This is a genomic window from Pannonibacter sp. XCT-53 (assembly GCF_009915765.1).
In the GTDB taxonomy this organism is placed as follows: domain Bacteria; phylum Pseudomonadota; class Alphaproteobacteria; order Rhizobiales; family Stappiaceae; genus Pannonibacter; species Pannonibacter tanglangensis.
In genome coordinates this window covers 285,234-342,686 of the sequence record NZ_JAABLQ010000002.1, presented here as the reverse complement: position 1 = coordinate 342,686, position 57,453 = coordinate 285,234, and the positions used below count along the sequence as shown (strand labels likewise).

Here is a 57,453-nt window from a genome sequence, read left to right as displayed (position 1 = left end):
CGACACCCACCTGATGATCGCCCCCTGCGACGCCTATCTCGAGGCCTTCGCCAAGGCCGGGTCCGACATCATCACGGTCCACGCCGAGGCAGGCCCGCATCTCGACCGCTCGCTGCAGGCAATCCGGGCGCTTGGCAAGAAGGCCGGCGTCTCGCTCAACCCGAGCACCCCGGAAAGTGTCATCGAGTATGTGCTGGACCGGCTCGACCTGATCCTCGTGATGACGGTCAACCCGGGCTTCGGGGGCCAGAAGTTCATCCCGGCGATGGTGGAAAAGGTCGCGCGTCTGCGGAAGATGGTCGGCGAGCGCCCGATCGACATCGAGATTGACGGCGGCGTCACCCCGGAGACAGCCCCGCTCGTCGCTGCTGCCGGCGCCAATGTGCTGGTCGCCGGGTCCGCCGTGTTCAAGGGCGGCACGCCGGAAACAGCGCACGTCTATGCCGCACAGATTGCCGCGATCCGTCAGGCGGCCGATGCCGCAACGCGGTCGTGAGCGGCGCAATGCGGGCGGTTGTCTTTGATCTGGACGGGACGCTGGTGGACAGCGTCGCCGCCATCGCCGATGTCGGCAACAGCCTGATGCTGGAGCTGGGCCTTGCGGCCCTCAGCGTCGACGAAGCGCGCGGCTATATCGGCAACGGCGCGGCGAAGTTCGTGGAGCGGGCGCTTGCCGCGCGCGCCGTCGACGCCGATGCAGCCACGCTTGCCCATCACGTCGAGCGCTTCGAGGAAATTTACGGTGCAGCGCCCGGCTCGGCCAACCCGCCGTTTGCCGGTGCCGAGCTGGCGCTCACGACCTTGAAGGCCGAAGGTGTCCGCATCGGGCTGTGCACCAACAAGCCCGGCATCCCGACCGCCAACCTCCTGGCAGCACTTGGCTGGAGCGAGCTGTTCGAGGTCGTCATCGCCGGTGACAGTCTGGCCACCCGCAAGCCGGATCCGGCGCCGCTGGTCGAGGCCGCCCGCCGTCTCGGCATCGAGGTCAGCGCGCCCGGCTTTGCCTATGTCGGCGACAGCGAAGTGGATGCGGAGACGGCCGAGCGCGCCGGCAGCCGCTTTGCGCTCTTCACCCGCGGCTACCGCAAGCAGCCGGTTGCCGCCCTGCCGCACACGATCGCCTTCGACGATCTGTCGGCCCTGCCTGCCCTTCTGGCCGATCTCGCCGCCCGCTGATCGCGCGGCGAGATCCTCCGTGCCCTGCCGTCAGTGGGCGACGCCCGAGCCGCCGACGCTGACGATGGTGTAGGGCATGCCCTCCACCTTGATCGTGCCGGCTTCCTTCAGCGTGTCGGCGTCGATCTTGCGGATGACGCCCGCGCGCGGGTCGGTGAGCAGCACCGTCTCGCCCGCCATCGCCAGACGCGGCCGCGGGTCAGACCAGTGACCGTCCATCGAATAGGCCTGCGTCACGGCTGCACTCGCCTCGATCTTCGCCTCCAGCATGTTGAAGCGGTGCAGGCTGCCGTCTTCCGTCAGGATGAAGGCATGCTCCGCGTGGGCCGGATCGAGGATGAAGTCGACGCGCCGGGCCGGCAGCCTGGCGTAGGTGAAATGCGGCGCATCCGCCGGATCGACCACGACAACGCCATCGGCGCCGTAATTGCCGAGGAAGGCCTGCATTCCCTTCACACCGAGCAGCGTTCCGGTCTTGCCCTGCGGCAGGTCCGGACCGTAGGGCAGCAGCTTGAACTCGGGCCTGGCCCCATCGGCCTTCACCGCCAGCACGCCGTCGCTGCAGCCTGCCGCCAGATAGGCACCCGAGAAGGCCTCCCCGTGGATGCCCGGGCAGGCGGCGAGATCCGATACCGGTTGTCCGGCCGGATCGAAAGCCTGCAGTCCGAGCCGCGGCAGGCTCTCCGAGCCGAGCGGCTTTTCCAGGGCCGACACGGTCGAGAGCACGTAGTCCCCCATCACCGCGACGAAGCCATGGTGCGGCACCGACTGGGGAAAGTCCTTCAGCACCGGATCACCGGCGAGCAGTCCCTTCACATCCGCAAGGGCCGCACGACCGTCCTTGTCGAAGTTCACGGCCAGCAGGCCGGAATGTTCCACCACATGGACCGGATAGCCGCCGGTCAGCGTGGTCGGCAGCTTGGCCGGATCACTGACCTCGATGTCGGAATGATCGCCATGGCTCTCGATGACGACACCAGTCTTGAGGAAATCGACCCGGTTCTTGTCGCCCTGCACGGCGGCGATGCCCTGGCCCTCGCCGAACGCATAGATGCGGGCCGGACCTTCCACGTCGAAGCTCCAGCGCGTGTCGGGCTGGTCCAGGTCCAGCGCGGTGATCTTGCCGCTCGCATGGTCGCCGATGAACACGCGCCAGTGGGTCTTGCTCGTCTCGCCGGCCGAAGCGGACAGCGTGTAGCCGGCCGCGAAAACCAGCGCGAGGGCTGTCGATCGCAGGAACATGGGAACTCCTATAAATGTTATTACATTACATTTATAGCCGTAACGCACTCCTTCCGGCGCTGCAAGCGTTCTCCGGGATCCCTCCGGGGCCTGTGGATGCCGCAGGCCAAAGCAAAAGGCCCGCCCCGGATCGACGGGACGGGCCTTGTCCGCTGCACCGGCGCCCGCTCTCAGTCGGCCGGGCCCAGCATCCGGCGTGGATCGACAAGGCGGTCAAAGTCCTCGGCCGCGACATAGCCCAGCGCCAGGCAGGCCTCGCGCAGCGACAGGTCGTGCTCGAAGGCGTGATGCGCCGCATGGCTTGCGCGGTCGTAGCCGATCACCGGCGACAGGGCCGTCACCAGCATCAGCGACCGTTCCACATAGGCCGCGATGCGGGGCTCGTTGGCGACCAGTCCCTCGACAAGGTGCGTCTGGAAGTTGCGTGACCCGTCCGCGAGCAGCCGCACGGACTGCAGCACCGCGTTGATCATCAGGGGCTTGTAGACATTCATCTCCAGCTGGCCGCCCGCCCCGCCGATGCCGACGGCCACATCATTGGCCATCACCTGCGCCGCCAGCATGGCCAGAGCCTCGCACTGGGTCGGATTGACCTTGCCTGGCATGATCGATGACCCCGGCTCGTTCGCCGGCAGGATCAGCTCGAACAGGCCGCAGCGGGGCCCGCAGGCCAGCAGCCGGATGTCGTTGGCAATCTTGAACAGCGAACCGGCGAGCGTTTTCAGCGCTCCGTGCAGCATCACCAGCCCGTCATGCGCCCCCTGCGCCGCGAACTTGTTGGGGTGGCTGACGAAAGGCAGACCGGTGAGCGCCGCGATGCGCGCGGCTGCCAGCTCGGCAAAGCCCTTCGGCGCATTGAGACCGGTGCCGACGGCTGTCCCGCCGAGCGCCAGCTTGAGGACATCCGGCAACGCCGCCTCGATCCGGGCGATGTTCTCGTCCAGCATCGTGACATAGCCGGAGACCTCCTGCCCGAGGGTCAGCGGCACGGCATCCTGGAGATGCGTCCGCCCGATCTTGATGATCCCCGCCCAGGCTGCGGCCTTGGCGTCGAGCCCGTCGCGCAGGCGCCGCACGGCGGGCAGCAGCCGTCCGGTTACGACCAGCGCTGCCGCCATGTGCATGGCGGCCGGAAAGCTGTCGTTCGACGACTGCGACATGTTCACATGGTCGTTGGGATGAACCGGCGTCTTCGAGCCCAGAACCCCGCCGGCCATCTCGATGGCACGGTTCGAGATGACCTCGTTGACATTCATGTTGGTCTGCGTCCCGCTGCCGGTCATCCACACATGCAGCGGGAAATGGTCGTCCAGACGGCCGGTCTTGACCTCCCGCGCGGCGGCGATCACCAGCGCGGCCAGCGCCGGGTCGAGCAGACCGAGATCCCGGTTCACCTCGGCGCAGGCCTCCTTCAGCACGCCATAGGCATGGATCAGCTCCAGCGGCATCCTTTCGATGCCGATGTCGAAATAGGTCAGGGACCGCTGGGTCTGGGCGCCCCAGTAGCGGTCTGCGGGAACTTCGATCTCGCCCATGCTGTCGGTTTCACGGCGCATGTCGGCTCCTTGCGCAATGGCGGGCCATGGCCCGCGGGATGCTCGCGTCCAGCGTCAGTCCTGCACGGGCGGATGGGGGCTGGCAAGCCGCCCGACCGGTGACCGCGCATGCGCCCTTCACGCGCCCGGCAATTTGCCCGATAACGGGGAGACAACAGGAAGGGACCCAGAGCCTTGATGACCCGACGTCGTTTCAATCAGTCAGCCCTGGCGCTCGGAGCCTCCCTGATGACGTCCGGCACCGGCTGGTCCGGCGCAAGCCGGCGGCTTCATGTCCCTGCTGAAGAGGCCCCGCACGAGGCCACCCTGATGCAATGGCCGGCGAGTCGCCTGGTGCACGATGATCCGGCCTTCCTGCAGATGCTGCAACAGACGATTGCCGACATCGCCAATGCCATCTCGGCCCACGAACCTGTGTGGATGCTCGCCGATGCCAGCCTGCATGGCTCGGCGCGAAAGCTGCTGTCCGCCCGTGTGACGCTCTGGGACATTCCGACCGAGGACCTGTGGTGCCGCGATTCAGGTCCTCTCTTTGCCCGTACCGACACGGGCCAGCGCGTCATCAGCCACATCGCGTTCAATGGCTGGGGCAACCGCCAACGTCATGAGCACGACGGCCGGATCGCCCGGCGCGTCGGCGAGCGGCTGGGCGTCCCGCTGATCGACAGCGGGCTCGTCGGCGAAGCGGGTGGCGTCGAGCACGACGGGCATGGGCTGCTGATTGCCCATGAAAGCTCCTGGGTCCATGACAACCGCAACCCCGGACTGTCACGCGACGAGATCGAAAGGCGCCTGCTTGTGGCCTATGGCGCAGAGCGCATGATCTGGTCTTCGGGCCTCCGGGACCACGACATCACCGACTATCACATCGACAGCCTCGCCCGCCTCACCGCCCCTGGGCGCGTCCTCATGACCCTGCCGGATCGACCGGACCGGCGCGATCCGTTCCATGCCGCCGCACTTGTGACCCGGCAGCAGCTCGAAGCGGCAGGGCTGGAGGTCGATGTGATTCCGGAACCGGTGCGGCGCCGCGTCAGGCGCGATGACTTCGTTGCCTCCTATGTCAACTTCCTGGTCTGCAACGGTGCGGTGATCGCGCCGCAGTTCGGTGACACCGACACGGACGCCATCGCCCGGGAGGCACTCTCACGGCATTATCCCGGCCGCGAGATCGTCATGCTCGACACCGACCCCCTTGGCGAGATCGGCGGCGGCATTCACTGCGCAACGCAACAGGTACCGGCAGCATGAGGTGGTTGACCCGACACGCCGCAGCAATCAACGCTGCGGCTGCCCTTGTCACGGCGGTCACGGCGCTTGGTGCCCTGCTGGCGGTGAAGGTCCAGCTGGACGAGGCCGACCGGCTGCAGCGGCTCCAGTCTGCCCGTGACGCCTATCGGGCCCACCTGACACTGGCGATCAGCAGCCCCGAGTACGCCCGTCCGGATGACGCCTGCGCCTTGCTGAGCGGACCAAAGGCGGCCGCCTACGAGGCCTTCGTCGACCACTTGCTCTACTCCGCCGAACAGATGCTCGAGAGCGAGCCGCACTGGGAGGCAACCTTCAACGGGTTGCTGTCCGAGCACCCGGAACTCGTTTGCACGATGCAGGAGGCCGGCGACGATGGCAGCGCGATGCAGCAGCTGATCACCCGCTTCCGTCAGTCCCAGTGCAGCGCGGTCGTCGCCTGCCGGTCGCCGGTCGACTGACGATCCCGGTGCGGACATCATCTGCACACCCCCTCTTGCAACTCATTCGCAATTGCACCATCTTTCTTGCAAGTCGTTCTTAAAAGCGTTTGCGTTTGGCCCGCATCCGCGCGACAGTGATCGGAAAGGATGGACAGAATGGCGCTCGACCGGCGTAACTTCCTCAAGGCTACAGTTGCAGCTACGGCCCTGGCCACGGTGCCGGCGGTCTCCCTTGTGTCATCCGGGCCGGCGCTTGCAGCCGCCCCGGCCGCAGCGCCTGCCGCCGGCGCGCTCACGGTCGTCACCACGACCGGGATGATTGCCGATGCCGCCCGCCGGGTCGGTGGCGAGGCGGTGTCTGTCACCTCCCTCATGGGTCCCGGCGTCGATCCGCATGCCTATCGCCAGACCCGCACGGACATCGTTGCCATGACGCGGGCCGATCTCGTGCTCTGGCACGGGCTCTATCTCGAAGCCCAGATGGAAGACTTCTTCGCCGACCTTGGCCGCAAGCGGCAGGTGGTGGCGGTGGCCGACGGTCTTGACCGCGCCCGCCTGCTCTCCCACGCCGACTATGCCGGCCGTTTCGATCCGCATGTCTGGATGGACCCGATGCTGTGGTCGGGCGTCGTGATCGCCGTGCGTGACGCGCTGACCGCGGCCCGCCCCGGGCAGGCCCCGCTCTTTGCCGCCAATGCCGAGGCCCATCTGGCGGAGCTGGCCGGCCTTGACGCCTATTCCCGCCAGGTGCTCGGGACGGTTCCCGAAGCGTCCCGCGTGCTGCTCACCGCCCATGACGCCTTCGGCTATTTCGGTCGCGCCTACGGCTACGAGGTGATCGGGATCCAGGGCATCTCGACCCAGAGCGAGGCCGGACTGAACCGTGTCGCCGAACTGGTCGATCTGCTGGTGAGCCGCAAGATCGGGGCCGTCTTCGTCGAGAGCTCCGTCTCGGACCGCAACATCCGTGCCCTGATCGAAGGCGCTGCATCGCGCGGACATGCCGTCACCATCGGCGGCGAGCTGTTCTCCGACGCCATGGGACAATCCGGAACCTACGAGGGCACGTATCTCGGGATGATCGACCACAACGTCACCCTTGTGGCGCGCGCGCTCGGGGGCACCGCTCCGGCGCGCGGCATGAACGGGACCCTGTCGGCCGGCCTCTGAGCCCCGCCCCTCCGACCCAGGCAGACGCTGCCCGGCAGGGGCAGGCGACGCGAGACTGAAGGACAAGATCATGACCCCTCCCCTTGAACTTGTCACCCCAGCACCGGCCGGCGCCGGGGCACCGCTTGCCCAATCAGCAGCCCAGTCCGCAACCCAGTCCCCAGCCCTGTCCATTTCCGGCCTCACCGTGTCCTATGGCGGCAAGCCGGCGGTGTTCTCCGTCGATGCCACCATCCCGGAAGGCGCGATGGCTGCGATCATCGGACCGAACGGGGCCGGCAAGTCGACATTGCTCAAGGCGACGCTCGGCATTGTCTCCCGCCTGTCCGGGCGCGTCGCCGTCTTCGGCAAGCCGCTCGAACAGTCCCGGCACCGCATCGCCTACGTGCCGCAGCGCGCCTCGGTGGACTGGGATTTTCCGACCACCGTGGCCGATGTGGTGCTGATGGGCCTCAACCGGGAACTGGGCCTCCTCGGGCTCGTGCGCCGGTCGCACCGCGCCTTTGCCCGGGCCTGTCTCGACCGGGTCGGCATGGCAGACTTCGCCGGTCGCCAGATCGGGCAACTGTCGGGCGGACAGCAGCAGCGCGTGTTCCTGGCCCGCGCCCTGGCCCAGAAGGCGGATCTCTACCTGCTGGACGAGCCTTTTGCCGGGGTCGACGCCGCCACCGAACGGGCGATCGTCGATGTGCTGAAGACGCTGAAGGCGGAAGGGCGCACGGTCGTCTGCGTGCACCACGACCTTGCCACCGTCGCCGCCTACTTCGACCACTGCCTGATGATCAACCTGCGCAAGATCGCGGAGGGACCGGTCGCCGCGACCTTCACCCAGGCCAACCTGCAGGCCACCTACGGCGGCCGCCTCGCCGGGTCGCATCTCGACCAGCTCCGCCTGCCGGCCTGACCCTCATGGACACCGCAGCCCCAGCCCTTCTGCCCCCCATTGTCCTCGCCTTCATCGAGGCCCTGACCTTCCGGGCCGGCTACAATGCGGCCCTTGTCGCCCTGGGCGCCGCGCTGCTCGGGGCGGCAGCCGGGGCCGCCGGCACCTTCCTGTTCCTGCGCAAGCGCACGCTGGTCAGCGACGCCATCGCCCACGCCACCCTGCCCGGCGTCGGACTGGCGTTCATCCTCATGGTGGCCCTGGGCGGCTCCGGACGCGCCTTGCCCGGCCTGCTCATCGGATCCGCCCTCTCCGCCGGGCTCGGCCTGCTCGCCGTCACGGCAATCACCCGCCACACGCGCCTCGCCGAGGACACGGCCATCGGCGCCGTCCTTTCTGTCTTCTTCGGCTTCGGCATCGTCCTCCTGACCGTCATCCAGGTGATGGAAAGCGGTCGCCAGGCGGGGCTCGAGGGGTTCCTGCTCGGCTCGACCGCCGGCATGCTGTTCCAGGACGCGGTGCTGATCGCGGCCGGCAGTGCGGTCTGCGCCTTGCTGCTGCTCCTGTTCCGTCGTCCGCTCACGCTGGTCTGCTTCGATCCGGGCTATGCCGAGGCCTCGGGGGTATCCACCAGCCGGATGGATGCGCTGATGCTCGGGCTTGTGCTGGCCATCACCGTGATCGGCCTGAAACTGGTCGGCCTCATCCTGATTGTCGCGCTGCTGGTCATCCCGCCGGTGACCGCCCGCTTCTGGAGCGAGCGCACCGGCACCGTCACAGGCCTCGCGGCGCTGTTCGGCGCGCTCGCGGGATATCTCGGCGCGGCCCTCTCCGCGTCGGCGCCCAACCTGCCAACCGGTCCGATCATCGTCCTGGTCGGGGTCGCGCTCTTCGTCGTCTCCCTGCTGGTCGCACCGCAGCGCGGCGTGCTGGCCAGCGCCCTCGCCCACCGCCGCTTCCAGCATCGGGTTCACCTGCGCCAGGGGCTCCTGTCCCTGGCCCATGGCGAACCGATCCATGACCGGCTGACCCTGAAGGTCCTGACGTCCGCCGGCTACCTGCGCCGCGACCGGCAACCGACCGAAGCCGGCCGGGCAGAGGCGGCCCGCGCGCTTCTGGACGAGAACCGCTGGCGCATTGCCCGGCAGCTGCACCCCGAGGAAGCAGTCGGCGGCCGCTATGACGGGCTGACGGCGATTGCCGATGTGCTCACCCCGGACGAGATCGCGGTTCTCGACACCCATCTCGGGCCGCGTCCGGTGGAGGCATGACCATGGGATCCGACTTCGTCCAGCTCAGCCTGACGCCGCTGCTCACCGGCTGCCTTGCGGCCATCGCCTGCGCCCTGCCCGGCAACTTCCTGATCCTGCGCCGGCAGGCGCTGGCTGGTGACGCCATCTCGCATGTCGTGCTGCCCGGCATCATCCTCGCCTTCCTGGTCACGGGCTCGCTCGAGACGGGACCGATGCTGGCCGGTGCCGCGGCCGCCGCGCTCGTGGCCGTCGTCCTCATCGAGCTGATCCGGCGGATCGGCCGGATCGAGCCGGGCGCCGCCATGGGCGTCGTCTTCACCGGCCTTTTTGCCGCCGGCGTCCTTCTGCTCGAGCAGAGCAACACCGCCGGCGTCCACCTCGACGTGGAACATGCGCTTTATGGCAATCTGGAAAGCCTGATCTGGCTGTCAGCGGAGGACTGGTCGTCGCTGCTCGATCCGGCTGCCCTCGCGGACCTGCCGCCGGAGCTCCTGCGCATGGCGGCAACCGCCGCCGTCATCGTGCTTCTGACCATCCTTTTCTGGCGGCCGCTGAAGCTGTCCACCTTCGACGAGGGCTACGCCGCCGCCATCGGCCTGCCGGTCACGGCCATCAGCCTCGGCCTCGTGATGACGGCTGCCCTTGCCGCCGTCGCGGCCTTCGACGCGGTCGGGTCGATCATTGTCATCGCCATGTTCATCTGTCCGCCTGCGACTGCCCGGCTGATGACCGACAGTCTGGCGCGTCAGGTCGGCTGGAGTGTCGTCTTCGCGACCTCCGCGGCCACCATCGGCTATCTTCTCGCAGGCTACGGGCCCGGGCTGCTCGGCTCCGACCACGCCGTCAGCGCGGCCGGCATGATCGCGACGGTAGCCGGCCTTCAGCTGGCCGCCGCCTGCTGCCTCGCGCCACGCCGGCGCCGGATCGGAGCCGCCCGGGAAGGTTGAATTCGACCGTATTTCCTAAGACGTCGTTTACCCCGATTGCAACTCGCGCGCGCTGTTAGGGAAGCTTTACCCCTCGATCCTGTACAAGGTGCAAGGATTGGAGAGGTGAATGCTGACAGTTCTGTCCTGCATTGCTGTTGCGCATGACCTGCGCTACGTGGCGCTCGCCGCGCTCATCTGCGTCATGGGGTCAGTCCTCTCGATGCGGCTGATCGCGCGTGTCCGCCGCAGCCGCGATTCCCGCCGCTGGCTCTGGCTTTTCCTCGCCTCTCTCGTGGCCGGCAGCACCATCTGGACAACTCATTTTGCCTCGATGCTGGGCTATGTGGTGCCCTTCGAGCGCTCCTTCGAGCCGGTGATCACGCTGGTCAGCCTGCTGATGGTGATCGCGTCGAGCGCTGCCGGCTTCATGCTCGCTGCCCGCACATCCTCCAGCGCCTTCATCGAGATCGGCGGCCTGATCTTCGGCCTCGGCATTGCCGCGATGCACTACACCGGCATGAGCGCCTTCCTCGTCCCCGGCTACATCGAGTGGAACTGGAATTTCGTTGTCGCCTCGATCCTGCTGGGCGGACTGTTCGGCGCCGTGGCGATGAACCGCATCTCGCGCCCGGTCACGCGGTTCTGCCGCTATGGCGCGTCGGTGGCGATGATCATCGCCATCGTCACGATGCACTTCACCGGCATGAGCGCGATCACCATCGTCCCGCTCGGCGGCACCGAGATCCCGCCGCAGGCGATGCCGGATGGCTACATGCTGGCGGCCGTCATCAGCATCAACCTGCTGATCCTGGCGACCGTGGGCTCGGCCTATGCCATCGATGTCCATTCCTCCAAGGAGGCGGACGCCAACTACGAGCGGCTCGCGCTGTTCGATGCCCTGACCGGCCTTCCGAACCGGACCAATGCCGAGCGCACCCTCGCCGGCATGATCCAGGCCAACACCCAGACGACGGCCAGGGTGGTGGTGGTCGCAATCGATCTCGAGCAGTTCCGCAACATCAACGGCGCCCACGGCCAGCAGACCGGGGACGCGGTGCTGCGCCAGCTCAGCGCACGGCTGCATGACGCCCTGCAGCCGGACGAATTCGTGGCGCGCATCGGCGGAGACGAGTTCATCGCCCTCAAGCGCAATGTCTTCGGGCGGGGCGACGCCATGCGGTTCGCCAAGCGCCTGCATCTGGCCATCGTCGGTCCGCATCTGATCGACGACACCCGGATCTCGCTCGGCAGCGGGATCGGCATCGCCTTGTCGCCGGACCATGGCATGGAGCCCAGGCAGCTCATCACCCGCGCCGAACTCGCGGCCGCACAGGCCAAGACGCTCGGCAGCAACCAGATCTGCCGCTACACCGAAGGCATGGACGAGGACAATCGCAACCGCGCGGTACTCGCCATCGACCTGCGCGCGGCCATCGCCGGCAACCAGCTCGAGATCTACTACCAGCCACAGAACGACACCCGCACCCGCGAGATCGTCGGCTTCGAGGCTCTGGTGCGCTGGAACCATCCGAGCCTTGGGACGATTTCGCCGGGCCTGTTCATCCCGATCGCCGAGCGCAACGGCCTGATCCTTGACATCGGCGACTATGTCCTGCGCCAGGCCTGCCGCGACGCGGCCTCCTGGCCCGAGCGCTACACGGTCGCCGTCAACGTCGCGCCCTATCAGCTGACGCAGGCAGACCTTCCGGCGCGCGTGTCCGAGGTCCTTGGCGAAACGGGGCTCGATCCGAGGCGGCTGGAAATCGAACTGACGGAAAGCGGTCTGATCGAGGACCGGAACCGGGCCCTGTCCACCATCACGCGCCTGCGCGAGCTGGGCGTGACGGTTGCGATGGACGACTTCGGCACCGGCTACTCGTCTCTGGCGCTGCTGCAGAATTTCCCCTTCGACAAGATCAAGATCGATCGCAGCTTCGTGCAGAGCGTCGGTGAGAAGCCACAGTCGGCAGCGATCGTGCGCGCCACGCTGCTCATCGCCGAAAGCCTCGGCATTCCCGTCCTGGCCGAGGGCGTGGAGACGGAAGAGGAACTGAGCTTCCTGCGCGAACAGGGCTGCCCCACGGTGCAGGGCTTCCTGTTCGGCCGGCCAATGCCGCTGGCCTCCGCCCAGGTGCTGATGCTGCGCGACGGGCTGCATCTGGCCAGTCTCGCCGACCGGCTGCAGGGCGACCGCGATGCGGCGGAAAAGTCGGTGCCCCGGGCAGCCGGGGCCTGACGCGGCCCGCAGGGCCATGCTAGACAGGTACGGAACACGGTCTCTCTGAAGCCCTTCCGCGCCCTCCCCTGCCCTGCGAGCCATGCGCCCGATCATCCCCTTCGTCACCCGGATCTCAGCCGAAGAACAGGCAACCTGGCACGCGACGTTTCGCGCCCGGATGCCCGACTTCGACGTCAGGCCGCTCGCCGACCTGAGCGACGCGGACTGCCGGGACGCGAAAGTGGCAATCGTAGCCAATCCGGAACCTGCGGAGCTGCGCCGGCTGCCCTCGCTCGTGTTCGTGCAGAGCCTGTGGGCGGGCGTCGAACGCCTGGTGAGCGAGCTGGAGGACCAGCCCTTTGCCATCGTGCGCATGACCGATCCGCAGCTGGCCGAGACGATGGCCGAAGCGGTCCTGACTTTCGTGCTGTACCTGCACCGGGACGGGCCGGCCTATCGCGCACAGCAGATCCGGCACGTCTGGTCGGAGCGCCCCTATCGCCCTGCGCGCGAACGGCGGATCGGCGTGCTCGGGCTCGGGAACCTCGGCGCCCTCGCAGCCACGCGCCTTGTCGCCAACGGGTTTCCCGTCGAGGGCTGGAGCCGGACACCGAAGGCTGTTGCGGGTGTTTCCTGCCACAGCGGCGAGGACGGGCTCGACCGGGTCTTGTCCCGGTCGGACATTGTCGTGGTGCTGCTCCCGCTCACAAGCGGGACACGCGCGCTCCTCGACGCACGCCGTCTGGCACGGCTGCCCAGCGGGGCAGCCCTCATCAATTTCGCCCGCGGGCCGATTGTCGACACCGAGGCGCTGGTTGCAGCCCTTGACGACGGCCACCTCGGTCATGCGGTGCTGGACGTCTTTGCGCGCGAGCCGCTTCCGGCGGACGACCCGCTCTGGGACCATCCGGGCGTGACGATCCTGCCGCATGTCAGCGCACCCACCACACCGGAAACCGCAACCCGGCTGGTGGCGGAAAACCTGCACCGCTTCTTCGCCACCGGCATGATCCCGGAGGCCGTGGACCGCGACCGGGGCTACTGACGCCGAAGGCCTGCCGCAGCGCAGGCGAAGCCACGCGGCGCGCCCTGCCATCCGCAGGCCCCGTCCCTGGCCGGGAAATGCGCGCGCATGTCGCCTTCCTGTCAAATATCGGCATTATGAGAGGGCTCGCGAGTCATCCGCATGACTTGACGCCCTCCCGCCTGTCCCGGATCCGCCTGCTGGCCGATCACCCGCCGCGAAGGACATTTTCATGAGCTCTCTCCCGATTGCCGGTGCAGCCCTGACGCTCGACGCCTATGAGCGCCACCGCACGCTGATGACCGAAAAGCCGCGCGACCTCGAGCTGCAGGATTTCGTCAACGCCGAGGTCCTCAACGGCGACTGGTCACCACTCGTCGCCCGGGCCCGCAAGGTGCTGGATGGCCACACCGGTCGCATCGGCATCCACGGACCGTTCTGGGGCATGAACATCGCCAACCCGGATCCGGACATTGCCGCCGTCGTGACCCGCCGCCTGCTGCAGGGCCTCGAGGTCTGCGAGGCGTTGGGGGCGACCCACATGGTGGTGCACAGCCCCTACTCGACCTGGGACGACAACAACCTCGACAACTATCCCCGGGCGCGCGAGCGCCTGATCGAGCGCTGCCATGCGATCATGGCGGAGCCGGTGAAGCGGGCCGAGGCGATCGGCTGCGAGCTGGTGATCGAGAACATCGAGGACAAGAACCCGCGTGACCGCGTGATCCTCGCCGACAGCTTCAACTCCAGCGCCGTGGCGGTCTCGATCGACACCGGCCACGCCCATTACGCCCACGGCTCGACCGGCGCGCCCCCGGTGGACTACTACGTCCGGGCTGCCGGCAACCGTCTGCGCCACATCCACCTGCAGGACGCCGACGGCTATGCCGACCGTCACTGGAGCCTCGGCCAGGGGACGATCCGCTGGCACGCGGTCTTCGCCGCACTGGCCGAGCTGACCAGCGAACCGCGCCTGATCATCGAACTGCGCAACCTGGACGAGGTCCCGGCCTCGATTGCCTGGCTTCAGGCCCAGGGTCTGGCGCAGTAACCTGCAAACCCACAGCGACCGGACAGGACCCCCATGATGACACGCCTGGAACACCCCGTTGCCCTGCGCCCGCTGGAAACGGTGTTTGACAACGCCAGACTGGTGCTGGCCGACCGGGTCGTCGACGGCCATCTGGTCCTGCGCGACGGGCAGATCGCGGAGATCGGCGAGGGGCGCGCCCCCGCCGGTCTTGCGTCCGTCGATCTGGAGGGCGACTACCTGCTGCCAGGCCTTGTCGACATCCACACCGACCATCTCGAGAAACACGTGTTCCCGCGCGCGCACGTGAAATGGAACCCGTTGCGGGCGGCCCTCGCCCATGACAGCCAGATCATCGGCGCCGGCATCACCACCGTGTTCGACAGCCTCTGCGTCGGTGCGACCGTGAAGAACCCGGAACGCCTGGAAATCCTGGCTCCGATGATCGACGCGCTCGAGCAGGCCCAGGCCGCGGGGATGATGCGTGCCGAGCATCTGGTGCACCTGCGCTGCGAGATCGTCGACACGCATACGCCTGCCCTGACCGAAGCCAACATTTCCCGCGACATTGTCCGGATCGTCTCGGTCATGGAGCATCTGCCCGGACGGCGGCAGAGCCGCGATGTCGAGGCCTACATCAACCGCCGCATGGCCGAGACCGGACACGCCCGCCGCGTGGTCGAGCAGGAAATGGCCGACATGCTGGCCGTCGCCGACGGTATCAGCGCCAGCGTGCGCCCGGCCGTGATCGCGCTGGCAAAAGCGCATGGCAAGCCGCTGCTGTCGCATGACGACACCGAGCTTGCCCATATCGACGAGGCCGTCGCGGATGGCATCCTCATTTCCGAATTCCCCTGCACCATCGAGGCTGCCCGCTACGCCCGCGACAAGGGCATGCTGAACGTCGGCGGCGCGCCGAACATCCTGCGCGGCGGATCGCAGTCCGGCAACGTGGCCATGGGCGACCTGCTGGCCGAGGGGATCCTTGACCTGCTTGCCTCCGACTATGTGCCCCGGTCGATGCTCGATGCCGCCTTCCTGATCGGCCTGGACACGGGCAACGACGCCCGGCTCGCCGAGGCCATCCGGCTCGTCAGCAAGGCGCCGGCCGCGGCCGCAGGTCTGGCCGATCGGGGCGAGATCGCGGCGGGATTGCGGGGCGACCTGCTGCAGGTCCGCGCGCTCGCCGGTCACCCGGTGCTGCGGCGTGTGTGGCGCGAGGGCAGCATCGTTCACTGAGGCCGGCCCAACAGCCGACATGACAGCCAGAAAGACCTGCAAGGGGACGGACGCAACGCCGGCCCCTTTTTGCATTTCGGTCCTGTGACAGGCAGCATCCGGGCCTGTCACAGACCTGGTGCCACGGCCTCCCGAAACCGGCTTCCCGAGACCTCAACTGCCTGCAGACGCGACGGCATCAAGATAATTAGCCGGCTAAATCCCATCAAAAACCTGCAATAATCGCTCAACAAAACTGTCATGAAACGCTGTTAGAGCCGCCCTCGAGCAGCGCCGCAGGGGCGGCGCGCCACTGACAGGGATCGATCATGAAGAAGCTGCTTATCGCTGCGACTGCCCTTCTCTTCGCCGGCCAGGTGCAGGCCGCCGATGTCACCGGCAAGCTGGTGCTCTACACCTCGCAGCCGAACGAGGACGCCCAGCAGACCGTGGATGCCTTCAAGGCCAAGCACCCGGGCGTCGAGGTCGAATGGGTCCGTGACGGCACCCCGCAGGTGATGGCGAAGCTGCGCGCCGAGATCGAGGCCGGTGCGCCGAAGGCCGACGTGCTGCTGATCGCCGACACGGTGACCATGGAAAGCCTGAAGAAGGAAGGCCGTCTGCTCGCCCATCCGGCGGCCGACATCGCCGGCTATGATCCGGCGATCATGGACAAGGACAAGACCTACTTCTCCACCAAGCTGATCACCACCGGCATCATGTACAACACCGCCGCCCCGGTGAAGCCGACGTCCTACAAGGACCTGCTGAAGCCGGAGGTGAAGGACAAGCTGGCCATGCCGTCGCCGCTGACCTCGGGCGCCGCCACGATCCACATGGTCGCGCTGACCGGCAACCCGGATCTCGGCTGGGCCTACTACGAGAAGCTCGCCGAGCAGGGCGCCAACCCGCAGGGCGGCAACGGCGCCGTCTACAAGGCCATTGCCGGCGGCGAGAAGCTCTACGGCTTCATGGTCGACTACATGCCGATCCGCGGCAAGGCACAGGGTGCGCCGGTCGAGTTCGTGTTCCCCGAGGAAGGCGTTTCGGCCGTGACCGAACCGGTGGCGATCCTGTCGACCGCCCAGAACCCGACCGCCGCCAAGGCCTTCGTGGACTTCCTGATCTCGCGGGAAGGCCAGGAGCTGGCCGCCAAGCAGGGCTATCTGCCGGCCCATCCGGCCGTGACGCCGCCGGCCGGTTTCCCCGCCCGCGAAACCATCAAGCTGCTCCCGTTCGACCCGGCCAAGGCGCTGGAAGGCGATGCGGCCAACAAGGCGAAGTTCACCGAGATCTTCGGCGGCTGACGGTTCATGACCACAGCACTGGATGACACGGCATCCGTGGGCGGGGCCAGGCGCCTTGCCCCCGGGAAGCCGGCAGAGTTCGGCGAGGGGATCACCCTCGCCGTTCTGGTTCTGTTTGTGACGCTGATCTGCGGCCTGCCGATGGCCCTGCTGTTCAAGGTCGGCCTGACCGGCCCTGCCGGGATCGACCTGGCGCCGCTGGCCGAGGCCATGGCCAACCGGTCGGTGCAGACAGCCCTCTGGAATTCGCTCGAGAGCAGCGTCCTGTCGGCCCTGCTGGCCGTAATCCTCGGCGCGCTCCTGGCGCTGGCGGTCGGACTGACCGACGTGCGGGCAAAGGGACCGCTCGTGTTCTGCCTGCTGCTGCCGATGATGATCCCGCCGCATGTGATCGCCATCGCCTGGATCCAGGCCATGGGTCCGGGCAGCCCGCTGCTGAAGCCGCTGGGGCTGGCGCCCGAGATGGGCGAGACGCCCGGCATCTATTCGGTGACCGGCCTGGTCAGCCTGCTGGCGCTGCAGCACGCGCCGCTGGTGTTCCTGATCCTGCGCGCCGCGCTTCGGGCCTTGCCGCGCGAACTCGCCGACGCGGCCCGGGTCTGCGGCGCGGGCGGCCCCCGGGTGCTTCTGCGGATCACGCTGCCGCTGATTGCCCCCTCGCTGCTGGCGAGTTTCATGCTGGCCTTCGTGGCAGCCCTCGGCAACTTCGGCATCAATGCCCTCCTGGGCATCCCGGCCCGCTACACGACGCTGCCCGTACTGATGTGGCGGCGGCTGGCCAGCTTTGGTCCCGACGTCCTGCCGAATGTGGCCGTGATCTCGGTGGTGCTGGCGGTGGTGACCCTGCTGGCAGTCGGGCTGCAGTCGCTGCTGCAGAGACGGTTGCGGGCAAGCCTCATCGGTCTGCCGCAGGCACCGCTGGCCTATGCGCTTGGACGCGCCCGGCTGCCGCTGGAAATGGCGCTCTGGGGCTTCATTGCCGTGACGCTTGCCCTGCCCTTCGCGGCGCTGGTCGCAACCGCGCTGGTGCCGACCTACGGACTGGCACTGACGCCGGCCACGCTCACCCTCGACAATTTCGCCGAGGTGCTGTGGCGACAGGGCGTGACGCTGCGCGCCTTCGCCAATTCGACCCTGACGGCAGCGGCTGCCGCCGCGCTGATCGCCGCCGTGGCGATCGGACTGGGGCATCTGATGGTTCACCGGACCGGACGCACGCGGCAGCTGGCAGGGCTTGCCTCCGCCCAGGCCGACATCGCCTTCGCCGTCCCCGGGCTCGTCGTGTCCATCGCCTTCATCCTGGCCTTCCTGAAGCCCCTGCCGGGCCTTGGCCTGTCGCTTTACGGCACGCTGTGGATCATCCTGCTCGCCTATGTGGCCGTGTTCCTGTCGGTCGGGCTGAAGCCGGTGACGGCGGCCTACCTGCAGATGGACCGCAGTCTGGAGGACGCGGCGCGGGTGGCGGGGGCGGGCTATCTGAAGCGGGTGCGGCGGATCTTCGCCCCGCTGGTCGCCCCGGCAGCGGCCTCCGGCGCGATCCTCGTCTTCCTGACGGCCTACAACGAGGTCACCGTCTCGGCGCTGCTGTGGTCATCGGGGACGGAGACCATCGGCACCACGATCTTCAACTACGAGGACAGCGGCGCGACCACGCTCGCCGCCGCCATGTCGACGGTGGTGGTGCTGGCAACGGTCGCGGTCATGGTGGCGATGAACGGGCTGGCCCGCCATGTGCCGGCCGGCAGCATCCCCTGGCGCGACTGACGCGCCAGGGACAGGACAGAGACAGCCGGACGCGTTCAGGCTGGCAGCAGCCAGCCTGAACGGAGCCTCAGGCCAATGCGCTCTCCCGCCGCCGGACGACCGGCGAGGCGGACCATCAGCGGCGCGTCGAGCCCCTCGACCGCAACATCGGCCTCGTGAAACCCGCCGCGATAGACGGAGCGCTCGACGCGGCCGCAGAGCTGCGCCCCCTCGTCCCCGCATGCCTCGATGTCTTCGGGGCGGAGCAGCAGGGCCGCCGTGCCCGGCTGCGTGTCCGCCACGCAGGCCACGTCCTGCCCGGCCTTCCCGAGCCGGACATGCGCGGTTCCCGCCTCGGCGGCCGTCACCCGCACGGTGACGATGGAGCCCTGGCCGATGAAACCCGCCACATGGCGGTTGCGCGGCCGACGGTAGATCACCTCCGGCGCATCGGCCTGCAGCAGGCGACCGTCCCAGAGGATGGCGATCCGGTCGGCGAGAGCCATGGCCTCGCGCTGGTCATGGGTGATGAACAGCGTTGTGGCGGCCGATGCCTTGTGGAAGGCGGACAGCTCTTCCTCCATCGCCCCGCGCAGATGCGGATCGAGGTTTGCAAGCGGTTCGTCCATGAGGATGGTCGAGGCCCCTTGCGCGAGGCAACGGGCAAGGGCCACGCGCTGGCGCTGCCCGCCGGAGAGATCGGCCGGCTTGCGGTCGGCGAAGCGGGTCAGCTCGACGGTGGCAAGGCACTCCTCGGTGCGCCGGGTCACCTCCGACCGGCTGCGGCCGGCGGTTTCGAGCGGAAACGCCACGTTGCCGGCGACCGTCATGTGCGGCCACAGCGCATAGGACTGGAACACCACCCCGACGCCCCGCTGCTCGGGGGCAAGATGCAGGCCGGACGCGGCCACCTCGCGGCCGTTGATCAGGATGCGTCCGCCATCGAGCGGCTCGAGCCCGGAAATGAGGCGCAGCAAGGTGGACTTGCCGCACCCCGACGGACCGAGGACGACGAAGAACTCGCCCTCGGCAATGGTGAGAGAAACGTCATCGAGCACGCGCTGCGTGCCGAAAACCTTCACAACCTGGTCAAGTTTGATCGACATGCGCTGCGACATAAGCCAGCTTCATGACACGTTGTTGAAGCCGGCTTCCGTCGAACTGTCACAATCGGGTCACTTGCGGCCCCGGTTCATGGCTGCCGCAAGGGCTGCTGCCATCGCACTGTTGCCGCCACCGGACGCGGGCGCGCCGCCCGGCTTGCCGCCGCCGCGCGGGGCACCGCCGCCCCCCGGACGCGGCCCGCGCGGACCATCCCGGTCGGGACCGCGCCCCTCCTGCCGGTCGCGGCCGGCCTGATAGTCGGCCACCTTCCTCATGGTCAGCGAGATGCGCTTGCGCTTCACGTCGACCTCGAGAACGGTCACCGAGACGATGTCGCCGGCCTTCACGACCTTGTGCGGATCATCGACAAACTTGTCGGCCAGCTGCGAGACATGCACCAGGCCGTCCTGGTGAACGCCGATGTCGACGAAGGCCCCGAAGTTGGTGACGTTGGTGACCGTGCCCTCCAGCTTCATGCCGGGCCGCAGGTCCGAGACCTCCTCGACGCCATCGAGCAGGGTTGCAGTCTTGAACTCCGGACGCGGGTCGCGACCGGGCTTCTCGAATTCCGACAGGATGTCGCGCACGGTCGGCAGACCGAAGCGCTCATCCGTGAACTGGGCCGCATTCAGCGTCTTGAGGAAGGTGCTGTCGCCCATGAGCTGGCGCACGTCCCGGCCGCAGGCCTTCACGATACGCTCGGCGAGTGGATAGGCTTCCGGATGCACGGACGACGCGTCAAGCGGGTTGTCGCCATCGCGGATGCGCAGGAACCCGGCGCAAAGCTCGAAGGCCTTGGCCCCGAGACGCGGCACGTCCATCAGCTGCTTGCGGTTGGTGAAGCGGCCGATCGTCTCGCGGTGCTCGACGATGGCCCGGGCCAGCCCCTCGCCCAGACCGGAAATGCGCGCCAGCAGCGCCGGCGAGGCCGTGTTGAGATCGACGCCGACGGCGTTCACCGCGTCCTCGACCACCGCATCCAGTGCGCGGGCGAGCTTGGTCTGGTTGACGTCATGCTGGTACTGACCGACGCCAATGGACTTGGGCTCGATCTTCACCAGCTCCGCCAGCGGATCCTGCAGGCGGCGGGCAATCGATGCGGCACCGCGCAGCGACACGTCGATGCCCGGCATCTCCTTCGCCGCCAGTTCCGAAGCGGAATAGACCGACGCTCCGGCCTCGTTGACGATCACCTTGATGGGACGTGCCGCGACGGGGATGTCGGCGATGACATCGGCGGCCAGACGGTCGGTTTCGCGGCTCGCCGTGCCGTTGCCGATGGCGATCAGGCCGACCTTGTGCCTTGCGATGAGGGCAAGCAGGGTGTTGCGGGCACCCGCCACGTCGTTTTTCGGCTGGAACGGATACACGGTTGCCGTCTCGACGAGCTTGCCGGTGGCATCGACGACGGCGACCTTGACGCCCGTGCGGATGCCCGGATCAAGACCGAGCGTGGCGCGGGCACCGGCGGGCGCGGCCAGCAGCAGGTCCTTGAGGTTGCGGGCAAAGACCTGGATCGCCTCTTCCTCGGCCCGGTCGCGCAGGTCGCCCATGAGGTCAAGCTCGAGATGCAGCGCCAGCTTGACCTTCCAGGCCCAGCGCGCCACGTCCATCAGCCACTTGTCCGCCGGCCGGCCCTGGTCGGAGATCCCGGCGGCATGAGCCACCATGCGCTCGACCGGCTTCAGTCCCTCGGTCACATCCGCATCGACCGTCAGCTCGACGGCGAGAACGCCTTCGTTGCGGCCACGGAACAGCGCCAGCGCGCGATGGCTCGGGATCTTGGCCCAGCTCTCGGAGTAATCGAAGTAATCGGCGAACTTGGCACCGGCCTCCTGCTGGCCGTCGATCACCCTGGAGGTCACCACCCCCTTGGCCACGAGATGCTCGCGCAGGCGCCCGACGAGATCGGCATTTTCCGAGAACCGCTCCATCAGGATCTGGCGGGCGCCATCGAGGGCGGCCTTCACGTCGGCCACGCCCTTGTCCTCGCTGACATAGGCGGCCGCCTCGGCCTCCGGCGACAGGAGCGGGTTGCCAAGCAGCGCGTCGGCCAGCGGCTCCAGCCCGGCCTCGCGGGCGATCTGGGCCTTGGTCCGGCGCTTCTTCTTGAACGGCAGATAGAGATCCTCGAGCACCGCCTTGGTGTCGGCCTGGGCGATCTTCAGCGCCAGTTCGTCCGTCAGCTTGCCCTGCTCGTCGATGGACTTCAGGATCGCGCCACGCCGGTCCTCCATCTCGCGCAGGTAGATCAGCCGTTCCTCAAGCTTGCGCAGCTGGGTGTCGTCGAGCCCGCCCGTGGCTTCCTTGCGGTAGCGGGCGATGAAGGGAACGGTCGATCCCTCGTCCAGGAGCTGGACGGCCGCATTCACCTGCGCCGGCTGGCAGGCAATCTCCTCGGCGATGCGCCGGGCGATCCGCAGGGCGACCTCAGGTGCGACCTGCGTCTTCTTGCCGGACGGCTGGGCGGCGGCAAACCCTTCGGGGGCATCGCTGATATCGGACATGGCTCTCGCTCCGGCTTTCTCTCGGGTGTGTGTCGGGCGGGGACCATAGAGCGGAGGCGTGCGGCAATAAAGCGGCATTCGGCCGGGGATTCACAGCTGCGGGTGCCCCGCACGGCCGCATGCGCGGCAGCACCCGAGGGCGGACCAGGATGCGGGCCAGAGTGCGGGCAGGAGCGCGGGCCGGTGTCCTGGCCGGTGTCGGGGACAGGGCCATGCGCCCGTTTCTCAAAAAAAGCGAAAGGGCCTGAAACTTTCGCGAAAGGCGCGCCGTAACTCCGCATGAACGCCCCGGGAGAGGGCGCTTCGTCACGCAAGAGGAGAGTTACCGATGTCGATCCTGTTCAAATCCGCCCTCCGTGCCGGCCTTGCCGCAGGCGCCCTGACCCTCGTCTCCGCCGCCGCCATCGCCGGTGGCATGTCCAAGGAAGTGGGCGGTGCGAAGATGTACCCGACGAAGAACATCGTCGAGAACGCGGTGAACTCGAAGGACCACACCACGCTGGTTGCCGCCGTCAAGGCCGCAGGCCTTGTCGACACGCTGGCCGGCACCGGCCCCTTCACCGTCTTCGCCCCGACCAATGACGCCTTCGCCAAGCTGCCTGCCGGCACCGTCGACACGCTGCTGAAGCCGGAAAACAAGGATCAGCTGACCAAGATCCTGACCTGCCATGTGGTGGGGTCGGAAGTGATGGCCGACGCGCTGTCCAAGGCCATCGCCAGCGGCGAAGGATCCGCCAAGATCGAGACCGTCGGCGGCTGCACCTTCACCGCCAAGGCCATGGACGGCAAGATCATGATCGAGGACGGCAAGGGCAATGTCTCGACCGTCACCATCGCCGACGTCGACCAGTCCAACGGCGTGATCCACGTCATCGACACCGTTCTGCTTCCGGCGAGCTGACCCCGACCGGCAGGCCGCCATCCGGTCCGCCTGACCGCCGGCGCTCCCCCGACGCCGGCCCTGCGGCCCCCGGGACCTCCTGCCGCATGCTCGCCGCGTCCCTCGCCTCAGGGACGACAGCCCCGGAGCGTATGCTCCGGGGTTTTTTTGTCCGGATCGGGGCTTGTCGGACCCGGTCTGCGCTGCTGGCCGGCCAGCTGCATGCGGCGGGCCGGCCACAGGATCGGGTCCGGAGATCAGGTGTGTGGACGAGATCCGGGGATCAGGCGGGAGGGTGGGGACGCTAGGGTCTCAGCGCGGCTCGGGGATCAGCCTGCCCGAATAGACGACCGGCCCGGTCGGATCGCCGTTGGGCGACCCGCCCTTCGGCTCCAGCGTGATCGCGATGGCGGCATTCTGGCGGCCATAATCGGCATCCCGGACCGGCAGGTGGGTCACTTCGGCGCTGTCGGCGAGGACGCCGAGCGACAGCGGCGGCCGCGAATTGTCACCGGCGAGATACCAGACCTCGAGGCTGCGGTCCGCCGGCTGTTCCGCACCAAGATCACGCAGCGAGACGATCCCGGTCTGCGTGTCGACGCTGACGACGATGGCAGGCTGCGCCCCGTCGCGGTTGACGACGGCGAGATAACGCGCGCCCGTGGCGACCGGACCCGGCGCGGCGACAGGCGGACGTTCGGTCGGCGCGGCGGGCATCCACAGCAGGACGGCGACACTGGCCGCCAGCGCCGAACTGGTTGCCAGCGCCGACAGGGCCGCAGCCCGCCAGATCCGCAGCCGGCGCATCAGGTCGAGATCGGTCAGGCCAGGCGACGGGGCCAGGCGGCCGCCTGTTGCCGCTTGTCCGGACCGAGCCGGCGCCGCGACCCGAGAGGCGATCCGGACGTCGGCAGAGGCTTCGACACGGGCGTCGATCTCGCTTTCGATCCGCGCCAGGAGATCCGGAGGAGGCGCGACGGGCAGGACGGCCTCGTCGAGCGGCGCAAGCCGGTGACGCCAGTCCGCGACCAGGCGTGCGAAGTGGGGATCGGACTGCAGCCGCTCTTCGGCCTCACGGCGCTCGTCCTCGCCGAGGCTGCCCAGCACGAATTCACCGGCCAGAGCATCGAGCTCCGGTCGGCCGGCGGGTCCTGCGGGGTCGGCTCCGGGAGGAGCGGCGCGTCCAGTCATTCTCGGTCCATGCAATCCTTCAGCCGCATCAGGCCACGGCGCAGCCATGTCTTGATCGTTGCCTCGGGCCTGTCGTATCGCACGGCCAGTTCCTCGCGGGAATAGCCCTCGCAATAGGCAAGCACGACGCAGTCGCGCTGGACATCCTCCAGCTCGCCGAGACAGGCGCGCAACGTGCTCCGGTCCGCATGGCCGAGCAGGCCCGGTGCCGGATCGGCGACCGCCTCCAGCACCCCCTCCTCGGCCGCCAGTTCGGCTGCCAGCACACGGCCCCGCCGGATCTGGTCGATGGCCGTGTTGCGCAGGATGGCTGCAAGCCAGGTAATCGGCCGGCCGCCTTGCGGATCATAGCGACCGGCGTTCTGCCAGACCTTCACATAGGCGTCCTGCAGCACGTCCTGCGCCTTGTCCCTGTCCCGGCAGATACGCAGGGCAATGCCGAAAAGTTTCGCCGAGGTCGCGTCATAAAGGGCGCGGAAGGCGACGCGATCGCCACGGGCGACGGCGCGGAGCAGCGGCTCAAGGTCCGCGGACGGCCCGGCGGACACGCGATCGGCGGCGAAATCGTCGTCGGCGTCCGTCACGGGATCTCCCCATTCCTAATGGGAGCGTTGCCGGGGGGCAAGGCCAGGTCGGTTCATGTGGGGCAATACGCCCGCACCCGCCGGCTGGATCAGACACGTCTCATCGCACGATCGTGATCCGCTCCGCCGCACGGGTGACGGCGGTGTAGAGCCAGCGGTCGCGGTGTTCGCGGAAGGCGAAGCTTTCGTCAAAGAGGACGACGCTGTCCCATTGCGAGCCCTGCGCCTTGTGCACGGTGAGGGCGTAGCCGTAGTCGAACTCGTCGGCCTTGCGCTTGAGGGCATAGGGGATCTGCTCGGCGCCTTCCTCGAACATCGCCGGCAGCACCTTGACCTCGACGGACTGCTTGGACGGTTCATCCTCCGGCATGATGTCGAAGCGCAGCGTGTTGCCGCGCGGCGGCTTCAGGCGCTTGACCTGCCACAGGCCGCCATTCAGCAGGCCCCGGGCCTTGTCGTTCCTCAGGCAGACGAGCTTGTCGCCGACAGCCGGCATCGGCGTCAGGAAGCCCTTCAGCTCGCGGATGCGGTTGTTGTAGAGGCGGCGGGTGCGGTTGGTGCCGACAAGCACCTGGTCGGCGGCAAGGATCTGGTCCTTGTCGATGTCGCGGCGGGAGATGATGCGGCTGGCACCAAAGACGCCATAGTCCAGCGCGCCGCCCTCGCGGATGGTCATGGACATGCGCACGATCGGATTGTCCTGCGCCTGGCGGTGCACCTCCGTCAGCATCACGTCCGGCTCGGCCTCGGTGAAATAGCCACCGCCCTTGACCGGCGGCAGCTGCGCCGGGTCCCCCAGCACCAGCACCGGCGTGCCGAAGGAGAGAAGGTCGCGGCCGAGATCCTCGTCGACCATCGAACACTCGTCGATCACGATGAGCGAGGCGCGCGCGGCGGCGCTGTCGCGCTTCAGGGCGAACTGCGGCCCGGCCTCCTCGCCCTCCTCGACAATCTCCTCTTCCTTCGAGGCGCGCGGACGGTAGATGAGCGAATGGATGGTGCCCGCGTCGGTGCAGCCCTTCTGGCGCAGCACATGCGCTGCCTTGCCGGTGAAGGCACCGAAGCAGACATCGCCATCGATGCCCTCGGCCAGATGCCGGGCGAGCGTGGTCTTGCCAGTTCCGGCGAAGCCGAACAGGCGGAACACCTGCTTGTCGCCGCGCTTCAGCCAGCGTGCAGCATCCGTCAAGGCCTTTTCCTGCTGGGGCGACCAGAGCATCCGTGCGAGTCCCGTTTCGTTCGCCGAAGGCAATAGCGGGTTTTGCCGCCCGGCGCACGTCTCAATCAATCCCGGTTTCGCGGACGCGCGCGTCCGGCTATGACTGGACCCAGATGGAGGGACACCGGTCCGATGGATGCGCTTGAACGAACCCTGATGACGATCAGCTGTGGCGACTGCGACAGCCTGCCCAAGGTGGCCGGTGCCGGGCGCATTGTCGATGGCCCGGGCTTTCCGGTGCAGCTCATGCACAACGGCGTGAAGGTGCGCGCCGGCGGCTACCACGGCGACTGGATGGCGCAAGTGATCCGGGCGCTGCGCGGACACCATGAACCGCAGGAGGAACTGGCCTTCCACGCCCTGCTGCGCCTGTGCCGGCACAACACGCTGATGGTGGAACTGGGCTGTTTCTGGGCCTGGTACAGCCTCTGGTATCTCGCCGAGATCCCCGGATCGCGGGCAATCTGCGTCGAGCCGGACGCCCACAACCGCAGCATCGGCGAGACCAACGCGGCGCTGAACGGATGCGCGAGCCGCATGGCCTTCCACAGCGCCTGGGTGGGCGGGGAAGACCTTGCCGCAATGACGCTGCATGCCGAAAGCCTGCGCCAGGACGTGACCCTGCCCTGCTACAATTTCGACAGCGTGATGCGCCTCGCCGGCGGGGAGCCGATCGAGATGCTGCACCTCGACGTGCAGGGCGCGGAGACCTCGTTCCTGCGCTCCATCGGCGCGGCGGGTCAGGCGGGCAAGGTGCGGTTTGTCGTTGCCTCCACCCATCACAGCTCGATCTCCGGTTCGACGACGACGCATCAGGATTGCGTCGCCGCGCTGTCGGGCCTCGGCGCCCGCATCCTGGTGGAGCATTCGGTGCAGGAATCCTTCAGCGGCGACGGTCTGGTGGTGGCAAGCTTCGCCAGCCAAGACCGGCATGTGAGCCTGCCGCCGATCTCCCGCAACACTCCGGAGCGCTCGCTGTTCCCGGACCTGTGAGACGAGCGAAGTCCTGCAAGACAACGGCACTTCGACCGGCCGCAGCACTGCTACCCCCCTCTGCCCCCCTCTGCCCCCCTGACGGGGGCATCTCCCCCTCAAGGGGGGCGAGGGGCGCAGCAACCGGTGCCAAGTCAACAGCAAGCCTAAGCCCTCTGCAGCAAAAAGGCCCGCGCCGGGGAACCGGGCGGGCCTTTGGATTGGGGGCAAGGGGTTGCCGGGTCAGGCCGCGGAGGCGGCCTTCTTGGCCGCCACGCGCGCACGGATCGCCTCGACGCCGGCATCCGGGGTCGCGGCGAAGAGCGTCCTGGTGTAGGCGTGCTGCGGGTTGTCGAAGACGGCCTCGCGCGTGCCGTATTCCACCACCTCGCCGTAGTACATCACCATCACCTTGTCGGCGAGGTAGCGCACGACCGAGAGATCGTGGCTGATGAAGACATAGGTGAGGCCCATCTCGTCCTGCAGGTCCTTGAGCAGGTTGAGGATCTGCGCCTGGACCGAGAGGTCGAGCGCGGAGACCGGCTCGTCGAGCACCAGGAGCTTCGGCTTCAGCATGATCGCCCGGGCAATGGCCACGCGCTGGCGCTGGCCACCGGAGAACATGTGCGGATAGCGGCCGTAATGCTCCGGCTTGAGACCGACCTTCTCCAGCATGGCAAGCGCGGCATCGCGGCGTTCGGCCGCGCTCATGTCGGTGTTGAGCAGCAGCGGCTCCTCCAGCACATGCCCGATCTTCTGACGCGGGTTGAGCGAGCCATAGGGGTTCTGGAACACGATCTGCACCTTGCGGCGCATGTCCCTGGAGATACCGGTCTTGCCGATGTCGATCTTCAGGCCGTCGATTTCCACGGTGCCGGAGGTCTGCGGGTCGATCATCGACAGGATGCGGGCCAGGGTCGACTTGCCGCAGCCGCTTTCGCCGACGACCGCGAGGGTCGAGCCCCGCTCGACGTCGAAGCTGACGCCCTTGACCGCCTGCAACACGCGCGGCTTGGAGAACAGGCCGCCGCCGATGACATACTCGCGGGTGACGTCGCGCACCTTCAGGATGGGATCACTCATGCGCGGCCCTCCTCGGCAGCGAAGGACTTTGCAAAGTCGCTGACGGTCGGCAGCCGGTCGCCCGTGGCGTTTTCCGGCAGCGCGGCGAGCAGCGCGCGGGTGTAGGGGTGCTTCGGCGCCTCGAACAGGGAGAGCACGTCGGCCTCCTCCATCTTCTTGCCCTGGTACTGCACGATGACGCGGTCGGCGGTTTCGGCCACGACGCCCATGTCATGGGTGATCATGATCAGCGCCATGCCGCTGTCGCGCTGCAGCTTCATCAGCAGGTCGAGGATCTGCTTCTGGATCGTCACGTCGAGCGCAGTGGTCGGCTCGTCCGCAATGAGCAGCTTCGGCGCGCAGGCAATGGCCATGGCGATCATGACGCGCTGGCACTGGCCGCCCGACATCTGGTGCGGGAAGGAGTTCATCCGCCGCTCCGGCTCGGGAATGCCGACCGAGCGCATCAGCTCCAGCACCCGGTCGCGACGCTGGCGGCCGGAGAGACTGGTGTGGACTTTCAGCGCTTCCTCCAGCTGGTAGCCGGCGGTGAAGCAGGGATTGAGGCTGGCGATCGGCTCCTGGAAGATCATGGAGATGTCCTTGCCGATCACCTTGCGGCGCTGCTTCGGCGTCAGGGTGCGAAGGTCGAGACCTTCAAACTCCATCTTGTCCGCCGTGATCGTCGCCGTGCCGGGCAGGAGCCCCATGGTCGCCAGCATCGCCACGGACTTGCCCGAGCCGCTTTCGCCGACAATGGCCAGGACCTCGCCGGCATCAACCGTGTAGTCAACCCCGTCGAGCGCCCGGAACGGGCCCTTGGCGGTGTCGAATTCAACCCGAAGGTTGCGGATTTCGAGAAGCGCCATGGCGTCAGCTCCGCTTCAGCTTGGGATCAAGCGCATCGCGCAGGCCGTCGCCGACCAGGTTGATGGCAAGCACCGTGATGAGGATGGCAAGACCCGGGAAGGTGACGACCCACCAGGCGCGCAGGATGAACTCGCGCGCTTCGGCCAGCATGGTGCCCCATTCCGGGGTCGGCGGCTGCGCCCCCATGCCGAGGAAGCCGAGGGCGGCCGCATCGAGGATGGCGTTGGAGAAGGACAGGGTCGCCTGGACGATCAGGGGGGCCAGACAGTTCGGCAGGATCGTCTTGAACATCAGCCGGAAATGACCGGCACCGGCAACACGGGCGGCAACGACATAGTCGCGCGAACGCTCCGCCAGGACAGCGGCGCGGGTCAGACGCACGAAATGCGGCTGCAGCACGATGGCGATCGCGATCATCGCGTTCATCAGGCCGGGCCCGAGGATCGCCACCAGCACCAGCGCGAGCAGCAGCGACGGGAAGGCCAGGATGATGTCCATGACGCGCATGATCAGGGTGTCCACGATCCCGCGCATGTAGCCGGCCACCAGGCCGATGACGACGCCGCCGACCAGCGCGATGACCACGACGACGCAGCCGATGAAGAGCGAGTACTGCGCGCCGTAGATCAGCCGGGACAGGATGTCGCGCCCGACGGCATCGGTTCCGAGCAGGAAGGCCCACTTGCCCCCCTCCTGCCACACCGGCGGGACGAGGAAGCTGTCACGATACTGGACATCCGGCGCATGCGGCGCGACCAGCGGTGCGAAGATGGCGGTGAAGACCAGCAGCAGGAAGACGGCAAGACCGATGACGGCGCCGCGGTTCTGCGAGAAGTAGTACCAGAACTCGGCCAGCATCGCCCGGGTGGCATTGCGGCTTTCGCGTTCCAGCGTTTCGGCGAGGGCAGACGTGTCCGCCTTGGGAGAGGTGCTCATGGGAATTCGGTCCTTCCGCTCAGGTGTGGCGGATGCGCGGGTTGATGAGCCCGTACAGGATGTCCACGATCAGGTTGACCAGCATGATGATGCCGGCAATCAGCAGCAGGCCGCCCTGGACCACGGCATAGTCGCGGCGGGCAATGCTGTCGACGAGCCACTTGCCGATGCCCGGCCAGGAGAAGATCGTCTCGGTCAGGATCGCCCCGGCCAGCATCACGCCGACCTGCAGGCCGATGGTGGTGATGACGGGGATCAGCGCGTTGCGCAGCGCATGCAGGCCGATGACCCGGCGCGGCGGCAGGCCCTTGGCCCGCGCGGTGCGGACATAGTCCTCGCCGAGCACTTCCAGCATCGCCGAGCGCGTCTGGCGCGCGATGACGGCCAGCGGAATGGTGGCGAGCACCACCGACGGCAGGATCAGGTGGCTGAGGGCGGACTGGAATGCCCCTTTCTCGCCGGACAGGAGACTGTCGATCAGCATGAAGCCGGTGACCTGCGGGAAGAAGTACATCAGCGAGATGCGGCCCGACACCGGTGTCCACTGCAGGATGCCGGAGAACAGGATGATGAGCAGCAGGCCCCACCAGAAGATCGGCATGGAATAGCCGACAAGCGCAACGCCCATGACCGTCTGATCGACGAAGGAGCCCCGCTTCACCGCCGCCAGGATGCCGAGCGGAATGCCGATGGCGACCGCAATCAGGATGGCGAAGAGCGACAGTTCGACCGTGGCCGGGAACAGTTGCAGGAATTCGTCGAGCACAGGCTTCTTGGAGGCGAAGGAGGTGCCCAGATCGCCCTGGAAGATGTTGCCGAGATAGACGAGATACTGCTGCCACTGGGGCAGGTCGAAGCCCATCTGGCGCATGAGTTCCGCCTTGCGCTCCGGCGAGATCCCTCGCTCGCCGGCCAGCAGCTCGAGCGGATCCCCGGGCAGAAGCCGGATGAAACTGAACGCGACCAGGGTCACCCCGAGGAAGGTCGGGATCAGCAGGCCTAGGCGACCGAGAAGAAAGCGAAACATGGCGGGGTCCGGATTTGAGAGAACCGGCTCGCAGGGGGAAAACTCCCGCTGCGGCCGGTTCGCCAAAAGCGAAGGCACCGGCGGAGTGTCCGCCGGTGCCGCTGTGAAGGATTACTCGGCGATGTCGACGCCTTCAAAGGAATGGCCGCCGAGCGGGTTCATGACGTAGCCCGTGACCTTCTTGGACATCGGCATGAACACGACGGAGTGAGCGATGGTTGCCCACGGAGCCTGGTCCTTGAACACGACCTGCGCCTGCTCGTAGAGCTTGGTGCGCTCGGCCTTGTCGGTGACGACCTTGGCCTTCTGGACGAGAGCCTCGAAGTCCTGGTTGCACCACTGGGCGCGGTTGGCACCGCCGACAGCATCGCAGCCGAGCAGCACGGCGAGGAAGTTGTCCGGGTCGCCGTTGTCGCCGGTCCAGCCGAGGAGCACCGCACCGTCGCGGTCCTTGGCGCTGGAGCGCTTGAGGTACTCACCCCACTCGTAGGAGACGATCTCGACCTTCACGCCGACCTTCTCGAAGTCGGCCTGGATCAGCTCGGCCATGCGGCGGGCATTCGGGTTGTAGGGACGCTGCACCGGCATCGCCCAGACCTTCATGCTCAGGTCCTTCACGCCGGCCTCGTCGAGCAGCTTCTTGGCCGCCACCGGATCATAGGGATCATCCTTGATCTGGGTGTTGTAGGACCACATGGTCGGCGGGATCGGGTTGGTCGCGGCCTGGCCGGAGCCCTGGAACACGGCGTAGAGGATGGCGTCCTTGTTGATCGCCATGTTCAGCGCCTTGCGGACCTTCGGGTTGTCGAAGGGCGCCTGCGTGGTGTTGTAGGCGAGGTAGCCGACGTTGAGGCCCTGCTGTTCCATCAGCTGCAGGGTGCTGTCGGTCTTGATGGCGGCAATGTCAGCCGGAGCCGGATAGGGCATCACGTGGCATTCGCCGGCCTTCAGCTTCTGCAGGCGCACGGCGGCATCCGGGGTGATCGCGAAGACGAGGTTGTCGATCTTCTGCTTGCCGGCCCAGTAGTCCTGGTTGGCGGCATAGCGGATCACGGCGTCCTTCTGGTAGCCGACGAAGGAGAACGGACCGGTGCCGATCGGCTGCTGGTTCAGGTTGGCCTTGGTGCCGGCCTTGTCGAGCTGGGCGGCGTATTCGGCCGACAGGATCGAGGCGAAGTCCATGGCCAGGTTCGCCAGCATCGGCGCTTCCGGACGGTTCAGGACGAACTTGACCGTGTGGTCATCGACCCTGACCATTTCCTTGATCAGGCTCGGCATGGACATGCCGTCGAAGTATTCCCAGGTCGCGCCTTCAGTGTAGGTGTTCCACGGATTGTCCTTCTTGCCCTGGCGCTCGAAGGAGAAGATCACGTCATCGGCGTTGAAGTCACGCGTCGGGGTGAAGTAGTCGGTCTTGTGGAACTTCACGCCCTTGCGGAGATTGAAGGTGTACTCCAGGCCGTCAGCGGAGACGGACCAGGACTCGGCCAGACCCGGAACAACTTCCGTGGTGCCCGGCTTGAACTCGACGAGGCGGTTGTAGATGGCCTTCGAGGAGGCGTCGAACGTGGTGCCGGAGGTGTAGAGGGCCGGGTCGAAGCCCTCCGGAGAACCTTCCGAGCAGTAGACGAGCGTCTTGGCCTGGGCACCGGTCGCGGCGATCGCGATCAGGCTCGCCCCGAGCAGCGCTGCCTTCAGGGTGGTACGGATAATCATCAAACTGTTCTCCCCTTGATGAGAAAAGCGGATCTCGCAGCTTTGAGATCGTGCGGAAGTTTATGACCCGCCTGCCGCGAAATAAGGCCCGTTTTTGCGCCGAAATCAACCGACAAAAGATTTCGATCTTTTGGCAGAAAACGAAATTTTTTAACTTGGTCAATTTCGCTGACCTATAGCAGTCCGACGCAAGTCTCGGGCAGAATTACACAGCGGCATCAATGAAATGCTGCATCGCACCAATGCTCAAAAATTGCCACAATATCGCCTGTTTTCAAGGTGTTAGACGCTCTGACCGGTCAGACCGGCAAGCCCTCGCCCAGAAGGTGCATACCGCATCGCACGGCAACCTCTGCGCATGCGGACAAGCACGTAGAAACACGTATGTTTTGCTAGAAAAATTCAGAAATGACGGGGCGGTCGAAATATTTCATTTCTTCCGCCCCGACCGGATTGCGCCCCTGTCAGGACTTCTCCTTAGGCGCGTCGGGGGCCGGCGCACCGTCGCGGACGGCAGGCGTCGAGGGCTCTTTCGCAGTGCCGGCCGGCTGGTCCGCGATGACATGATAGGCGACTTGCGGGAACGGGATCTCGATGCCGCGCTCGTCGAAGACGCGCTTGAGATGTTCGTTATAGGCCCGTCCGGTGGTCCATTGCGCACCGGGGAAGGTCTTGATCCGGGCGCGCAGGTTCACCGACGACTCGGCGAAGGCGATCACGCCATGCATCTCCAGATCGCCGATGATGCTGCCGCCGGCAGGCGATGCCTTCAGCCGGTCGAAGGCCTCCTTCATGGCCTCCTTCGCCAGTTCGATGTCGGTCGAGTAGGACACGCCGATCACGGCGACGTGGAACGAGTAGTCGCGCATGAAGTTGGAGACCATGTCGACGCTGGAGAACGGGATGATGTGGGTGGTGCCGTTGATATCCCGCAGACGCACCGAGCGCACCGTCAGCCGCTCGACAGTGCCGTTGATCCCCGCGACCGTGATCACGTCGCCTTCGTTGATCGCGTTCTCGATCTGGATGAAGGCACCGGTGATGATGTCCTTGACCAGCGTCTGCGAGCCGAAGGACACCGCCAGACCGATGACACCCGCACCGGCGATGAGCGGGGCGATGTCGAGGCCGAGCTGCGACAGCGTCAGCAGCGCGGTCATCACGATCATGACCACGGTGAAGGCATTGCGGAACAGCTGGAACAGCGTGCGTTCGCGCGACGAGATCAGGTAGTCGTCCCGTGAGCGCAGGCGCAGGTCGATCCACGACATCACGCCAAGCCAGACGGCAAAGCAGAGCACCAGGACGAAGGCCGTGGAGACAAACTGGCGCAGGACCTGCGCCCCCAGCCCGTTCTGCATCCAGTCCGCGAGATCAACCGGGAACCAGATCTGCAGCAGCGTCGCCAGGGTCAGCAGCAGCAGGAACAGGCGCACCACCTTGAGCGCATGCGGCACGAAGGCATTGAGACGCCCCTCGAGCGCCGGCAGGGTCTCGCGCAGATGGTCAGGCACCCGGATGCCGCCGGCAATCGCCCGGGTGAGGGCAACCGAACTCATCGCGCCGACGGTGATGGCAAGCACCGACAGCAGGGTCGAGTTGATCACCACCTCGATCGCGTCGAGCGGACGCATGATCCAGATGCCGAGCACGACGAGCGTGTAGAGGATCGCCAGCACCGACCAGATCCGGCCCAGAAGATGGATGGCGAGCTTGCCCACCTCCCCGTCCAGCGTGGTGGCATAGGACTGGATCGAGAGCCGGACACGGGTCGCGTTGGCGATGACCAGGCCGATGGCAAGCGCTGCGGCGACGAGCACGACGAGCACGCGCAGGGCGTTGCCGATCGCCAGCGAGGTCATCATCGTGGCCAGCGGCGCTGCCATCACGACGCCATAGCAGAGGAAGCCGAGCAGGAGCCCGAGACGCCACGACCAGTAGCGGGAGACTGCCGTCGAGAACGGCATCAGCCGCAGCCGGTCATAGGCGGGCACGAACAGCCCGCGCAGCGTGATCTGCGCCAGGGCCGCAGCAAAGAAGCCTTCGATGATCACGGTCTGGACCGGCGACAGCTCGGCATCGGCCGGCGCCGGATAGAGGAGGCTGGCAATCACGAGGGCGGACAGGCCGCTGACGGCCATGGCCACGAGATCGGCGGCGACCAGCCCGACCAGCGTGCCGATCCGCCAGGCCCAGCCGCGCTGGCTGAAGCGCTCCACCAGTCCGGCCGAGACACGACGGCCGGTCAGCCGGAGCGTCCAGAACAGGCCGATGGCACAGCCGAGGATCAGGGGAAGCTGGACGGATGCTTCCGCCACCCGGTCCCACTTGACGCTGATCTGTCCGGTGAACAGGAGCTGCAGGCCCTTCAGCGACACGGCGATGCGGTTGAACATCGAGCCGATGTCCGAGACAGCCTTGCGCGACAGCTCGTTCACCCGGCCGGAGAACGCCTGTTCCGCGGCCGAGAAGGCATTGGGGCCCCGCTCGGTTGCCGGAGCCGCGGCCGTGCCGGAGCCCTCGGCGGCGGGCGTGGCCGTGCCCTGGCCGGGCGCGGCGACCTTGCCCAGTCCCTCGAGCAGGCCGATGAGCGCAGCCCGTCCCGCAGGATCCTGCAGCAGGCCGACGAGGGCATCCCGCGCAGCCAGGACGTCGGATCCCGGCTGAGGCGAGGTCTGACCTCCTGTCTGGCCTCCTGTCTGGCCTGACGGCAGCGACCCAGCGGCGTCGGTGCCGCTTGCGGCGGGCGGCGAGGCAGAGGCAGGCGAGGAGGCAGACGGCGGAGCGGCGGCGGCCGCGCCTGCCTGCTCCTGCCCGGCGGGCGCCGGCTGGGCGGGGGCGGCTGCGCCCTGCCCCCACGCGGGGGAAGAGCCCGGCGGGACGGCGCCGAGGCAGGCAACGGCCAGCAGCACGGTAAGGAGAAGCGGCAGGAGACGGCTCCGCAACGGAGTGCGGACGGGGAAAGGCAGGTGGTCGGTCATGGGCCCCAGATAGCAAACATCGGCCGCCGTTGCACGGCACCGCTGCAGGAAAACACAAGGCTGCCGGAGAGGGCGTAACCAAACCCTAACCATGATCGGCCTATCCTCCAACGGAATGACGGACGGGCCCATGCTCTACTCCCTTCTTGCCCTGGCGCAGGAGACGACCCCCGAGGCGCGCAGCGCGCTGATGCAGAAGACGGCCGAGGTCTTCCTGCGCGGCGTCGGCACGCACACGCCCGGCGAGCTGGCCCTGTTCAGCGACATCCTGCTGCAACTGGTCGACCAGACCGATGACCGCTCGCGCGCTGCCCTGTCGCGCGCGCTGGCCGGCTGTGCCGAGACGCCCTCCCCGCTCGCGCTGCGCCTGGCCGCCGATGTGTTCGCGGTTGCCCGGCCGATCCTGGAACGCTCGAAGGCGCTCGGCGCGCAGGACATCATCGAGCTTGCCCGCCGTCTCGACGACGAGCATCTCGCAGCCCTCGCCGGGCGGCAGGATCTCCCCAGCCGCGCCGCCGATGCGCTTGTCCGCCGCGGCAGCTCGAGGGTCCATCGCAAGGTCGCCTGCAACCGCCATGTCCACCTGTCCGACTGGGCCCTGCGCAGCCTCGCAGAACGGGCGCTGAAGGATGCCGTGCTGAAGGAGGACCTCAGCACCCGCAAGGACCTGACGCCGGCGATCTGCACCTTCCTGATCCCCCATGTCAGCCCCGCGACCCGCGAGCGATTGCAAGCGGTGGCACAGGGGACAATCTCGGCGGAGGAGCTGGACGGCATTGCACGACGCCGGGCCCTGCGACGGGCGCTTGGCATCCGCCTCGACACCTTCGACGTGCCGAAGCTGTGGCGGATCGTGGAAACCGAGTTCGCGACCCTCGACGACCTGCTGATCCTGCTGCTTGAGGACGACCGGCTGGGCATCGCCGCGGAACTGATGAGCCATGGCAGCCGCGACAACCGGCAGAAGCTCAGGGAGGCGGTCCTGTCCGGGGACGTGGAGCACGTCATCGCCGCCGCCCGCCGGGCAAACCTGTCCCAGCTGACCTTCGAGCATCTTGCCCGCGCCAGGTGCCGCTATCTGCGCATCCCGGAAGCCCAGGCCGAGGCGGTGATCCGTCGCTACCGGCCGGACGGCTCCTCGCCGCTGGACGACAAGCGTCGGGCAAGCGGCTTTGCCGCGCGACGCAGCACGGGACACCGCACGGCACGCCCGGCCTGAAGGGCGCGCTCAGGACGGCGCTGCATGAACCGCCCGGCGTGGACCCTCCGGCCTGGGACCTACCGGCAACGCCTCCGTGCCGGATCCAGCCCTGACGATGCCAGCGCAAAAGAAAAGGCCCGCTGCAGGCGGGCCTTCGGCATTCAGGGGATCAGCATTCAGAGGAAAGGGACCGCCGTCTACCGGGCGCGGATGCGGCTGGCGACCTCGTCCATCATGACCTGTTCGGCCATGTCCTGCGCATCACGTTCCCGCTGCTGGTCGCGCTCCTCGAGCTGCTCGAACTTCTTCAGCTCCTCGATCGCTTCCGACAGCTCGTCGCGCGCCTTCTCCAGCTGGTCGTTCAGCTCCAGCGCGGAGTTGCGCAGGTTGTCGCGCCGCGTGGCAGCGGCCTTCGCGAAGGTCGGATAGGCGAAATGGGACACGTCCGTGATGCCGACCCGCTCCTGCTCGGTCCGGATCTGGTCGTCGAGCTCGTCGGCCATCCTGTGAAAGTCGGCGATCATGGATTCGATCTGGGTCACCTGACGGCGCTTCTCGTCAACCTGGAAGCGCTTCAGACGGATGAGGCTTTCTCGGGACTTCATGACTCAATACTCCCCTTTGGCCGATACATTAACCCGGACTCATTTCCAAAAGGTTGGCGAGCATCATGTAGCCGTCGTCGAGCGACGTCGCCTCGCCCTTCCCCTGCGTCAGGAAGGTCTCCATCGGCTCGTGCCGGCGGATCGCCTCGTCGACGAGGGCATCCGAACCGCGGCGGTAGGCCCCCAGCCGGATCAGCTCCTCCATGTCGGAAAAGGTCGCCATCAGCGCCTTGGCTTTCCGCAGGATGGGCAGATAGGGCTCCGGGACGCACCGCGGCATCGTTCGGGACACCGACTTTAGCACATTGATCGCAGGATAGCGCCCCCGTTCGGCGATGCTGCGCTCCATCACCACATGTCCGTCAAGAATGCCGCGCACCGCGTCGGCCACAGGTTCGTTGTGGTTGTCGCCCTCGACCAGCACGGTGAACAGGCCCGTGATCGAGCCCGAGCCGACCTTGCCCGGTCCCGCCCGCTCGAGCAGGCGCGGCAGCTCGGTGAAGACGGTGGGCGTGTAGCCCTTCGAGGTCGGCGGCTCGCCGATGGACAGGCCGATCTCGCGCTGCGCCATGGCAAAGCGCGTGATCGAGTCCATCATGCACAGGACCTTCTTGCCCTCGTCGCGGAAGTGCTCTGCCACGGTCATCGCCAGATAGGCGGCCTGCCGTCGCATCAGCACACTCTCGTCCGAGGTGGCGACGACGACGACAGACCGGGCGAGCCCCTCCTCGCCAAGATCATCCTCGATGAATTCCTGGACCTCCCGGCCCCGCTCGCCGATCAGTCCGATGACGGCAACGTCGCAGTCCGTGTTGCGCGCGAGCATGGACATGAGCACCGACTTGCCGACACCCGAGCCGGCGAAGATGCCCATGCGCTGGCCTTCGCAGCACGTGACGAAGGTGTTGAGCGCGCGCACCCCGAGATCGAGCGGCGCGCCGACGCGGGCCCGGTCGGCGGCCGGCGGGGGCGCGGTGCGCAGACGGCGCGCGGTCTCTCCGCCCGGCAGCGGGCCGCGTCCGTCGATGGGCTCGCCCATGGCGTTAACAACTCGGCCCAGCCAGCCACTTGCAGGATGCACGACGCTGTCACGGGAGGAGATGACCGCCCGGCAGCCCATCCTCACCCCCTCGAGGCCGGAAAACGGCATGCACAGCGCATGGCCGGATCGGAAGCCCACCACCTCGGCAAAAACTGGCGGAATCCCCTCGCCGATGTCGATGGCCAGACGCGCGCCGACGCTCATTTCGTGGATCGGCCCGGCGATCTCCACGAGCAATCCCTGGACGGCGACGACGCGCCCCCAGATCTCGGTGGCCATCAGCGATTCGATCTCTGCGAAGAGCGATTTCAGGGCCGTTTCTCCTCGGAATGATGCCGCCGGTAACCGAACGTTTACGTCTGTGCTTAATGTTAATGAACGAAGCGTTGAGAGGCGAGAGCCATTTCAGGGTGGAACGGCATCGGATGAAATGAGTCTGTGTGAAATCGGCTAGTTCGATTTCTTCATGTGAAACGTTAAGTGGGCGCGGGATCAGATTTTTCTTGATTCTCAAACCCTTGCGCTGTTTTTCACAGATTCGTTGTCATAACGCTTGCTGCTGCGAATCAGAATTTGTTAACCATTGGTCACTAGCTTTGAGTCGGGGTTAACAGCAGTCCTTCGTAGCAGGCACCGACAGAGCCGTTGCGACGCGCCCAGGATAGGCAGCACAAGGGGATTGGCATGCGTGTATTGTTGATTGAGGACGATAGCGCCACAGCGCAGAGCATCGAACTGATGCTGAAGTCCGAGAATTTCAACGTCTACACGACAGATCTTGGCGAGGAAGGCATCGACCTCGGCAAACTGTACGATTACGACATTATCATGCTTGACCTGAACCTCCCGGACATGTCCGGTTACGAGGTCCTGCGGACATTGCGCGTGTCCAAGGTCAAGACTCCGATCCTCATCCTCTCCGGCCTTGCGGGCATCGAGGACAAGGTGCGTGGCCTCGGCTTCGGCGCCGACGACTACATGACCAAGCCGTTCCACAAGGACGAGCTGGTTGCCCGCATTCACGCCATCGTGCGCCGCTCGAAGGGCCATGCCCAGTCGGTCATCGTCACGGGCGACCTGCGCGTCAATCTGGACACCAAGACGGTCGAAGTGGCCGGCCAGCGCGTCCATCTGACGGGCAAGGAATACCAGATGCTGGAGCTGCTCTCGCTCCGCAAGGGCACCACCCTGACCAAGGAAATGTTCCTGAACCACCTGTATGGTGGCATGGACGAGCCCGAACTGAAGATCATCGACGTGTTCATCTGCAAGCTGCGCAAGAAGCTCGCGGCGGCAACGCACGGCAAGAACTACATCGAGACCGTCTGGGGCCGCGGCTATGTGCTGCGCGAGCCCGACATGGAAGTGGCGGCCTGACCGCCCCTGACCCCTCTCGCTTCCTGATGAAAGGCCTCGCCGGCGGTGCCGGCGAGGCCTTCGCTTTTGGTCACGGCGGCGATGCGGCCGCGCCCCGTCAGAGGTTCAGCTGGTAGGACGCCGGCACATAGCGGAAGCCGTTGCCGGCCGCCTCGACAAAGCCAAGTGCCGGTGCCGGCATGTGATAGCCGATGAAGGGAATGCGCTCGCTCGCCAGCATGCCGAGCACCTTGCGCCGGGTAGCGGCTGCCGCGGCCTTGTCCATGTCAAACCGGACCTCCCAGTCCGGCTGCGCCAGCGACCAGACATAATGATTGGTCATGTCGCCGGTGATCAGCAGCTGCTGACCGCCGGACTCCAGCCGGTAGACCATGTGCCCGGGCGTGTGGCCGAAGGCGGCCATGCCGGTGATGCCGGACACGACGCTGCCGCCATCGCCCAGGAACGTCATCTTTTCGGCAAAGGGCGTGATGTTCGTCGTCATCAGCTTGGCGACCCCGTTGCTGGCCGGATCCTGCTTCGACCAGAAGTCGAACTCGCCCTGCCCCGTCACGTAGCGGGCATTTGGGAAGGCAGCCGCGCCGGCCTCCACCATGCCGCCGATGTGGTCCGGATGCATGTGGGTGAGCACGACGATGTCGACCTGCTCGGGGCTGTAGCCGGCAGCCTGCAGGGCCTGGCGCAGGTTGCCGCGCCCCGGACGCCCGCCTTCGCCCACGCCCGTGTCGAACAGCACGAGCTCCTGCCCCGTATTGACCAGCGTCGGCGTGAAGGAGTTGCGGAACCGGTCGACGGGCAGGAAGTTGGCGCCCGAGACGGCCGCGAATTCCTCCGGCGTCGCATTCATGCCGAAGGTCTTCTGGGGCTCCTCGCTCACCGCCGCGCCGTCCAGCAGCGTGGTGATCTCGAATTCGCCCAGCCGGAACCGGCCGATCACGGCCGGTGCGGCCTCCTGCTTCGGCGCGGCCGCCTGCGCCGCCGAAACCACGAGCCCAGGCCCCGCAAGACCAACAAGGCCGAGACCGGCGGCGCCGGTCAGGATGCCGCGGCGGGAAAGGGTGAATGTCTGATCCGTCATGTTGCCTCCTTCGGGCTCTCGCCCCTCATTCACGGTCTGACGGTCCGGAATGTGCGAACCGGCGTGTCTACGCCGGCTGGAGGAGACGGGATTGCCGGAGGCGGCAATCCGGGCGCACCCTGACGCCTTTGTGATGCCCGCGTGATCGCACATGAAAATGGCCGGTCCTTGCGGGACCGGCCACTCGACAGGCAACGGGCGACTGCGGTCGCCGGACTTACTTGAGGCTGAAGCTGCTGGCCATGGCGAGGCGCGGCGCAGCCTTGGCTTCCGCAGCCTGCTTCGGCTGGTAGAGGCCACGCTGTCCCGGCACCGGCTGGAAGGCATCTGTGAGGCCGACCACCGTCTCGGCCGCGCCCAGGACCAGGAAGCCGTCCTCGGGCATCATCTTGGCGATGCGCTGGAGGATGTCGATCTTGGTCTGCTGGTCGAAATAGATCAGCACGTTGCGGCAGAACACGATGTCGAACTCGCCCAGATGGGAAAAGTTCTCAAGCAGGTTCAGCTTGCGCCACTCGATCATCGCCCGCAGTTCCGGATTGATCTGCCAGAGATCACCCTGCTGCGAGAAATACTTCAGCAGCATCTGGATCGGCAGGCCGCGCTGCACCTCGAACTGGCTGTAGATGCCGGCCTTCGCCTTTTCCAGGACCTCGGACGACAGGTCAGTGCCGACGATGCGGATCCGCCAGCCGGCAACCTTGTGCGCGGCTTCCTTCAGGCAGATGCCGAGCGAATAGGGCTCCTGCCCGGTCGAGGCGGCGGCGCACCAGATCTTCATGCTGCGCGTGCTGGCACGTTTTTCCAGCATGGCAGGCATCATGATGTTGGTGAAGTGCTCGAACGGCGTCTTGTCGCGGAAGAAGAACGACTCGTTCGTCGTCATGGCCTCGACGACCGCATTGGCCAGCATGGCGTTGCCGCCGCGCTGCAGGCTCATGACCAGCGCCGACAGTGTGTCGATGCCGTTCTTGCGCGCAACGGGAACCAGACGGCTCTCGACCAGGTACTGCTTGTCGTCGGACAGGACCAGACCCGAGCGTTCCTTCAGGAAGCGCTTGAGGAACTCATACTCAGTCGGGGTCATCGGGCACTCCCCTTCAACACGCGCACGATCTTGGGACCGATCTCGAGCAGCGGCAGGACGTCGCTGCACTGGCCGGTGTTGGCCGCGGCACCCGGCATGCCCCAGACGACGCTGGAGGCCTCGTCCTGGGCGATGATGCTGCCGCCGCCGCCGGAGATGGTCTTCACGCCATTGGCGCCATCGGACCCCATGCCGGTCAGGACGACCGCGAGCGTGGCCGATCCATAGGCCTTGGCCACGCTGTCGAACAGCGGATCCACGGCCGGCTTGCAGAAGTTAACCGGCGGATCATCGGTCAGACGCACCTTGACCGCACCGGCATCCTTTTCGAGGATCATGTGCTTGCCGCCAGGGGCCACGTAGATGTGACCCGGCTGCAGCACGTCGCCCATCTCGGCCTCCTTGGAGGGCCGCATCGCGGCCTTGCCGATGTGCTCGGCGAGGATCGCGGTGAAGGTGGGCGGCATGTGCTGGGTGATCACGACCGGAATGTCGGTGATGGCCGGTCCGATGTCCTTCATCAGCTGCTGCAGCGCCTGGGGGCCGCCGGTCGAGGAGCCGATGGCAAGGATGCGGGGACGGGCCGAGGAATAGGGTTTCAGCTGGAACCCGGGCTTGCCCGCATCCGCCCCGCGCGCGGCCGGCAGGGCCGGACGGTTGGCAAGGGCACCGACGGGCGCCTGGGACGCGGTCTTGCCGGCGTTGGTCTCCGCCCGCATCGTCTTGCCGCGACCGGACAGGCGCCGGGCACGCTCGCCGAGAACCTTGACCTTCTCGATCAGCTCACGGCGGAAATCGACGGATGTCGTGAGTTCGGACGTGGTTTCCGGCTTCGGAACATAATCGGCCGCCCCGAGGGTCAGCGCCCGCAGCGAGATGTCGGCGTTGCGCCGCGTCAGGGTCGAGGCCATGACGACGACGAGGTCCCGCTTCTTGGCCAGCATCAGCGGCAGGGCCGTCATGCCATCCATTTCGGGCATCTCGATGTCGAGGACGACGACATCCGGATTGGAGCGCAGGATATCATCGACGGCGAGCTTGCCGTTGCGATGAGAGGCCACAACGGCAAGGGCCGGATCGGCGTCGAGCCAGCGGCCGAGAAGGCCACGGATGACGACGGCGTCATCGACGACCATAACGCGGATCGGATCCGTGTTCGGCGTCGAGCCGGTGCTGGGGTTCAATTGTGCAAATGCCATGTGGCTACCCGATCAGAGGGGGTCAGATGAGGCCGACTTCCTGGAACTTCGCTTCGACGATTTCCCGGTCAAACGGCTTCATGATGTATTCGTTGGCCCCCGCGCGGATGGCGCGGGCAATGTGTGCCACATCGTTCTCGGTCGTGCAGAACACGACCACCGGCTTCTCGCCGCCGGGCTCGCGCCGCAGGCTGGTCAGGAACTCCAGGCCGTCCATGACGGGCATGTTCCAGTCGAGAAGGATCGCGTCCGGCATGTGCTTGCGACAGGCGTCGAGCGCCTGCTGACCGTCTTCGGCCTCGGTGATCTCGAACTGCAGGTCCTCAAGGATCCGGCGGGCGACTTTGCGGATGACGCTGGAGTCATCCACCACGAGACACTGCTTCATCTCTTTCATCTCCACTTTGCTGGGGCAAGCTGTCCCGATGGCCTCACGCGGCCATCGGTTCGCTCATCATCGCCCCGAGCAGGCGGTCCACGTCGAGGATCACCATCAGGCGGCCATCCAGGCGGTGCACGCCGGCCGAGATCTCGGCCCAGCGCTTGTCGAGGTTCTGCGGATTGGGTTCGGCCGTCTTCGCCGACAGGGTCAGGACCTCGCCAACGGTATCGATCACCAGCCCGTAGGATTCGTGCTTGTACTCGATGCCGACGGCCATCATCTGGCCGTCCTGGCGCGGCGGCAGGTGCAGCCGGCGGCGCATGTCGATCGCGGTGACGATGCGACCGCGCAGGTTCAGCACACCGGCCACTTCCGGCGCGGAGAGCGGCACGCGGGTGACGCTTTCGGGAACGAAGACGTCATGCACCTGCGAGATGGGAAGACCGAACAGCTGGCCACCGATGACGACGGTGACGTACTGGATCATGTCGCTGCCAGAGGCGACGCTATGCTCCAAGGCACTCATGCGGCAACTCCCATTTCACCCGAGAACACATCCTTGAGAGCGGCGATCAGACCCGGACGGTCGAACTTCGCCACATAGTCGTCGAAGCCTGCCTGACGGCCGCGTTCGATCGAGGCCGGCGTGACCATGGCCGAGAGGGCCAGGATCGGCAGCTTGCGGAAGCGCGGGTCGCGGCGCAGGGCTTCGCAGAACTCGAAACCGTTGACGCGCGGCATCTCGATGTCGCTGACCACGGCCTGGAACTCGATGCCGCGTTCCAGCAGTTCAAACGCTTCATCCGGCCCGTTGCAGGTGGTCACATCGTAGCCGGCCGCCTTCAGCACTGGCGTCAGCATGTTGCGGAAGAAGGGCGAGTCGTCGACGAAGAGGATCTTCTTCGTCAGCGAGCGGATGTCCATCTCCTTGCGCATGAACCAGTCCTCGAAGGCCTGCGGCAGGTAGTAGCCGAGATCGAGGATTTCCGTCGCGCGCTCCTTGATGACCGCCGAGCCGAGAATGCCCGGACGCTCGGAGCCCACTTCGATGTTGAGCCGGTCCTCGACGATGTCGACGATCTCGTCAACGACGAGGCCCATGGAGCGGCCGCTGTCGGAGAAGACCAGCATCGGCTGGGTGCCCTCGAGCTTGTGATGGTCGCCTTCGTTGACATAGACCAGCGGCATCAGCGAGCCGCGGTACTGGACCAGATCGCGGCCGTTGGAGCGCTCGATCTTCGACACCTCGAATTCCTCGAGACGCGTGACCAGCGACAGCGGCACGGCCTTGGGCTCGGGTGCACCGGCGCGGAACAGCAGCAGCGAGATCGGCTTCTGGCCGTCGGCAGCGTTGCGGCGGGCATCCTCGCTCTCTTCCTCGACCTGATCGGCCACGGCGCTCGAGGCGCTGGAGGCCATGGCGGAGGCGATGCCGTTCGGATCGATGATCATGATCACCGAGCCATCACCCAGGATGGTGTTGCCCGAGAACATGGTCAGGTTGCGCAGCATCGAGGACATCGGCTTGACCACGATTTCCTCGGTGTGGAACACGCCATCGACGACGACACCGAAGGTCTGGCTGCCGACCTGCATGACGACGATGAAGCCATTGTCGTCGTTGATCGCGTTCTGCGCGTTGTCGCCCTCGTAGATGCCGAGCAGCTGCGACAGGTGCAGCAGCGGCAGGAGCTTGTTGCGCAGACGCAGGACCGGCGTGTCCTTGATGCGTTCGATGCGATGTTCCGAGTTGGTCTGCACGCGGACCAGCTCGACCACCGACAGCTGCGGGATGGCAAAGCGGTCGCCGCTGGCCTCGACGATCAGCGTCGACACGATGGCCAGCGTCAGCGGGATCTTGATGACGAAGGTCGTGCCCTTGCCGGCCACCGAGCGCAGGTCGACGGTGCCGCCGATCAGCTCGATGTTGTTGCGCACCACATCCATGCCAACCCCGCGGCCGGACACGGAGGTGACGGCGGCGGCGGTGGAGAAGCCGGCTGCGAAGATGAACTTGTGGATCTGCGCATCGGTCATCTTCTCGAGCTCGTTCTCGGTCGCCAGACCGCGCTCGACTGCCTTTGCCTTGATCTTCTCGACGTCCAGGCCGCGCCCGTCGTCCTTCACCTCGATGATGATGTGGCCACCCTCGTGATAGGCGGACAGGGTGATGATGCCCTTTTCCGGCTTGCCGGCGGCGCGACGGGCGGCCGGCATCTCGAGGCCATGGTCAGCGGAGTTGCGGACCATGTGGGTCAGCGGATCCTTGATCATTTCAAGGACCTGACGGTCGAGTTCCGTCTCGGCGCCGATCATTTCGAGTTCGATCGGCTTTTCCAGTTCCTGGCTGAGGTCACGCACGATGCGCGGCAGCTTCTGCCAGGCGTTGCCGATCGGCTGCATGCGGGTCTTCATGACGCCTTCCTGCAGCTCGGCCGTCACGTTGGACAGACGCTGCAGCGGCACCTTGAATTCGCTGTCTTCATGACGGCGCACGATTTCCAGGAGCTGGTTGCGGGTCAGCACCAGCTCGGACACCATGGTCATCAGGTGTTCGAGGGTTTCGACGGCGACGCGGATGGACTGGTTGGAGACACCGCCACCGGCAGCTGCCTTCTTGTCGGCCTTGTCGTCGATGTCGTCATCCTTCGGCGCAACGGCAGCCGCGCGAGGGGCAGCCTTCTGGGCCTTCGGAGCCGGAGCTTCGGCCACGACTTCGACCGGAGCGGCCACCTCGACCTCGATCTCGGTCTCGCGGAAGGCGCGCTCGAGTTCGTCGAGGGACACTTCGCCGGGACGCAGGGCGCGCTCGAGGGTCTGTTCGGGAAGCTTGATCTCCGGTTCGGCAACCACGGGGGCCGGTGCGGGAGCAGCCGCCTTGACGGGCGCGGCGGCAGGCATCTCCGCGCTCATCGACATGCGTTCCAGCTCGGAAATCAGGTCGCTGTCGTCGCCCTGAGGCTCTTCACCCTCGGCAGCCTCGAGATCCGCGAGGATCTCCTTGATGCGGTCGATGGAGTTGAGGATCAGCGACACCGCTTCCGGGGTCACCGGCACGCCATCGCGGAACTTGCCCATCAGGGTTTCGGCGGCATGTGCAATGCCTTCAAGCCGCGGCAGGCCCAGGAAACCGCAGGTCCCCTTGATCGTGTGCACCAGCCGGAAAATGTTGTCCAGAATGGTGGCGTTGTTCGGCTCCTGCTCGAACTTGACGAGCTCTACGTCGACAACATCGAGACTTTCGCTGGTCTCGGTCAGAAATTCTCTGAGGAGGTCGTCCATGGCCTGCACTCACCCGACGTGTTACTGGTTCCGCGCCCCCCGAGGGACGGCTGGACCGGGATGTCCATGGGTGAGAGGTTGGCCTCAAACAGTTAAGATAGGCTGAAACAAACAGGGACCCGTCAGGCTGTTTTTGTCATGCTTGACGTGCGGTAAGCCTGACGACGTCCTCGTCTTTCACAAGCTCAAGCCGCAGGCCGCATTCACGGGCAAGCAAAAGCGTGTAGATCGGCTGAACAGAATGCGCATCCACGCGCTCCGGTTCTTCACCGCTCAGGGTGGCCTGCATGCCCAGCGGAATCCGCGGATTTACGCCCTTTGCCTCGAGTTCAAAGTTCGGCTTGCCCGGCTCTCCGGTCATGCGGATGGTAATCTCGCCGCCGCGCGGAACACACTGGTTTGCGATCAGCAGCAAGTTTAGCAGAAGCTTAACCAAGTTCTTCGGCATCAGGTGCCGGTCGACCTGCCAGTTGAGATTTGGCTTCTCGTTCTCCATCAGCGCCGTCGCGACCGACTGCGCATCGCCGAGATCGATCTCCGCACCGGCTGACCCGGCCGCCCCGAAGGCGAGGCGCGCGAACTGCAGCTTGGCGGAGGCCTGCCGCGCGCTCTTGCGGATGAGGTCCATCGCAAACTCGCGCATCTCGCCGTTGCTGTCCTCGTCCAGCACCTCAAGCCCGTTGATGATGGCCCCGACCGGCGAGATGATGTCGTGGCAGATCCGGCTGGAGACCAGCGCCGACAGGTCGAGCGAGGAAAGGTCTTTGAGTTCGGACATGCGGGTCAGTCTCCGGGTCTGGCCAGGCCGTGGGTGATTCGCTGCTGCGGTGCAAAGGGTTACACAGCGGCGTCGCGCCTGCCAAGCGCGGCGGCCTCACGGCCGCGGCACACAGCCGGTTTTTGCGGCATTTGCCTGTGCATCGGCGAGGGCCGTCTCGAACTCGACAAGAAAGAGAAACCGGTTGACCTGGGTATGGAAGAAGTAGAGCCGGTTGTCGAGAATGGCAAAGATCGCCGGGTTGCCTGCGGTCGCATAGCCCTCGGCCAGCGCATAGGCTCCGCACCCCGTGAACTGTGGCGCATAGACTTCCGGAGCCTTCTCGAAGGCGGCCCGGTTGCCTTCATTGACGAAGAGCCAGCGGGCGCCCTTCCACATGTACTCCAGCCGGGTCTCCCCCATCCGCGGCCGCCCGTCGACGAAAAAGGCAACCGGATCAAAGCCTCCGATGGCATAGCCGGTGATCGGATCGGCCAGGAAGTAGGCCGGGCGCGCCAGCGCGCCGGGCGCGGCGACGGCGACGAGAAGCAGGCCAAGCAGCGGTCCGGCCAGAAGCCGCCGCGACCGGCCCGTCGCGGCCCGCAGCCCCGCGACGCCCGCCCGCCGGCGAAGCCACAGCTTGGTCAGAATTCGACTACACTCTGCCATTGATTCGGGGTCCGGGAATCCCGCAACCGGGCGATTCGCTTGATCCTGACCCTATCATGCCTGGCCAGGCAGGGCACAGACCCCGGATGGAGGTCCGGACGACGGGCCCCTGACAGGACTGGTCAGGACAGGACAGGACTGGTCAGGTCAGGGTCAGGCCGGAACAAGTCGCGTCCGGCAGCGTTGGGCATCCGAGGACCCCGACGGATGGCGGCGTGGCCGAAGTCCGGGGCACCCGAGTGGAGTGGACGACACCGCGAAGAGACCGTCTGCGCGCCGAGAGGAGACTTGCAAGGATGAGCCATCTGTACAGCCGGAAGACCGGGCATGTCGCGGACCGCCGCGCACATGTCCCGATGTGGAGCCTGGCGCTGCTCGCGCTGGTGCTGGTGCTCGGCCTCGGCCGGACACCCGCTGCAGCCCAGTCGAACGCGCCCGGCAGCAGCAACTACACCCAGCAGGAAATCGTCGATGCGGGTCACCGCTTCTTCGGCAATGTCTCCGGCGGGCTCGCCTCCGTCATCGAGAACGCCTTCAAGAGCTACGGCGAGCCGAACGGCTACATCCTGGGCGAGGAGGGATCGGGCGCCCTGATCGCCGGTGCTCGCTTTGGCGAGGGCGACCTGTTCACCCGCAATGCCGGCAACCACAAGGTCTTCTGGCAAGGCCCCTCGATTGGCTGGGACTTCGGCGGCGACGGAGCCCGGGTCATGATGCTGATCTACAACCTGCCGAATGTCGAGGCGATGTACCAGCGCTTCGCCGGCGTGAACGGATCGGCCTATCTGATCGGCGGCTTCGGCATGACGGTGCTGAACAACAACAACATCCTCGTCGTGCCCGTGAAGGCAGGCGTCGGGGCACGGCTCGGGCTCAACATCGGCTATCTGAAGTTCACCCAGCAACCGACCTGGAATCCGTTCTGAACCGGCGCGTGACCCGGCTGCAGCGGACGGCGGGATCCCCGAAGATTTTGCCCGGCGCGCCCCTTGGCCTTGCCCATGCCCTCGGGTAATCATGGGAGAGGCCGAAACGGCACCCGGATGGCATGCGGCATGTGGTCCGTGCGGATGGTCCGGACCATGGCCCTGACGAGCCGGCGAGGCAGCGCGTGATCGAAGCGGCGATGTATGCATTCCTGGGGTTTCTGGCAGCCGGACTGCTGGCGCTCCTGCTTCTTCCCGCGGTCTGGGGCCGGGCGGTGCGCCTGACGCGCGAGGCCGTGCTGGCGACGCATCCCTCCACTTACCGGGAAGTGAAGGCGGCGCAGGATGCCTTGCGCGCCGAAGCAGCCCTCACCCACCGGCGGCTGGAGCGCGAACTGGACCGGCTCAAGACGCAGAACGCGCAACTGCGGGCCGAGACCGGCCGCAACCTGCCGGAGCGGCTGCAGATGCAGAAGGACCGGGCGGAGCTGTCCGAGCACCGGCGCGAGGTCGACGCCCTGCTGGCGGCGCAGACCGAGGAAAACACGCATCTGCGGGAAGATCTTGCCATCGCCCGCAGCGAAGCGCGGGAGCTGGCCCTGGCGCTCGAGCAGCGCAAGGCGGAAGTGACCGAGCTGCGGCAGCTGCTGGAGTCCCGCAAGGGCACCAGCTCCGACCCTCTGGCGGCCGTGACGATCTCGGCCCTGGAGGCACAGATCGTCAGCCTGCAGCGTCAGCTCGCCCTGCGCGTCGCAGCTCCGGAGCAGAAGTCGCAGGCCGCCGAGGCCCTCGCCGCTCAGGTTCATCCCGACGCGGACGCGGTCGCCTTGCGCAAGACCGTCGCGCGGCTCGAGACCGAGCTGATGGACAAGGAGGCCGACTTCATCGCCGCGCAGGCGGATGTCGCGCGCCTGACCCTGCAGCTTGATCTGGCGGGCGGCCTGCCGGACGGCCTCGTTGCCCGCCTCGACCAGGACCTCAAGGAGATCGCGCGGGACAATGCCCGCCTCGCCGCCCGTGCCGCGGCCCAGGACCGGGCCCTGACCCGCACCCGGGCGGAGATCGGGCGCTTGCGCCAGGAACTCGCCTCGAGCCCGGCCGTTACAGCGCTGCGCGATGACCTCAAGCAGCTTGCCGCAAGGGTCGTCGCGGGGGACCGTCCGGATGCGATGGCGGGCGACCCGCCGGCTGCCAAGGCAAAGGCACCGCGTCAGCGCAAGGCAGCGACAAAGGCCAGCGCGTCCGAACTGCCGCCACCGGCCACGCCCGCAGCGGCCGCGAGACTGTCGGCCGTCGAGATCGCCGGGCGGATCGTCCGGGCAAGCGCCGCCGCCCGCGAGGCCCTGGCGCAAACGACCCCGCCGGCCGCCACCCAGCCGAGACCGAGCGAGCGCACACCAGAGCGCCCGGCCGGTGACAGTGCGCCCGATCCGGACGCCGCCCAGGCAGCCCAGGCGGCCCAGACTACCCAGGCGGTCCAGACGCCGAGCCCGGCGCAGACGGCCGGCAGCAGCAAGCCGCCGCGCGGCACGGATCCGAGAAAGAAGGTCGTGGCCTGATCACGGATCACCTGATCACGCACCAGATGTCGCAGGTGTCCGAAGGGGCCGGATCCCGACAGGGCTCGTGCGGGGGCAATGCCGCCGCCGCGCAGACACGGGCAATGCCCGGGCGAAGCTGACGAGAGATCGGCAGCCGGCCGAAAAGCCCTTGAATTTTGGGGAAAGTTGGTACTCCCAAGGGGAATCGAACCCCTGTTTCCGCCGTGAGAGGGCGGCGTCCTGACCGCTAGACGATGGGAGCGTCCAAGGCGAAACAGTGTCTGTCTCGCTGCGAGAACCGCGATATAGGGGGTTCGCCGGACAATGGCAAGCGGTTTTTCCGGCAAAGCACCCGGCACGTCACCCGACACAACATCTCGCCGCCCCCTTTCGCCCCGCCGCGATCACAAGGGCACGACACCGACCAGTGCCGCGGAGGCGGGCTGTCCCTGAGCCCCTGCCGGGGACCCGGCAGGGCTGGCGCGGGCCTGTGTCCAGACCAGCATTCAGGTTGGCGGTCAGGCTGGCTTCAGGGCCTTCGCTCAGGGCTGCGTCAGCACCGTCCGTCCGAGCACCTGGCCGGTTGCCGCGTCGACACGGACCAGCACCTGCCGCGCATCCTCGCGGGCGAGGAAATAGATCACCCCGTTCTCGACCCCGAGGCCCTCCACCGGTCCCGGCACGCCAAGCGACAGGGTTTCCGGCCATTGCCCCTCCGCCGGCTTGCCGGCAGAATTGACCTTGTAGACGATTGCTGCCATGAGGGCGGCGATCCCGGCGACCATGATCAGGGTCGAACCGGTGACAAGCCGGCGCAGGCGCGTCTGGACGCGCAGCACTGCAGGATCCAGCGGCGCTTCCTCTTCGGCACCGGGATCGCGATCATCAGGGGCAGACTTGGTCATGACAGACAGAACTCCAGCACGGCCGACGTTTGACGACGAAGGCGACGACGCACTCGGCGGCTTCGTAGCGGGACCGGACGATGCGGGCAAGCGCCTCGACGCGGTTTTGGCCGCGCATCTTGAAGGCCTGAGCCGAAACAGGCTGCAGGCCCTGATCAAGGCCGGCGAAGTCAGCGTCAACGAGCGGACCGTGACCGAGCCCAAGCACAAGGTGCATGAAGGCGACACGCTTGCCCTGACCCTGCCCGAACCGGAAGATCCGGAGCCGAAGGGCGAGAACATCCCGCTCGACATCGTCTATGAGGATGACGCCCTGATCGTGATCGACAAGCCTGCCGGCCTCGTCGTGCACCCGGGGGCCGGAAACTGGACCGGCACGCTGGTCAACGCGCTGATCCACCATTGTGGCGACAGCCTGTCCGGCATCGGCGGCGTCCGGCGTCCCGGCATCGTGCACCGGCTGGACAAGGATACGTCCGGGCTGCTTGTGGTCGCCAAGACCGATGTGGCGCATCAGGGCCTGTCCGAGCAGTTCGCCGATCACGGCCGGACCGGCCCGCTGGAGCGGTCCTACCAGGCGCTGGTCTGGGGGGCCCCGTCCGGCCTGCGCGGCACGATTGACGCCAATCTGGCGCGATCGGAGGCGAACCGGCAGAAGATCAACGTGGTGCGCAGCGGCGGCCGCCATGCAGTGACTCACTGGCAGGTGCAGGAGCGTTTCGGCCCGGCCGACCAGCCCCCGCTGGCGGCCCTTGTCGAATGCATGCTCGAGACCGGCCGGACGCACCAGATCCGCGTGCACATGGCCCATATCGGGCTGCCTCTGATCGGCGACCATGTCTACGGAGCCGGCTTCAAGACCAAGGCGAACCCGCTGCCGGAACCCCTGCGCAGCACGGTCACCACCTTCCCCCGCCAGGCGCTGCATGCCGGCCTGCTCGCCTTCGAGCATCCGGTCACCGGCGAGACCATGACCTTCGAGAGTCCGGTGCCGGAGGACTTCAAGGCGCTACTTGAAGCATTACGAAAATTTTAGGTCGGTCCGGCCGCGCAGGTCCTGTAATTGACGCAATGCTGCTTATATCCTGTCCGTCAGCGAGCCGGGAACCGGACGCTGAACGAACGCGTTGCCAGAGTAGCGCCGGCACGATTGCCTGACTGCTGCGTCCACAGGACCGGCCGAGGCAGTCCCGGCGATGGGACGCCAGCCAGGAAGGGGGCGCATTGAATGGCCCGGAATGTACCGATCCTTGTCGCCGGTGAAGGCGGCCTGAGCCGTTATCTCGACGAGATCCGGCGGTTTCCGATGCTGGAGCCGCAGGAGGAGTACATGCTCGCCAAACGCTACCGCGAGCATGACGACCCGGCTGCAGCTGAAAAGCTCGTGAATTCGCACCTGCGCCTCGTCGCGAAGATCGCGATGGGCTACCGCGGCTATGGTCTCCCGCTTGGGGAGGTCGTGTCCGAGGGCAATGTCGGCCTCATGCAGGCCGTGAAGCGGTTCGAGCCCGACAAGGGCTTCCGTCTCGCCACCTATGCCATGTGGTGGATCAAGGCCGCGATCCAGGAGTACATCCTGCGGTCCTGGTCGCTGGTCAAGATGGGCACGACCGCCAACCAGAAGCGGCTGTTCTTCAACCTCCGTCGCCTGAAGGGGCGCATCCAGGCTCTGGACGAGGGCGACCTGAAGCCCGACCAGGTGCAGGAGATCGCGACCAAGCTCGGGGTGAGCGAAGAGGAAGTCGTGTCGATGAACCGCCGTCTTGGCGGTGACGCCTCGCTCAACGCCCCGATCCGGGCTGCGGAAGCGGAAAGCGGCGAATGGCAGGACTGGCTCGTCGACGAGAGCGATAATCAGGAGACCCTGCTCGCCAACCAGGAAGAGCTGGACATGCGGCGCAAGCTCCTGTCGGAAGCTCTCGACGTGCTGAACGAGCGCGAGCGCCGCATCTTCGAGGCGCGGCGTCTGGCCGAAGAGCCGATGACGCTCGAAGACCTCTCGGCCGAGTTCGGCGTCAGCCGCGAACGCGTGCGCCAGATCGAGGTGCGCGCCTTCGAGAAGATCCAGAAGGCCGTGCGCAAGAGCGCCCGCGACCTCGAGCACCACGCCCACGCCGCCCTGCCCTGAGGCCGGGATGCGAGCGCAGGTCCCGCCTGTCGCCCCCGCGACGGCGGGCCCGCCCCGGGCACGTTACCGAAAAGCGGTTTGATCGCTGTCCGTTCTGGTCTAGGCTGCTGCGATATCAGCATCTTAGGGGATGGATTTGGCCTTCCGGCGGCTCAGGGACAAGCGCTTCGTGGTCGGGTTCTGTGCGGCAGCAGCCCTCGGCCTCGTCACCGCCATTCGGGCGGCCAATCCGGACTTCCTGGTCTCGATCCGGGAACTCACCTTCGATTACCTGCAACGGCTTGCCCCGCGCGTGCACGAGGACGTGCCCGTGCGCATCGTCGACATCGACGAGGCGTCGATTGCCGCCTACGGCCAGTGGCCCTGGCCTCGGACCCGGATTGCCGAGCTGGTGACCGGCCTGAACGACCTCGGCGCCGCGGTCATCGCCTTCGACGTCATCTTTGCCGAACCGGACCGCTCCTCGCCCGCACAGCTGGCTGAAAGCCTCGATCTTGCCGCCCGGCCGGACGGGGCAGAGATCCGGGCGGCACTCGACCGGCTGCCGGATACGGATGCCGTTCTGGCCGAGGCGCTCGGCCAGGCACCGACGGTGCTCGGCTTTGCCGTTCTGCCCACGACCGCGCCCCGCCTGCCCGATCTGAAGGCCGGCGTCGCCTTCGCCGGCGCCGACCCGGCGACCATCCTGCCTGCGTTCCAGTCCGCCCTCTCCGCACTGCCCCGCCTCGAGGCCGCGGCAACGGGCACCGGCAGCGTCTCGCTGTCGGCCAGCGACACCGGCGGGGTCGTGCGACGCATTCCCTTGCTGTTCTCGGACGGCAAGACCGTCTACCCGAGCCTGGCGATCGAGGCGCTCAGGGTGGCACAGGGTGCGAGCGGCCTGATCGTGCGCACCAGCACCGCCAGCGGCGAGGGCGGCGGCGGCGCGAATGCGATCACCGAAATCAAGGTCGGCGCCTTCCCGATCCCGACCACGGCCATCGGCGAACTCTGGGTGCATTACGACATCGATCGCCGCGAGCGCTACGTCTCGGCCGCCGATGTGCTCGATCCGGCCCGGCGCGAGGCGCTGCGCGGCCAGATCGAGGGCAACATCGTCTTCGTCGGCACGTCGGCCGCCGGCCTGTTCGACATCCGCGCCACCCCGCTCGGCCAGCTGGTTCCCGGCGTGTCGATCCACGCGCAGGCGACCGAACAGATCATCTCGAACGATTTCCTCGTCCGGCCGGACTGGGCGGACGGACTGGAACTGATCGCAACCTTCGTCGCCGGTTTCCTTCTGGTGCTGCTGCTGCCCTTTGTCGGCGGACTGGCGACGGGGGCGCTCGCACTCGTCATCTCCGGCGGCCTCACCGGCGGGGCCATCTACCTGTACCTGACGCGCAACCTGCTGGTTGACCCGCTCTACCCCTCCGTCTCTGCCTTCTTCATCTTCGCGGTCGGCATGGCCCTGCTCTACGTCCTTACGGACAAGGAAAAGCGCTTCGTCCGCCAGGCCTTCAGCCAGTATCTGTCGCCGGACCTGGTGCACCAGCTGGAGAAGCGGCCGGACCAGCTCGTGCTGGGTGGCGAGCTGCGTCCGATGACGATCCTGTTCATGGATGTGCGCGGCTTCACGCCCATCTCCGAACAGCTGACCCCGACCGAGCTGGTCCACTTCCTCAATACGCTGCTGTCACCGCTGTCCGACGCCATCCAGGCCAGCGGCGGCACCATCGACAAGTACATCGGCGACAGCATCATGGCGTTCTGGAACGCCCCGGTGACTGAGGAGGACCACGCGGCGCTGGCCTGCACCGCCTCGCTGGAAATGCTGGCGATCGTCGAACGGCTGAATGCGGAGGACGCCTTCGCCTTCAAGGCGCGCGGCCTCAAGGCGCAGACGGTGCAGATCGGCATCGGCCTCAACACCGGCGAGGCCTGCGTCGGCAACATGGGGTCAAGCCGGCGGTTCAACTACTCCGTCATCGGTGACGCCGTGAACGTGGCCAGCCGCATCGAGTCCAGTTGCAAGGCGGTCGGAGCGGAGTTGCTGGTCTCGGGCGAGACGCGGACCGAAGCGCCCGACTTCGCCTATCTGGAAGCCGGCGCCATCCCGCTCAAGGGCAAGTCCTTGCCGGTAAAGCTGTTTGCACTGGTCGGAGACGAGGACACGCGCCGCTCGGAATGGTTCCAGCAGCTCGAGCGCCACCATATGGCGCTCGTCGAGGCGCTCGACGAAGGGTCGCAGCGCCGGGCTGCAGAAGCCCTTGCCGCCTGCGAAGCCATCGCGCCGGCGCGACTGGCCCCGTTCTACGAGCGGATGGGCGAGCGTGTGGCCGATCTGGCGATTGCGGCGCAATAGACCACACCGCACGAGAGGGTATCCGCCCGGACCTGGTCATCTGATCCGTCCCGCACCGTGCCGCGGCGCCCTGCCCCGCTCCAGGGGGAAGGGCGCCGCGGATCCGTCGCATGGGTCTTGGCGCACGGGTCCGGGCGCACGGGTCCGGGCGCAAGGGCTCGGGCGCACGTTGCTGCCGCAGACCCGGGCCGTCCGGCCGAACCGGGGAGCGGCCGTCTCAGGACACTCAGTTCACTTCGCGGGCGTAGGTCTCGACCGGCGGCACGGCCTTGATCAGCCCGTTGTCCTTGAGGAAGGTGGCAAAGCGGGTGTACCGCTGCTCGTCGAGCGCCGCCGGGCGCTTGGCAAATCGCGGCAGCGTGTCGCCCCAGGCCCGGCGGTTCAGCTCGTCGTCGAGGTTCGGATGCGCCTCGATGAACAGCTTCCACGCGTCCTGCGGATGGTTGGTCAGGTAGATCGTCGCCTTCTCGACCGCGGCGAGGAACCTCGGCAGGCGCGGGTCGTCAAGCTTGTCCTTGTGCGCGACATAGATCAGCTCGTCGAACACGGGCACGCCGTTCTCCTCCGGATAGAACGCCTTGCCCTTCCTGCCTTCGAGTTCGATCTGGGTCAGCTCGAAGTTGCGGTAGCCGCCGATGATGGCATCGACCTGGCCGGACAGCAGCGACGGCGACAAGGCAAAGTTCACGTTGATCAGCTCGACATCCTCGATGGTCAGACCCTGCGTCTTCAGCATCTGCCCGAGCATGGCATCCTCGAAGCCGGAGACGGAGAAACCGATCTTCTTGCCCTTGAGGTCGGCAAGGCTGCGGATCGGCCCGTCCTCGAGGACAATCAGGGAGTTGAGCGGGGTCTCGATCAGCGTGCCGATCCAGGCCAGCGGCAACCCCTCGTCGATCTGGGCATGCAGCGTCGGCTGGTAGGACACGGCGATGTCGCCCTGTCCGGCCGCCACGAGCTTCGGGGGCATGGACGGATCGGCCGGTTCGATCAGCTCGACCTCAAGCCCTTCCGCCGCGAAGTAGCCCTTCTGCTTGGCCACCACCAGCGGGGCATGATCCGGATTGGTGAACCAGTCCATCAGGACCGTGAGCTTGTCCGCCGCAAGCGCGGGGGTGGCTGCGGTCAGGGAAAGGGCAAGCACGAGGGAAGCAAGGCGGGACACGGAATGCTCCTTGGGTTGCGGTCCGGAGGCCGGACGGAAGAGAAAACGGAAAACCGGAAGAAACGGGAGGGGCATTGGCAGGTCGGATCAGTCTTCCACCTGCCAGGGCACCAGCAGCCGCGTGAGACGGTCGGCCAGGAAGCGCAGGCTCAGCACCATCACGGCCAGCAGGGCGAGAGCGGCAAACATGACGTCCGTCTGCATCCGCGCGTTGCTCTGCAGCATGATGAAGGCCAGCCCCCCCTTGGCGCCGACCCATTCGCCGATCACCGCTCC

General features: G+C 66.9%; 49 protein-coding genes and 1 tRNA gene (2 of these 50 running past the window's edge). 23 read left to right on the top strand and 27 right to left on the bottom strand.

Annotated elements, in window-relative coordinates:
* Positions 1–496 carry the 3' portion of a ribulose-phosphate 3-epimerase gene (rpe, locus tag GWI72_RS16290; RefSeq protein ID WP_161709353.1) on the top strand. 200 nt of this gene lie to the left of the window's left edge, so only the last 496 of its 696 coding nucleotides appear in the window; its start codon lies off the left edge, out of view; its stop codon occupies positions 494–496.
* A gap of 8 nt (positions 497–504) precedes the next feature.
* Positions 505–1,176 (top strand): phosphoglycolate phosphatase, encoded by a 672-nt coding sequence (gene gph, locus GWI72_RS16285; RefSeq protein WP_161709352.1) that lies wholly within the window; start codon positions 505–507, stop codon positions 1,174–1,176.
* A 30-nt stretch (positions 1,177–1,206) separates the two neighbouring features.
* Here gph and GWI72_RS16280 read toward each other — a convergent pair whose 3' ends face one another.
* Positions 1,207–2,418 (bottom strand): metallochaperone AztD, encoded by a 1,212-nt coding sequence (locus tag GWI72_RS16280; RefSeq protein ID WP_161677178.1) that lies wholly within the window; start codon positions 2,416–2,418, stop codon positions 1,207–1,209.
* A gap of 170 nt (positions 2,419–2,588) precedes the next feature.
* The gene (fumC, locus tag GWI72_RS16275) at positions 2,589–3,974 is read right to left on the bottom strand and encodes a class II fumarate hydratase (RefSeq protein WP_179956199.1); all 1,386 of its coding nucleotides are present in this window, start codon (positions 3,972–3,974) and stop codon (positions 2,589–2,591) included.
* A gap of 228 nt (positions 3,975–4,202) precedes the next feature.
* On the opposite strand from fumC, the gene GWI72_RS16270 reads away from it, so the two are divergent.
* The 12 genes from GWI72_RS16270 to GWI72_RS16215 all read left to right on the top strand — a co-directional run bounded on the left by GWI72_RS16270 (position 4,203) and on the right by GWI72_RS16215 (position 18,461).
* Positions 4,203–5,225 carry an agmatine deiminase family protein gene (locus GWI72_RS16270; protein WP_209000159.1) on the top strand — a complete coding sequence of 341 codons (1,023 nt, stop codon included), beginning with the start codon at positions 4,203–4,205 and terminating at the stop codon, positions 5,223–5,225.
* A complete protein-coding gene (locus GWI72_RS16265) occupies positions 5,222–5,683 on the top strand; it encodes a hypothetical protein (protein WP_161709350.1) in 462 nt (153 codons plus the stop codon). The genes GWI72_RS16270 and GWI72_RS16265 overlap by 4 nt, the downstream gene beginning before the upstream one ends.
* Positions 5,684–5,821: 138 nt before the next feature.
* On the top strand, positions 5,822–6,835 hold the full coding sequence (locus tag GWI72_RS16260; RefSeq protein ID WP_161677181.1) for a metal ABC transporter solute-binding protein, Zn/Mn family: 1,014 nt from the start codon (positions 5,822–5,824) through the stop codon (positions 6,833–6,835).
* Positions 6,836–6,905: 70 nt separating this feature from the next.
* Positions 6,906–7,739 carry a metal ABC transporter ATP-binding protein gene (locus GWI72_RS16255; RefSeq protein WP_161709349.1) on the top strand — a complete coding sequence of 278 codons (834 nt, stop codon included), beginning with the start codon at positions 6,906–6,908 and terminating at the stop codon, positions 7,737–7,739.
* Positions 7,740–7,744: 5 nt separating this feature from the next.
* Positions 7,745–8,989 (top strand): metal ABC transporter permease, encoded by a 1,245-nt coding sequence (locus GWI72_RS16250; protein ID WP_161709348.1) that lies wholly within the window; start codon positions 7,745–7,747, stop codon positions 8,987–8,989.
* Positions 8,986–9,918, top strand: a complete 933-nt coding sequence (locus GWI72_RS16245) for a metal ABC transporter permease (RefSeq protein ID WP_244314370.1) — start codon at positions 8,986–8,988, stop codon at positions 9,916–9,918. Before GWI72_RS16250 ends, GWI72_RS16245 begins: the two co-directional genes overlap by 4 nt.
* A gap of 109 nt (positions 9,919–10,027) precedes the next feature.
* Complete coding sequence (locus tag GWI72_RS16240) at positions 10,028–12,136, top strand: putative bifunctional diguanylate cyclase/phosphodiesterase (RefSeq protein ID WP_161677184.1); 2,109 nt, start codon at positions 10,028–10,030, stop codon at positions 12,134–12,136.
* 223 nt (positions 12,137–12,359) lie between these two features.
* Positions 12,360–13,163, top strand: a complete 804-nt coding sequence (locus GWI72_RS16235; RefSeq protein ID WP_348272704.1) for a 2-hydroxyacid dehydrogenase — start codon at positions 12,360–12,362, stop codon at positions 13,161–13,163.
* A gap of 211 nt (positions 13,164–13,374) precedes the next feature.
* A complete protein-coding gene (locus tag GWI72_RS16230; protein ID WP_161677186.1) occupies positions 13,375–14,193 on the top strand; it encodes a sugar phosphate isomerase/epimerase family protein in 819 nt (272 codons plus the stop codon).
* 36 nt (positions 14,194–14,229) lie between these two features.
* Positions 14,230–15,411, top strand: coding sequence for an alpha-D-ribose 1-methylphosphonate 5-triphosphate diphosphatase (locus tag GWI72_RS16225; protein WP_161677187.1), 1,182 nt, complete (start codon positions 14,230–14,232; stop codon positions 15,409–15,411).
* A 308-nt stretch (positions 15,412–15,719) separates the two neighbouring features.
* A complete protein-coding gene (locus GWI72_RS16220) occupies positions 15,720–16,697 on the top strand; it encodes an ABC transporter substrate-binding protein (RefSeq protein WP_161677188.1) in 978 nt (325 codons plus the stop codon).
* A gap of 6 nt (positions 16,698–16,703) precedes the next feature.
* A complete protein-coding gene (locus tag GWI72_RS16215; RefSeq protein WP_161709346.1) occupies positions 16,704–18,461 on the top strand; it encodes an ABC transporter permease in 1,758 nt (585 codons plus the stop codon).
* Positions 18,462–18,496: 35 nt separating this feature from the next.
* Here GWI72_RS16215 and GWI72_RS16210 read toward each other — a convergent pair whose 3' ends face one another.
* Together GWI72_RS16210 and GWI72_RS16205 are read right to left on the bottom strand one after the other, a co-directional pair.
* On the bottom strand, positions 18,497–19,546 hold the full coding sequence (locus GWI72_RS16210; protein ID WP_161709345.1) for an ABC transporter ATP-binding protein: 1,050 nt from the start codon (positions 19,544–19,546) through the stop codon (positions 18,497–18,499).
* A 69-nt stretch (positions 19,547–19,615) separates the two neighbouring features.
* On the bottom strand, positions 19,616–22,051 hold the full coding sequence (locus GWI72_RS16205; protein WP_161709344.1) for a Tex family protein: 2,436 nt from the start codon (positions 22,049–22,051) through the stop codon (positions 19,616–19,618).
* 328 nt (positions 22,052–22,379) lie between these two features.
* Here GWI72_RS16205 and GWI72_RS16200 point away from each other — a divergent pair, with 328 nt between their 5' ends.
* Complete coding sequence (locus GWI72_RS16200) at positions 22,380–22,952, top strand: fasciclin domain-containing protein (RefSeq protein ID WP_161677192.1); 573 nt, start codon at positions 22,380–22,382, stop codon at positions 22,950–22,952.
* A gap of 291 nt (positions 22,953–23,243) precedes the next feature.
* Here the strand turns inward: GWI72_RS16200 and GWI72_RS16195 are convergent, their stop codons facing one another.
* From GWI72_RS16195 to GWI72_RS16185, 3 genes are all read right to left on the bottom strand, one after another.
* Positions 23,244–24,122 (bottom strand): anti-sigma factor, encoded by an 879-nt coding sequence (locus GWI72_RS16195; RefSeq protein WP_161709343.1) that lies wholly within the window; start codon positions 24,120–24,122, stop codon positions 23,244–23,246.
* The gene (locus GWI72_RS16190; protein WP_348272703.1) at positions 24,119–24,706 is read right to left on the bottom strand and encodes a sigma-70 family RNA polymerase sigma factor; all 588 of its coding nucleotides are present in this window, start codon (positions 24,704–24,706) and stop codon (positions 24,119–24,121) included. The genes GWI72_RS16195 and GWI72_RS16190 overlap by 4 nt, the downstream gene beginning before the upstream one ends.
* Before the next feature lie 100 nt (positions 24,707–24,806).
* Positions 24,807–25,925: an ATP-dependent DNA helicase gene (locus GWI72_RS16185; RefSeq protein WP_161709342.1), complete on the bottom strand. Its 1,119-nt coding sequence runs from the start codon at positions 25,923–25,925 to the stop codon at positions 24,807–24,809.
* Between the two features lie 132 nt (positions 25,926–26,057).
* On the opposite strand from GWI72_RS16185, the gene GWI72_RS16180 reads away from it, so the two are divergent.
* Positions 26,058–26,918, top strand: a complete 861-nt coding sequence (locus tag GWI72_RS16180; RefSeq protein WP_161709341.1) for a class I SAM-dependent methyltransferase — start codon at positions 26,058–26,060, stop codon at positions 26,916–26,918.
* Positions 26,919–27,140: 222 nt separating this feature from the next.
* On the opposite strand, the gene GWI72_RS16175 is transcribed toward GWI72_RS16180, so the two are convergent.
* The 6 genes from GWI72_RS16175 to GWI72_RS16150 all read right to left on the bottom strand — a co-directional run bounded on the left by GWI72_RS16175 (position 27,141) and on the right by GWI72_RS16150 (position 35,489).
* On the bottom strand, positions 27,141–27,980 hold the full coding sequence (locus GWI72_RS16175; RefSeq protein ID WP_161677197.1) for a dipeptide ABC transporter ATP-binding protein: 840 nt from the start codon (positions 27,978–27,980) through the stop codon (positions 27,141–27,143).
* Entirely contained in the window at positions 27,977–28,828 is an 852-nt protein-coding gene (locus GWI72_RS16170) for an ABC transporter ATP-binding protein (protein WP_161677198.1), read from the bottom strand. The genes GWI72_RS16175 and GWI72_RS16170 overlap by 4 nt, the downstream gene beginning before the upstream one ends.
* A gap of 4 nt (positions 28,829–28,832) precedes the next feature.
* Positions 28,833–29,687, bottom strand: a complete 855-nt coding sequence (locus GWI72_RS16165) for an ABC transporter permease subunit (RefSeq protein ID WP_244314391.1) — start codon at positions 29,685–29,687, stop codon at positions 28,833–28,835.
* A 97-nt stretch (positions 29,688–29,784) separates the two neighbouring features.
* Positions 29,785–30,792, bottom strand: coding sequence for an ABC transporter permease subunit (locus tag GWI72_RS16160; protein ID WP_161677200.1), 1,008 nt, complete (start codon positions 30,790–30,792; stop codon positions 29,785–29,787).
* A 111-nt stretch (positions 30,793–30,903) separates the two neighbouring features.
* Entirely contained in the window at positions 30,904–32,508 is a 1,605-nt protein-coding gene (locus tag GWI72_RS16155) for an ABC transporter substrate-binding protein (RefSeq protein WP_161709340.1), read from the bottom strand.
* A gap of 464 nt (positions 32,509–32,972) precedes the next feature.
* The gene (locus GWI72_RS16150) at positions 32,973–35,489 is read right to left on the bottom strand and encodes a mechanosensitive ion channel domain-containing protein (protein WP_161709339.1); all 2,517 of its coding nucleotides are present in this window, start codon (positions 35,487–35,489) and stop codon (positions 32,973–32,975) included.
* Between the two features lie 130 nt (positions 35,490–35,619).
* Here GWI72_RS16150 and GWI72_RS16145 point away from each other — a divergent pair, with 130 nt between their 5' ends.
* Positions 35,620–36,708 carry a DUF2336 domain-containing protein gene (locus tag GWI72_RS16145; RefSeq protein ID WP_161709338.1) on the top strand — a complete coding sequence of 363 codons (1,089 nt, stop codon included), beginning with the start codon at positions 35,620–35,622 and terminating at the stop codon, positions 36,706–36,708.
* 179 nt (positions 36,709–36,887) lie between these two features.
* On the opposite strand, the gene fliJ is transcribed toward GWI72_RS16145, so the two are convergent.
* Complete coding sequence (gene fliJ / locus GWI72_RS16140; RefSeq protein WP_161677204.1) at positions 36,888–37,295, bottom strand: flagellar export protein FliJ; 408 nt, start codon at positions 37,293–37,295, stop codon at positions 36,888–36,890.
* A 28-nt stretch (positions 37,296–37,323) separates the two neighbouring features.
* Entirely contained in the window at positions 37,324–38,649 is a 1,326-nt protein-coding gene (gene fliI, locus GWI72_RS16135) for a flagellar protein export ATPase FliI (protein WP_161677466.1), read from the bottom strand.
* 372 nt (positions 38,650–39,021) lie between these two features.
* Between fliI and ctrA the strand changes: the two genes are divergently transcribed.
* Positions 39,022–39,714, top strand: a complete 693-nt coding sequence (ctrA, locus tag GWI72_RS16130) for a response regulator transcription factor CtrA (RefSeq protein ID WP_161677205.1) — start codon at positions 39,022–39,024, stop codon at positions 39,712–39,714.
* A gap of 97 nt (positions 39,715–39,811) precedes the next feature.
* Here the strand turns inward: ctrA and GWI72_RS16125 are convergent, their stop codons facing one another.
* The 8 genes from GWI72_RS16125 to GWI72_RS16090 form a co-directional block, all read right to left on the bottom strand.
* On the bottom strand, positions 39,812–40,792 hold the full coding sequence (locus GWI72_RS16125; protein WP_161709337.1) for an MBL fold metallo-hydrolase: 981 nt from the start codon (positions 40,790–40,792) through the stop codon (positions 39,812–39,814).
* A 217-nt stretch (positions 40,793–41,009) separates the two neighbouring features.
* Positions 41,010–41,879 (bottom strand): CheR family methyltransferase, encoded by an 870-nt coding sequence (locus tag GWI72_RS16120; RefSeq protein WP_161677207.1) that lies wholly within the window; start codon positions 41,877–41,879, stop codon positions 41,010–41,012.
* Positions 41,876–43,078, bottom strand: coding sequence for a protein-glutamate methylesterase/protein-glutamine glutaminase (locus GWI72_RS16115; RefSeq protein ID WP_161677208.1), 1,203 nt, complete (start codon positions 43,076–43,078; stop codon positions 41,876–41,878). Before GWI72_RS16115 ends, GWI72_RS16120 begins: the two co-directional genes overlap by 4 nt.
* Before the next feature lie 22 nt (positions 43,079–43,100).
* The gene (locus GWI72_RS16110) at positions 43,101–43,466 is read right to left on the bottom strand and encodes a response regulator (protein WP_161677209.1); all 366 of its coding nucleotides are present in this window, start codon (positions 43,464–43,466) and stop codon (positions 43,101–43,103) included.
* A gap of 43 nt (positions 43,467–43,509) precedes the next feature.
* The gene (locus GWI72_RS16105; RefSeq protein WP_161677210.1) at positions 43,510–43,986 is read right to left on the bottom strand and encodes a chemotaxis protein CheW; all 477 of its coding nucleotides are present in this window, start codon (positions 43,984–43,986) and stop codon (positions 43,510–43,512) included.
* A complete protein-coding gene (locus GWI72_RS16100) occupies positions 43,983–46,742 on the bottom strand; it encodes a hybrid sensor histidine kinase/response regulator (RefSeq protein WP_161677211.1) in 2,760 nt (919 codons plus the stop codon). Before GWI72_RS16100 ends, GWI72_RS16105 begins: the two co-directional genes overlap by 4 nt.
* A gap of 136 nt (positions 46,743–46,878) precedes the next feature.
* Positions 46,879–47,520: a histidine phosphotransferase ChpT gene (gene chpT, locus GWI72_RS16095; protein WP_161677212.1), complete on the bottom strand. Its 642-nt coding sequence runs from the start codon at positions 47,518–47,520 to the stop codon at positions 46,879–46,881.
* A 96-nt stretch (positions 47,521–47,616) separates the two neighbouring features.
* Positions 47,617–48,168, bottom strand: a complete 552-nt coding sequence (locus GWI72_RS16090; protein ID WP_208995908.1) for a YHS domain-containing (seleno)protein — start codon at positions 48,166–48,168, stop codon at positions 47,617–47,619.
* Between the two features lie 356 nt (positions 48,169–48,524).
* On the opposite strand from GWI72_RS16090, the gene GWI72_RS16085 reads away from it, so the two are divergent.
* Together GWI72_RS16085 and GWI72_RS16080 are read left to right on the top strand one after the other, a co-directional pair.
* Positions 48,525–49,094, top strand: a complete 570-nt coding sequence (locus GWI72_RS16085) for a DUF1134 domain-containing protein (RefSeq protein WP_179956216.1) — start codon at positions 48,525–48,527, stop codon at positions 49,092–49,094.
* 122 nt (positions 49,095–49,216) lie between these two features.
* Entirely contained in the window at positions 49,217–50,653 is a 1,437-nt protein-coding gene (locus GWI72_RS16080) for a coiled-coil domain-containing protein (RefSeq protein WP_161709336.1), read from the top strand.
* Positions 50,654–50,822: 169 nt separating this feature from the next.
* On the opposite strand, the gene GWI72_RS16075 is transcribed toward GWI72_RS16080, so the two are convergent.
* Together GWI72_RS16075 and GWI72_RS20220 are read right to left on the bottom strand one after the other, a co-directional pair.
* Positions 50,823–50,897, bottom strand: a tRNA-Glu gene (locus tag GWI72_RS16075).
* A 280-nt stretch (positions 50,898–51,177) separates the two neighbouring features.
* Complete coding sequence (locus GWI72_RS20220) at positions 51,178–51,540, bottom strand: hypothetical protein (RefSeq protein ID WP_161677215.1); 363 nt, start codon at positions 51,538–51,540, stop codon at positions 51,178–51,180.
* Here GWI72_RS20220 and GWI72_RS16065 point away from each other — a divergent pair.
* The 3 genes from GWI72_RS16065 to GWI72_RS16055 all read left to right on the top strand — a co-directional run bounded on the left by GWI72_RS16065 (position 51,539) and on the right by GWI72_RS16055 (position 56,012).
* Positions 51,539–52,576 carry an RluA family pseudouridine synthase gene (locus GWI72_RS16065; RefSeq protein WP_161677216.1) on the top strand — a complete coding sequence of 346 codons (1,038 nt, stop codon included), beginning with the start codon at positions 51,539–51,541 and terminating at the stop codon, positions 52,574–52,576. The two genes, GWI72_RS20220 and GWI72_RS16065, sit on opposite strands and share 2 nt — an antisense overlap.
* 192 nt (positions 52,577–52,768) lie before the next feature.
* The gene (gene rpoH / locus GWI72_RS16060) at positions 52,769–53,668 is read left to right on the top strand and encodes an RNA polymerase sigma factor RpoH (protein WP_161709335.1); all 900 of its coding nucleotides are present in this window, start codon (positions 52,769–52,771) and stop codon (positions 53,666–53,668) included.
* A gap of 130 nt (positions 53,669–53,798) precedes the next feature.
* A complete protein-coding gene (locus tag GWI72_RS16055; RefSeq protein WP_161709334.1) occupies positions 53,799–56,012 on the top strand; it encodes a CHASE2 domain-containing protein in 2,214 nt (737 codons plus the stop codon).
* Between the two features lie 226 nt (positions 56,013–56,238).
* On the opposite strand, the gene GWI72_RS16050 is transcribed toward GWI72_RS16055, so the two are convergent.
* Both GWI72_RS16050 and GWI72_RS16045 read right to left on the bottom strand, forming a co-directional pair.
* Positions 56,239–57,177 (bottom strand): ABC transporter substrate-binding protein, encoded by a 939-nt coding sequence (locus tag GWI72_RS16050; protein WP_348272702.1) that lies wholly within the window; start codon positions 57,175–57,177, stop codon positions 56,239–56,241.
* 87 nt (positions 57,178–57,264) lie between these two features.
* Positions 57,265–57,453: the 3' end of an ABC transporter permease gene (locus GWI72_RS16045; RefSeq protein WP_390806762.1), read on the bottom strand. 639 nt of this gene lie beyond the right edge of the window; 189 of the gene's 828 nt are visible here — the last part of the coding sequence; its start codon lies off the right edge, out of view; the stop codon is at positions 57,265–57,267.

Coding starts and splice junctions, on each gene's coding strand:
- GWI72_RS16160 (WP_161677200.1), bottom strand. CDS start 30,792: ATGTTTCGCTTTCTTCTCGGTCGCCTAGGCCTGCTGATCCCGACCTTC.
- GWI72_RS16055 (WP_161709334.1), top strand. CDS start 53,799: ATGGATTTGGCCTTCCGGCGGCTCAGGGACAAGCGCTTCGTGGTCGGG.
- GWI72_RS16100 (WP_161677211.1), bottom strand. CDS start 46,742: ATGGACGACCTCCTCAGAGAATTTCTGACCGAGACCAGCGAAAGTCTC.
- GWI72_RS16240 (WP_161677184.1), top strand. CDS start 10,028: ATGCTGACAGTTCTGTCCTGCATTGCTGTTGCGCATGACCTGCGCTAC.
- GWI72_RS16145 (WP_161709338.1), top strand. CDS start 35,620: ATGCTCTACTCCCTTCTTGCCCTGGCGCAGGAGACGACCCCCGAGGCG.
- GWI72_RS16280 (WP_161677178.1), bottom strand. CDS start 2,418: ATGTTCCTGCGATCGACAGCCCTCGCGCTGGTTTTCGCGGCCGGCTAC.
- GWI72_RS16195 (WP_161709343.1), bottom strand. CDS start 24,122: ATGACTGGACGCGCCGCTCCTCCCGGAGCCGACCCCGCAGGACCCGCC.
- GWI72_RS16065 (WP_161677216.1), top strand. CDS start 51,539: ATGACAGACAGAACTCCAGCACGGCCGACGTTTGACGACGAAGGCGAC.
- GWI72_RS16155 (WP_161709340.1), bottom strand. CDS start 32,508: ATGATTATCCGTACCACCCTGAAGGCAGCGCTGCTCGGGGCGAGCCTG.
- ctrA (WP_161677205.1), top strand. CDS start 39,022: ATGCGTGTATTGTTGATTGAGGACGATAGCGCCACAGCGCAGAGCATC.
- GWI72_RS16150 (WP_161709339.1), bottom strand. CDS start 35,489: ATGACCGACCACCTGCCTTTCCCCGTCCGCACTCCGTTGCGGAGCCGT.
- GWI72_RS16115 (WP_161677208.1), bottom strand. CDS start 43,078: ATGGCATTTGCACAATTGAACCCCAGCACCGGCTCGACGCCGAACACG.
- GWI72_RS16125 (WP_161709337.1), bottom strand. CDS start 40,792: ATGACGGATCAGACATTCACCCTTTCCCGCCGCGGCATCCTGACCGGC.
- GWI72_RS16230 (WP_161677186.1), top strand. CDS start 13,375: ATGAGCTCTCTCCCGATTGCCGGTGCAGCCCTGACGCTCGACGCCTAT.
- GWI72_RS16180 (WP_161709341.1), top strand. CDS start 26,058: ATGGATGCGCTTGAACGAACCCTGATGACGATCAGCTGTGGCGACTGC.
- GWI72_RS16260 (WP_161677181.1), top strand. CDS start 5,822: ATGGCGCTCGACCGGCGTAACTTCCTCAAGGCTACAGTTGCAGCTACG.
- GWI72_RS16110 (WP_161677209.1), bottom strand. CDS start 43,466: ATGAAGCAGTGTCTCGTGGTGGATGACTCCAGCGTCATCCGCAAAGTC.
- chpT (WP_161677212.1), bottom strand. CDS start 47,520: ATGTCCGAACTCAAAGACCTTTCCTCGCTCGACCTGTCGGCGCTGGTC.
- rpoH (WP_161709335.1), top strand. CDS start 52,769: ATGGCCCGGAATGTACCGATCCTTGTCGCCGGTGAAGGCGGCCTGAGC.
- GWI72_RS16270 (WP_209000159.1), top strand. CDS start 4,203: ATGACGTCCGGCACCGGCTGGTCCGGCGCAAGCCGGCGGCTTCATGTC.
- GWI72_RS16200 (WP_161677192.1), top strand. CDS start 22,380: ATGTCGATCCTGTTCAAATCCGCCCTCCGTGCCGGCCTTGCCGCAGGC.
- GWI72_RS16265 (WP_161709350.1), top strand. CDS start 5,222: ATGAGGTGGTTGACCCGACACGCCGCAGCAATCAACGCTGCGGCTGCC.
- GWI72_RS16080 (WP_161709336.1), top strand. CDS start 49,217: ATGCGGCATGTGGTCCGTGCGGATGGTCCGGACCATGGCCCTGACGAG.
- fliJ (WP_161677204.1), bottom strand. CDS start 37,295: ATGAAGTCCCGAGAAAGCCTCATCCGTCTGAAGCGCTTCCAGGTTGAC.
- GWI72_RS16090 (WP_208995908.1), bottom strand. CDS start 48,168: ATGGCAGAGTGTAGTCGAATTCTGACCAAGCTGTGGCTTCGCCGGCGG.
- GWI72_RS16225 (WP_161677187.1), top strand. CDS start 14,230: ATGACACGCCTGGAACACCCCGTTGCCCTGCGCCCGCTGGAAACGGTG.
- GWI72_RS16255 (WP_161709349.1), top strand. CDS start 6,906: ATGACCCCTCCCCTTGAACTTGTCACCCCAGCACCGGCCGGCGCCGGG.
- GWI72_RS16220 (WP_161677188.1), top strand. CDS start 15,720: ATGAAGAAGCTGCTTATCGCTGCGACTGCCCTTCTCTTCGCCGGCCAG.
- GWI72_RS16250 (WP_161709348.1), top strand. CDS start 7,745: ATGGACACCGCAGCCCCAGCCCTTCTGCCCCCCATTGTCCTCGCCTTC.
- GWI72_RS16165 (WP_244314391.1), bottom strand. CDS start 29,687: ATGCTGGCCGAGTTCTGGTACTACTTCTCGCAGAACCGCGGCGCCGTC.
- GWI72_RS16175 (WP_161677197.1), bottom strand. CDS start 27,980: ATGAGTGATCCCATCCTGAAGGTGCGCGACGTCACCCGCGAGTATGTC.
- GWI72_RS16085 (WP_179956216.1), top strand. CDS start 48,525: ATGTGGAGCCTGGCGCTGCTCGCGCTGGTGCTGGTGCTCGGCCTCGGC.
- GWI72_RS16245 (WP_244314370.1), top strand. CDS start 8,986: ATGACCATGGGATCCGACTTCGTCCAGCTCAGCCTGACGCCGCTGCTC.
- gph (WP_161709352.1), top strand. CDS start 505: ATGCGGGCGGTTGTCTTTGATCTGGACGGGACGCTGGTGGACAGCGTC.
- GWI72_RS16170 (WP_161677198.1), bottom strand. CDS start 28,828: ATGGCGCTTCTCGAAATCCGCAACCTTCGGGTTGAATTCGACACCGCC.
- GWI72_RS16215 (WP_161709346.1), top strand. CDS start 16,704: ATGACCACAGCACTGGATGACACGGCATCCGTGGGCGGGGCCAGGCGC.
- GWI72_RS16120 (WP_161677207.1), bottom strand. CDS start 41,879: ATGACCCCGACTGAGTATGAGTTCCTCAAGCGCTTCCTGAAGGAACGC.
- GWI72_RS16205 (WP_161709344.1), bottom strand. CDS start 22,051: ATGTCCGATATCAGCGATGCCCCCGAAGGGTTTGCCGCCGCCCAGCCG.
- GWI72_RS16185 (WP_161709342.1), bottom strand. CDS start 25,925: ATGCTCTGGTCGCCCCAGCAGGAAAAGGCCTTGACGGATGCTGCACGC.
- GWI72_RS16105 (WP_161677210.1), bottom strand. CDS start 43,986: ATGAGTGCCTTGGAGCATAGCGTCGCCTCTGGCAGCGACATGATCCAG.
- GWI72_RS20220 (WP_161677215.1), bottom strand. CDS start 51,540: ATGACCAAGTCTGCCCCTGATGATCGCGATCCCGGTGCCGAAGAGGAA.
- fumC (WP_179956199.1), bottom strand. CDS start 3,974: ATGCGCCGTGAAACCGACAGCATGGGCGAGATCGAAGTTCCCGCAGAC.
- GWI72_RS16210 (WP_161709345.1), bottom strand. CDS start 19,546: ATGTCGATCAAACTTGACCAGGTTGTGAAGGTTTTCGGCACGCAGCGC.